The 57,671-nt window shown below is 51.5% G+C and carries 50 protein-coding genes and 1 pseudogene (2 of these 51 cut by a window edge); 29 read left to right on the forward strand and 22 right to left on the reverse strand.

What is annotated here, in order from left to right; genetic code table 11:
- The 11 genes from P2W74_RS11295 to P2W74_RS11345 form a co-directional block, all read left to right on the forward strand.
- Positions 1–1,097 carry the 3' portion of a sugar phosphorylase gene (locus tag P2W74_RS11295; protein WP_276294998.1) on the forward strand. 613 nt of this gene lie to the left of the window's left edge, so the window shows 1,097 of its 1,710 coding nt (coding positions 614–1,710); its start codon lies beyond the left edge, outside the window; the stop codon is at positions 1,095–1,097.
- Between the two features lie 13 nt (positions 1,098–1,110).
- Entirely contained in the window at positions 1,111–2,403 is a 1,293-nt protein-coding gene (locus P2W74_RS11300; RefSeq protein WP_276294999.1) for an ABC transporter substrate-binding protein, read from the forward strand.
- 20 nt (positions 2,404–2,423) lie between these two features.
- Positions 2,424–3,305: a carbohydrate ABC transporter permease gene (locus tag P2W74_RS11305; protein ID WP_203361058.1), complete on the forward strand. Its 882-nt coding sequence runs from the start codon at positions 2,424–2,426 to the stop codon at positions 3,303–3,305.
- Complete coding sequence (locus tag P2W74_RS11310; protein ID WP_203361059.1) at positions 3,292–4,134, forward strand: carbohydrate ABC transporter permease; 843 nt, start codon at positions 3,292–3,294, stop codon at positions 4,132–4,134. The genes P2W74_RS11305 and P2W74_RS11310 overlap by 14 nt, the downstream gene beginning before the upstream one ends.
- A gap of 28 nt (positions 4,135–4,162) precedes the next feature.
- Positions 4,163–5,215, forward strand: coding sequence for a zinc-dependent alcohol dehydrogenase (locus P2W74_RS11315; protein ID WP_203361060.1), 1,053 nt, complete (start codon positions 4,163–4,165; stop codon positions 5,213–5,215).
- A 20-nt stretch (positions 5,216–5,235) separates the two neighbouring features.
- Complete coding sequence (locus tag P2W74_RS11320; protein ID WP_276295000.1) at positions 5,236–6,024, forward strand: sugar phosphate isomerase/epimerase family protein; 789 nt, start codon at positions 5,236–5,238, stop codon at positions 6,022–6,024.
- 10 nt (positions 6,025–6,034) lie between these two features.
- Positions 6,035–7,090 carry a Gfo/Idh/MocA family protein gene (locus tag P2W74_RS11325; protein ID WP_276295001.1) on the forward strand — a complete coding sequence of 352 codons (1,056 nt, stop codon included), beginning with the start codon at positions 6,035–6,037 and terminating at the stop codon, positions 7,088–7,090.
- Positions 7,087–9,357, forward strand: coding sequence for a glycoside hydrolase family 65 protein (locus P2W74_RS11330; protein WP_276295002.1), 2,271 nt, complete (start codon positions 7,087–7,089; stop codon positions 9,355–9,357). Before P2W74_RS11325 ends, P2W74_RS11330 begins: the two co-directional genes overlap by 4 nt.
- Positions 9,354–10,016 (forward strand): beta-phosphoglucomutase, encoded by a 663-nt coding sequence (pgmB, locus tag P2W74_RS11335; RefSeq protein WP_203361064.1) that lies wholly within the window; start codon positions 9,354–9,356, stop codon positions 10,014–10,016. The genes P2W74_RS11330 and pgmB overlap by 4 nt, the downstream gene beginning before the upstream one ends.
- 10 nt (positions 10,017–10,026) lie before the next feature.
- Positions 10,027–11,109: an ABC transporter ATP-binding protein gene (locus tag P2W74_RS11340; RefSeq protein WP_192612347.1), complete on the forward strand. Its 1,083-nt coding sequence runs from the start codon at positions 10,027–10,029 to the stop codon at positions 11,107–11,109.
- A gap of 190 nt (positions 11,110–11,299) precedes the next feature.
- Positions 11,300–12,211: an OmpG family monomeric porin gene (locus P2W74_RS11345; RefSeq protein WP_203361065.1), complete on the forward strand. Its 912-nt coding sequence runs from the start codon at positions 11,300–11,302 to the stop codon at positions 12,209–12,211.
- A 30-nt stretch (positions 12,212–12,241) separates the two neighbouring features.
- Here P2W74_RS11345 and P2W74_RS11350 read toward each other — a convergent pair whose 3' ends face one another.
- Positions 12,242–13,252 carry a LacI family DNA-binding transcriptional regulator gene (locus P2W74_RS11350; protein WP_276295003.1) on the reverse strand — a complete coding sequence of 337 codons (1,011 nt, stop codon included), beginning with the start codon at positions 13,250–13,252 and terminating at the stop codon, positions 12,242–12,244.
- 152 nt (positions 13,253–13,404) lie between these two features.
- On the opposite strand from P2W74_RS11350, the gene P2W74_RS11355 reads away from it, so the two are divergent.
- The 3 genes from P2W74_RS11355 to tyrR all read left to right on the forward strand — a co-directional run bounded on the left by P2W74_RS11355 (position 13,405) and on the right by tyrR (position 17,549).
- Positions 13,405–14,802 carry a YcjX family GTP-binding protein gene (locus tag P2W74_RS11355; protein WP_276295004.1) on the forward strand — a complete coding sequence of 466 codons (1,398 nt, stop codon included), beginning with the start codon at positions 13,405–13,407 and terminating at the stop codon, positions 14,800–14,802.
- Positions 14,799–15,860, forward strand: a complete 1,062-nt coding sequence (locus P2W74_RS11360) for a YcjF family protein (RefSeq protein WP_276295005.1) — start codon at positions 14,799–14,801, stop codon at positions 15,858–15,860. The genes P2W74_RS11355 and P2W74_RS11360 overlap by 4 nt, the downstream gene beginning before the upstream one ends.
- A 147-nt stretch (positions 15,861–16,007) precedes the next feature.
- Positions 16,008–17,549: a transcriptional regulator TyrR gene (gene tyrR / locus P2W74_RS11365; RefSeq protein WP_276295006.1), complete on the forward strand. Its 1,542-nt coding sequence runs from the start codon at positions 16,008–16,010 to the stop codon at positions 17,547–17,549.
- Positions 17,550–17,601: 52 nt separating this feature from the next.
- Here tyrR and tpx read toward each other — a convergent pair whose 3' ends face one another.
- Positions 17,602–18,108 (reverse strand): thiol peroxidase, encoded by a 507-nt coding sequence (gene tpx, locus P2W74_RS11370; protein WP_203361070.1) that lies wholly within the window; start codon positions 18,106–18,108, stop codon positions 17,602–17,604.
- A gap of 115 nt (positions 18,109–18,223) precedes the next feature.
- Between tpx and ycjG the strand changes: the two genes are divergently transcribed.
- The gene (gene ycjG / locus P2W74_RS11375; RefSeq protein WP_276295007.1) at positions 18,224–19,189 is read left to right on the forward strand and encodes an L-Ala-D/L-Glu epimerase; all 966 of its coding nucleotides are present in this window, start codon (positions 18,224–18,226) and stop codon (positions 19,187–19,189) included.
- Here ycjG and mpaA read toward each other — a convergent pair.
- Positions 19,164–19,892: a murein tripeptide amidase MpaA gene (gene mpaA / locus P2W74_RS11380; protein WP_276295008.1), complete on the reverse strand. Its 729-nt coding sequence runs from the start codon at positions 19,890–19,892 to the stop codon at positions 19,164–19,166. The two genes, ycjG and mpaA, sit on opposite strands and share 26 nt — an antisense overlap.
- Before the next feature lie 193 nt (positions 19,893–20,085).
- On the opposite strand from mpaA, the gene P2W74_RS11385 reads away from it, so the two are divergent.
- Positions 20,086–21,699 (forward strand): peptide ABC transporter substrate-binding protein, encoded by a 1,614-nt coding sequence (locus P2W74_RS11385; RefSeq protein ID WP_276295009.1) that lies wholly within the window; start codon positions 20,086–20,088, stop codon positions 21,697–21,699.
- Positions 21,700–21,769: 70 nt separating this feature from the next.
- Here the strand turns inward: P2W74_RS11385 and P2W74_RS11390 are convergent, their stop codons facing one another.
- On the reverse strand, positions 21,770–22,336 hold the full coding sequence (locus P2W74_RS11390; RefSeq protein ID WP_276295010.1) for a DJ-1/PfpI family protein: 567 nt from the start codon (positions 22,334–22,336) through the stop codon (positions 21,770–21,772).
- Between the two features lie 142 nt (positions 22,337–22,478).
- Here P2W74_RS11390 and P2W74_RS11395 point away from each other — a divergent pair, with 142 nt between their 5' ends.
- Positions 22,479–23,516 (forward strand): ParB/Srx family N-terminal domain-containing protein, encoded by a 1,038-nt coding sequence (locus P2W74_RS11395; RefSeq protein ID WP_276295011.1) that lies wholly within the window; start codon positions 22,479–22,481, stop codon positions 23,514–23,516.
- Here the strand turns inward: P2W74_RS11395 and P2W74_RS11400 are convergent.
- Complete coding sequence (locus P2W74_RS11400; protein WP_276295012.1) at positions 23,506–24,531, reverse strand: mechanosensitive ion channel family protein; 1,026 nt, start codon at positions 24,529–24,531, stop codon at positions 23,506–23,508. The genes P2W74_RS11395 and P2W74_RS11400 overlap by 11 nt on opposite strands.
- Positions 24,532–24,778: 247 nt before the next feature.
- On the opposite strand from P2W74_RS11400, the gene P2W74_RS11405 reads away from it, so the two are divergent.
- The gene (locus P2W74_RS11405) at positions 24,779–25,039 is read left to right on the forward strand and encodes a DUF2534 family protein (protein WP_192612335.1); all 261 of its coding nucleotides are present in this window, start codon (positions 24,779–24,781) and stop codon (positions 25,037–25,039) included.
- Between the two features lie 87 nt (positions 25,040–25,126).
- Here the strand turns inward: P2W74_RS11405 and uspE are convergent, their stop codons facing one another.
- The gene (uspE, locus tag P2W74_RS11410) at positions 25,127–26,077 is read right to left on the reverse strand and encodes a universal stress protein UspE (RefSeq protein ID WP_276295013.1); all 951 of its coding nucleotides are present in this window, start codon (positions 26,075–26,077) and stop codon (positions 25,127–25,129) included.
- Between the two features lie 20 nt (positions 26,078–26,097).
- On the reverse strand, positions 26,098–26,436 hold the full coding sequence (locus tag P2W74_RS23595) for a hypothetical protein (protein WP_412767229.1): 339 nt from the start codon (positions 26,434–26,436) through the stop codon (positions 26,098–26,100).
- Positions 26,437–26,557: 121 nt separating this feature from the next.
- Here P2W74_RS23595 and P2W74_RS11420 point away from each other — a divergent pair, with 121 nt between their 5' ends.
- On the forward strand, positions 26,558–26,851 hold the full coding sequence (locus P2W74_RS11420) for a YciI family protein (protein ID WP_276295177.1): 294 nt from the start codon (positions 26,558–26,560) through the stop codon (positions 26,849–26,851).
- A gap of 295 nt (positions 26,852–27,146) precedes the next feature.
- Here P2W74_RS11420 and fnr read toward each other — a convergent pair whose 3' ends face one another.
- Positions 27,147–27,899, reverse strand: coding sequence for a fumarate/nitrate reduction transcriptional regulator Fnr (gene fnr, locus P2W74_RS11430; protein ID WP_003020397.1), 753 nt, complete (start codon positions 27,897–27,899; stop codon positions 27,147–27,149).
- Positions 27,900–28,093: 194 nt separating this feature from the next.
- Positions 28,094–28,609: a methylated-DNA--[protein]-cysteine S-methyltransferase gene (gene ogt, locus P2W74_RS11435; RefSeq protein WP_276295014.1), complete on the reverse strand. Its 516-nt coding sequence runs from the start codon at positions 28,607–28,609 to the stop codon at positions 28,094–28,096.
- Between the two features lie 225 nt (positions 28,610–28,834).
- Here ogt and smrA point away from each other — a divergent pair, with 225 nt between their 5' ends.
- Positions 28,835–29,398: a DNA endonuclease SmrA gene (gene smrA / locus P2W74_RS11440; RefSeq protein ID WP_276295015.1), complete on the forward strand. Its 564-nt coding sequence runs from the start codon at positions 28,835–28,837 to the stop codon at positions 29,396–29,398.
- A 101-nt stretch (positions 29,399–29,499) separates the two neighbouring features.
- Here smrA and P2W74_RS11445 read toward each other — a convergent pair whose 3' ends face one another.
- Complete coding sequence (locus tag P2W74_RS11445; RefSeq protein ID WP_276295016.1) at positions 29,500–30,732, reverse strand: GGDEF domain-containing protein; 1,233 nt, start codon at positions 30,730–30,732, stop codon at positions 29,500–29,502.
- A 67-nt stretch (positions 30,733–30,799) separates the two neighbouring features.
- On the reverse strand, positions 30,800–32,914 hold the full coding sequence (locus tag P2W74_RS11450; protein ID WP_276295017.1) for a putative bifunctional diguanylate cyclase/phosphodiesterase: 2,115 nt from the start codon (positions 32,912–32,914) through the stop codon (positions 30,800–30,802).
- A 285-nt stretch (positions 32,915–33,199) separates the two neighbouring features.
- Between P2W74_RS11450 and zntB the strand changes: the two genes are divergently transcribed.
- From zntB to dbpA, 3 genes are all read left to right on the forward strand, one after another.
- Positions 33,200–34,183, forward strand: a complete 984-nt coding sequence (gene zntB, locus P2W74_RS11455; RefSeq protein ID WP_276295018.1) for a zinc transporter ZntB — start codon at positions 33,200–33,202, stop codon at positions 34,181–34,183.
- A 266-nt stretch (positions 34,184–34,449) separates the two neighbouring features.
- The gene (gene ynaL / locus P2W74_RS11460; protein WP_276295019.1) at positions 34,450–34,644 is read left to right on the forward strand and encodes a proline-rich small protein YnaL; all 195 of its coding nucleotides are present in this window, start codon (positions 34,450–34,452) and stop codon (positions 34,642–34,644) included.
- 29 nt (positions 34,645–34,673) lie between these two features.
- Positions 34,674–36,047 carry an ATP-dependent RNA helicase DbpA gene (gene dbpA, locus P2W74_RS11465; protein ID WP_276295020.1) on the forward strand — a complete coding sequence of 458 codons (1,374 nt, stop codon included), beginning with the start codon at positions 34,674–34,676 and terminating at the stop codon, positions 36,045–36,047.
- A gap of 45 nt (positions 36,048–36,092) precedes the next feature.
- Here the strand turns inward: dbpA and ttcA are convergent, their stop codons facing one another.
- On the reverse strand, positions 36,093–37,028 hold the full coding sequence (gene ttcA / locus P2W74_RS11470) for a tRNA 2-thiocytidine(32) synthetase TtcA (protein WP_276295021.1): 936 nt from the start codon (positions 37,026–37,028) through the stop codon (positions 36,093–36,095).
- Positions 37,029–37,068: 40 nt separating this feature from the next.
- Positions 37,069–37,230 (reverse strand): annotated as a pseudogene (locus tag P2W74_RS11475) (site-specific integrase); the annotation flags it as partial.
- A 154-nt stretch (positions 37,231–37,384) separates the two neighbouring features.
- Here P2W74_RS11475 and P2W74_RS11480 point away from each other — a divergent pair.
- Positions 37,385–38,902: an EAL domain-containing protein gene (locus P2W74_RS11480; protein ID WP_276295022.1), complete on the forward strand. Its 1,518-nt coding sequence runs from the start codon at positions 37,385–37,387 to the stop codon at positions 38,900–38,902.
- A 44-nt stretch (positions 38,903–38,946) separates the two neighbouring features.
- Here the strand turns inward: P2W74_RS11480 and uspF are convergent, their stop codons facing one another.
- From uspF to nifJ, 4 genes are all read right to left on the reverse strand, one after another.
- Positions 38,947–39,381, reverse strand: a complete 435-nt coding sequence (gene uspF / locus P2W74_RS11485) for a universal stress protein UspF (protein ID WP_276295023.1) — start codon at positions 39,379–39,381, stop codon at positions 38,947–38,949.
- An 80-nt stretch (positions 39,382–39,461) separates the two neighbouring features.
- Entirely contained in the window at positions 39,462–39,677 is a 216-nt protein-coding gene (locus P2W74_RS11490; RefSeq protein ID WP_203361088.1) for a KTSC domain-containing protein, read from the reverse strand.
- 153 nt (positions 39,678–39,830) lie between these two features.
- Positions 39,831–40,964 carry a porin OmpC gene (gene ompC, locus P2W74_RS11495; protein ID WP_276295024.1) on the reverse strand — a complete coding sequence of 378 codons (1,134 nt, stop codon included), beginning with the start codon at positions 40,962–40,964 and terminating at the stop codon, positions 39,831–39,833.
- A gap of 366 nt (positions 40,965–41,330) precedes the next feature.
- A complete protein-coding gene (gene nifJ, locus P2W74_RS11500) occupies positions 41,331–44,855 on the reverse strand; it encodes a pyruvate:ferredoxin (flavodoxin) oxidoreductase (protein WP_276295025.1) in 3,525 nt (1,174 codons plus the stop codon).
- A 276-nt stretch (positions 44,856–45,131) separates the two neighbouring features.
- Here nifJ and P2W74_RS11505 point away from each other — a divergent pair, with 276 nt between their 5' ends.
- Positions 45,132–45,398, forward strand: a complete 267-nt coding sequence (locus P2W74_RS11505; protein WP_276295026.1) for a putative hemolysin — start codon at positions 45,132–45,134, stop codon at positions 45,396–45,398.
- An 11-nt stretch (positions 45,399–45,409) separates the two neighbouring features.
- On the opposite strand, the gene hslJ is transcribed toward P2W74_RS11505, so the two are convergent.
- From hslJ to P2W74_RS11520, 3 genes are all read right to left on the reverse strand, one after another.
- Positions 45,410–45,832, reverse strand: a complete 423-nt coding sequence (hslJ, locus tag P2W74_RS11510; protein ID WP_276295027.1) for a heat shock protein HslJ — start codon at positions 45,830–45,832, stop codon at positions 45,410–45,412.
- Between the two features lie 112 nt (positions 45,833–45,944).
- Complete coding sequence (locus P2W74_RS11515) at positions 45,945–46,934, reverse strand: 2-hydroxyacid dehydrogenase (protein ID WP_276295028.1); 990 nt, start codon at positions 46,932–46,934, stop codon at positions 45,945–45,947.
- Between the two features lie 294 nt (positions 46,935–47,228).
- Positions 47,229–48,593: a sensor domain-containing diguanylate cyclase gene (locus P2W74_RS11520; RefSeq protein ID WP_276295029.1), complete on the reverse strand. Its 1,365-nt coding sequence runs from the start codon at positions 48,591–48,593 to the stop codon at positions 47,229–47,231.
- A 719-nt stretch (positions 48,594–49,312) separates the two neighbouring features.
- On the opposite strand from P2W74_RS11520, the gene P2W74_RS11525 reads away from it, so the two are divergent.
- The 3 genes from P2W74_RS11525 to P2W74_RS11535 are packed head-to-tail and all read left to right on the forward strand — an operon-like array spanning position 49,313 to position 52,471.
- A complete protein-coding gene (locus tag P2W74_RS11525; RefSeq protein WP_276295030.1) occupies positions 49,313–51,952 on the forward strand; it encodes a YdbH family protein in 2,640 nt (879 codons plus the stop codon).
- The gene (locus P2W74_RS11530) at positions 51,949–52,140 is read left to right on the forward strand and encodes a YnbE family lipoprotein (protein WP_203361095.1); all 192 of its coding nucleotides are present in this window, start codon (positions 51,949–51,951) and stop codon (positions 52,138–52,140) included. Before P2W74_RS11525 ends, P2W74_RS11530 begins: the two co-directional genes overlap by 4 nt.
- Before the next feature lie 7 nt (positions 52,141–52,147).
- The gene (locus P2W74_RS11535; protein WP_276295178.1) at positions 52,148–52,471 is read left to right on the forward strand and encodes a YdbL family probable chaperone protein; all 324 of its coding nucleotides are present in this window, start codon (positions 52,148–52,150) and stop codon (positions 52,469–52,471) included.
- Here the strand turns inward: P2W74_RS11535 and feaR are convergent, their stop codons facing one another.
- The gene (gene feaR / locus P2W74_RS11540; protein WP_276295031.1) at positions 52,472–53,380 is read right to left on the reverse strand and encodes a transcriptional regulator FeaR; all 909 of its coding nucleotides are present in this window, start codon (positions 53,378–53,380) and stop codon (positions 52,472–52,474) included.
- Positions 53,381–53,615: 235 nt separating this feature from the next.
- Between feaR and P2W74_RS11545 the strand changes: the two genes are divergently transcribed.
- Positions 53,616–55,115, forward strand: coding sequence for an aldehyde dehydrogenase family protein (locus P2W74_RS11545; RefSeq protein WP_276295032.1), 1,500 nt, complete (start codon positions 53,616–53,618; stop codon positions 55,113–55,115).
- A 314-nt stretch (positions 55,116–55,429) separates the two neighbouring features.
- Here P2W74_RS11545 and tynA read toward each other — a convergent pair whose 3' ends face one another.
- A protein-coding gene (tynA, locus tag P2W74_RS11550; protein WP_276295033.1) for a primary-amine oxidase crosses the window boundary here: on the reverse strand, positions 55,430–57,671 show its 3' portion. Its footprint extends 20 nt past the window's final position; the window shows 2,242 of its 2,262 coding nt (coding positions 21–2,262); its start codon lies beyond the right edge, outside the window; the stop codon is at positions 55,430–55,432.

Consider the following 57,671-nt stretch of genomic DNA (forward strand, 5'->3'; position numbering starts at 1 on the left):
ACCAGGTCGATCTTAATTACAGCAACCCGGATGTTCTGCTGGCGATGGTCGATGTTTTGCTGAACTACCTTGAGCAAGGCGCGGATTATGTGCGTTTAGACGCCGTGGGTTTTATGTGGAAGGAGCCTGGCACGTCATGTATTCATCTGGAGAAAACACATACTCTGATCAAACTGTTTCGTGCGATTACGGATGAAGCGGCGCCGGGCACCGCGATGATTACTGAGACCAATGTTCCGCATAAAGACAATATTTCCTATTTCGGTGATGGGCATGATGAAGCCCACATGGTCTATCAGTTCTCGCTGCCACCGCTGGTGCTGCATGCCATAAAGCGCCAGGATGCCTCCGCCCTGTGCCAGTGGGCGCAGTCGTTGGCATTGCCTTCGGAAAAAACGACCTGGTTCAACTTCCTGGCGTCGCACGACGGCATTGGTCTGAACCCGTTACGTGGACTCTTGCCAGAAGAGGAGATCTTAGCGCTGGTCTCTGAGCTGCAGCAAGAGGGCGCACTGGTCAACTGGAAGAACAATCCTGATGGCAGCCGCAGTCCTTATGAAATCAACGTCACGTACATGGATGCGTTGAGTACGCGTGATAGTAGCAACCAGGAACGGCTTGCCCGATTTACGCTGGCGCATGCCATTTTATTAAGTTTTCCAGGTGTACCCGCTATTTATATTCAGAGCATTCTGGGTTCACGTAATGACTATGACGGCGTTGAAAAATTAGGTTACAACCGGGCTATTAACCGTAAAAAATATGATATTGATGAGATTGAAGCGGAATTAAGTTCGACGGAGACGTTACGGTATGACGTTTATCGCGCGCTGTCACGCCTGATTAAATTGAGACGCGAACATTGCGCTTTCCATCCCGACAGCGGTTTTGACATCGGTAATATCACGCCATCTGTAATGCAAATTACCCGTACGGCTGAGAATGGCGAGGTCATTATTGCGCTATTTAATATTAGCGAAAAATGTCAGACGATTTCCGATGATGCAGTGACCGGTTTTGATTTGATTTCTGAAAAAGAAATCAATACGAAAGAATTAACCCTGGATCCATGGCAGGTTATGTGGATTAAAAAATAAAAAGGAGCATCTAATGCTTAAATCAAAAATTGTGCTGTTATCAGCACTGGTTTCCTGCGCCCTGATTTCCGGATGCAAAGAAGATAAAAAAGAAAACGTCTCCATTGAATTTATGCATTCTTCTGTGGAACAGGAACGCCAGGCCGTTATTTCAGCGCTCATTGCTCGCTTTGAAAAAGAAAACCCTGGCATTACGGTTAAACAAGTGCCGGTTGAAGAAGACGCCTATAACACGAAGGTGATTACCCTGGCGAGAAGTGGTTCTTTACCTGAAGTTATTGAGACCAGCCATGACTACGCCAAAGTGATGGATAAAGAACAGCTTATTGACCGCAAGGCGGTGGCGAATGTTATCCAGGCGGTAGGTGAGAACGCGTTTTATGACGGCGTGTTGCGTATTGTTCGTACGGAAGATGGTTCAGGATGGACCGGCGTGCCCGTTAGCGCGTGGATCGGCGGTATCTGGTATCGCAAGGATGTGCTGGCAAAGGCCGGGCTGGCAGAGCCGACAAACTGGCAGCAATTGCTGGTGGTCGCCAAAACGCTCAACGATCCGGCGCACAAAAAATATGGCATTGCGTTGCCAACGGCTGAGAGCGTGCTGACGGAACAGTCCTACTCGCAGTTTGCGCTGTCAAACAAAGCGAACGTCTTTGATTCACACGGGAAAATCACGCTGGATACGCCAGAAATGGCGCAAGCACTGGACTATTACCGTGAGCTGGCGGCGTACACCATGCCCGGCTCCAACGACATTATGGAAGTCAAAGACGCCTTTATGAATGGCACGGCGCCAATGGCGATCTACTCGACGTACATTCTTCCGGCGGTCATTAAAGAGGGCGATCCGCAAAATGTCGGGTTTATGGTGCCAACAGAACAAACGTCGGCGGTGTACGGCATGTTGACCTCTCTGACCCTAACCTCGGGTCAGAAAGAGGAAGAAACCCAGGCGGCAGAGAAGTTTGTCACCTTTATGGAGCAGGCGGACAACATCGCGGATTGGGTCATGATGTCGCCCGGTGCGGCACTCCCGGTGAATAAAGCGGTTGTGAACACCGCAACATGGAAAGACAACAGCGTTATCAAGGCGCTGGGTGAATTGCCGAATCAGCTCATTGCTGAACTGCCGAATATTCAGGTGTTTGGTGCGGTAGGGGATAAAAACTTTACCCGCATGGGTGATGTCACCGGTTCAGGCGTGGTGAGTACGATGGTACACAACGTCACGGTAGGCAAAGCCGATCTCTCGTCAACAATCAAGGAAAGCCAGAAACAACTGGATACCCTTGTTGAGCAGCGTTAATGCGGATGTGGAAAGCAGTTATGAATAGGTTTTTTTCCGGTCGTTCCGACATGCCCTTTGCCATGCTGCTGCTGGCGCCCAGCTTATTGCTGCTGGGCGGTCTGGTCGCCTGGCCGATGATATCGAATATCGAAATCAGCTTCCTTCGGTTACCGCTGAACCCGCGCATTGAGTCTACCTTTGTCGGACTTGAGAACTATATGCGTATCCTGACCGACCCGGGTTTTTGGCATTCGCTCTGGATGACGGTCTGGTATACCACGCTGGTGGTGGCGGGGAGTACGGCGCTGGGACTTGGCGTAGCGATGTTCTTTAACCGCGAATTTCGCCTGCGTAAGACCGCGCGCTCGCTGGTGATCCTCTCGTACGTGACGCCATCGATCTCGCTGGTCTTTGCATGGAAGTACATGTTCAACAATGGCTACGGCATTGTGAACTACCTGGGTGTCGATTTACTCCATCTCTACGACCAGGCGCCGCTGTGGTTTGACAACCCCGGAAGCAGCTTTGTTTTAGTGGTGCTGTTCGCCATCTGGCGTTACTTCCCATACGCATTTATTTCGTTTTTAGCCATTTTGCAGACCATTGATAAATCGCTGTATGAAGCGGCAGAAATGGACGGCGCTAATGCCTGGCAACGTTTTCGTATTGTCACATTGCCCGCCATTATGCCGGTGCTGGCGACAGTCATTACGTTACGCACCATCTGGATGTTCTACATGTTCGCCGACGTTTATCTGTTGACGACCAAGGTGGATATCCTCGGGGTGTATCTCTACAAAACAGCATTTGCATTTAATGACTTAGGTAAAGCAGCCGCAATCTCTGTGGTGCTCTTTATCATCATCTTTGCCGTCATTTTGCTGACCAGAAAACGGGTGAATCTCAATGGCAACAAATAAACGCATACTGGGTCGTATCGGCTTTTACTGCGGCCTGGCGCTGTTCCTTATCATCACGCTGTTTCCTTTCTTCGTGATGCTGATGACGTCGTTCAAGAGCGCGAAAGAAGCCATCTCCCTGCACCCGACGCTGCTGCCGCAGCAGTGGACGCTGGAGCACTACGTCGACATTTTTAACCCGCTCATCTTTCCGTTCGTGGATTACTTCCGCAACAGTCTGGTGGTGTCGGTGACGTCATCCGTCGTGGCGGTCTTTTTGGGGACGCTGGGGGCGTATGCCTTGTCGCGCCTGCGTTTTAAAGGGCGTATGACCATCAACGCCAGCTTTTACACGGTGTACATGTTCTCCGGGATTTTGCTGGTTGTTCCGCTGTTCAAGATCATCACGGCGCTCGGTGTTTATGACACAGAGATGGCGCTGATCATCACCATGGTGACGCAAACGCTGCCGACCGCCGTCTTCATGCTGAAAAGCTACTTCGACACCATTCCGGATGAAATTGAAGAAGCGGCGATGATGGACGGACTGAACCGTCTGCAAATCATCTTCCGCATCACGGTACCGCTGGCGATATCGGGGCTGGTGTCGGTATTTGTTTACTGCTTTATGGTGGCCTGGAACGACTATCTGTTCGCATCGATTTTCCTCTCCAGCGCCAGCAATTTCACACTTCCGGTGGGGCTGAACACCTTGTTTAGCACGCCTGACTATATCTGGGGACGCATGATGGCCGCCTCGCTGGTTACGGCATTGCCTGTCGTCATCATGTACGCGCTCTCCGAACGTTTTATTAAGAGTGGTTTGACCGCGGGTGGCGTGAAGGGCTAAAGCGGCCAGTTCAATAAAGGAGTTGTAAATGAAAAAGTTAATTGCCACTGAACCGCGCGTTGCGGCGCTTGTGGAGTATGAAGATCGTCCGGTTTTGGCGAATGAAGTGAAAATCCGGGTGTTGTTCGGCGCGCCGAAGCATGGCACTGAAGTGGTCGATTTCCGCGCCGCCAGTCCGTTCATTGATGAAGATTTCAATGCTGAGTGGCAAATGTTTATGCCTCGTCCGGAAGGCGCACCACGCGGTATCGAATTCGGCAAATTCCAGCTCGGCAATATGGTGGTGGGCGACATTATTGAATGTGGCAGCGACGTGAGCGATTACGCAGTGGGTGACCGCGTATGTGGATACGGTCCGCTCAGTGAGACCGTCATTATCAATGCCGTGAATAACTATAAGTTACGCAAGATGCCGGAAGGCAGTTCCTGGAAAAATGCGGTCTGCTATGACCCTGCGCAATTTGCCATGAGCGGCGTGCGTGATGCCAACGTGCGTGTGGGTGATTTTGTGGTGGTTGTCGGCTTGGGGGCGATTGGCCAGATTGCCGTTCAGTTAGCGAAGAAAGCCGGGGCCTCGGTGGTGATTGGTGTTGATCCTATCGCTCATCGCTGCGATATCGCGCTGCGTCATGGCGCCGATTTCTGTCTGAATCCTCTGGGCACCGACGTGGGCATGGAAATTAAAAAGCTCACCGGCAAGCAGGGTGCTGACGTGATCATCGAAACCAGCGGTTACGCCGATGCGCTGCAATCCGCGCTGCGTGGCCTGGCGTACGGCGGCACGATCTCCTATGTGGCATTTGCTAAACCGTTCGCAGAAGGGTTTAACCTTGGCCGCGAAGCGCATTTTAACAACGCCAAAATTGTCTTTTCTCGCGCCTGCAGCGAACCGAACCCGGATTATCCGCGCTGGAGCCGCAAACGTATTGAAGAGACCTGCTGGGAATTACTGATGAACGGTTATCTCGATTGTGAAGAGCTGATCGACCCGGTTGTCACCTTTGCCGACAGCCCGGAAAGCTACATGCAGTATGTAGACCGTCACCCGGAGCAGAGCATCAAAATGGGCGTCACGTTTTAATTCGAAAGGAATGTAAAAAGATGAAAATCGGAACACAGAATCAGGCGTTCTTCCCGGAAAATATTCTGGAAAAATTTCGTTATATCAAAGAAATGGGATTTGATGGCTTCGAAATTGACGGCAAATTACTGGTCAATAACCTTGAAGAAGTCAAAGCGGCGATTAAAGAAACCGGCCTGCCGGTGACGACCGCCTGCGGCGGATATGATGGCTGGATTGGCGATTTTATCGAAGAGCGCCGCCTGAACGGACTAAAGCAGATCGAGCGCATTCTGGAAGCACTGGCAGAGGTCGGCGGTAAAGGCATTATCGTCCCGGCGGCATGGGGCATGTTCACCTTCCGTCTGCCGCCGATGACCTCTCCGCGCAGCCTGGAAGGCGATCGCAACGCGGTGAGTGACTCGTTACGGGTACTTGACAAGGTTGCACAGCGCACCGGCACCGTGGTGTATCTGGAGCCGCTCAACCGCTATCAGGATCACATGATCAACACGCTCGCGGATGCCCGCCGTTATATCGTTGAAAACGATCTGAAACATGTACAGATCATCGGCGATTTCTATCACATGAATATCGAAGAAGACGATATGGCGAAGGCGTTGCATGACAACCGCGATCTTCTCGGTCATGTGCATATCGCGGACAACCATCGTTATCAGCCGGGTTCCGGCACCCTGAACTTTGGCGCGCTGTTCGATCAACTGCGTCAGGATAATTATCAGGGCTACATTGTGTATGAAGGTCGGGTCAGGGCAGACAACTTGCCGGAAGCCTACCGTCAGTCATTGGCCTGGCTGCGTACGTGCTAAGAGGATCTCTGTGAAGAGTGCAACGACAAACTCGCCCCTGCGTGTCGCCATTATCGGCGCCGGTCAGGTGGCGGATAAAGTTCATGCGTCGTACTACTGCACCCGTGCTGATCTTGAACTGGTGGCTGTCTGTGACAGCCGCCTGTCTCAGGCGCAGATGCTGGCAGAAAAGTACGGTAATGCGCAGGTATGGGACGACCCGCAGGCCATGCTCGATCAGGTCAAGCCCGATGTTGTCAGTATCTGCTCACCAAACCGTTTTCATTATGAGCACACCATGATGGCGCTCAACGCCGGTTGCCACGTGATGTGCGAAAAGCCGCCGGCCATGACACCGGAAGAAGCGGAGGAGATGTGCAGAACTGCCCGTCGAATGGGTAAGGTGCTGGCTTATGATTTCCACCACCGATTTGCACTCGATACCCAAATGCTCCGTGAACAGGTGACGGCCGGGGTATTAGGTGAAATCTATGTGACCAACGTTAAAGCGCTGCGTCGCTGCGGTGTGCCGGGGTGGGGCGTCTTTACAAACAAAGAATTACAGGGCGGCGGCCCGCTGATTGATATCGGTATTCATATGCTGGATGCCGCGATGTATGTACTGGGGTTTCCGGCGGTCAAACGCGTCAATGCCCACAGTTTTCAAAAGATTGGCACTCGCAAAAATAGCGGCCAGTTCGGTGAATGGGACCCGAGTACGTACACCGTTGAAGATGCGCTGTTTGGCACCGTTGAATTCCACAATGGGGGCATTTTGCGGCTCGAAACGTCCTTTGCGCTCAATATTGTCGAACAGTCGGTGATGAACGTGAATTTCTGCGGCGATAAAGCTGGCGCGACGCTGTTTCCTGCGCAGGTTTATAACGATCAGAGCGGGGAATTAAACATCCTGTTTAAGCGCGAGCTTGCGGATGACAATCGACATTTTCGCAGTATGGACGCGTTTGTGAATCACGTTCAGGGGGCGCCAGTCATGATTGCTGATGCTGAGCAAGGATTTGTGATTCAACAACTGGTCGCTGCGTTATACCAATCCGCCGAAACAGGAAAAAGCGTGGAATTATGACTAAGCCTGTAATGCTAACTGACGGCGCATTTTGCCTGCACAGCCTGAATAAATACGCATCGTTGATGACGACAGGCAATGGTTACATGGGGATCCGTGCCACCCATGAAGAAGATTACACGGTTCAAACCCGCGGCATGTACCTTGCCGGGATTTATCATCGTGCGGGGAAAGGCGAGATCAACGAACTGGTCAATCTTCCCGATGTTGTCGGGGTACACATAACCCTGAATGGCGAGATTTTTTCTCTGCAAAGCGGTGTGGTTGAAGACTGGCAGCGTGAACTTGATCTTGCCAGCGGGGAGTTGCGTCGCTCTCTCCTCTGGCATGCGCCAAAGGGCGGGCGTTTTCGTATTGAAAGTCGTCGTTTTGTCTCGACGGAGTCATTACCTCTGTTCGCGATGGAGCTCTCGATTACCCCGCTGGACGGTGACGCCGCGATCACGCTGTCAACAGGCATTGATGCCACGGTCACCAATCATGGTCGCCAGCATCTGGATGAAACACAAGTCCGGGTATTCGGTCAAAACCTGCTGCAAGGGGTTTACACCACCCAGGATGGCCGTACCGATATTGTGATTTCTTCGGCCTGTCGTGTGGATGGCGAGGTGCAGCGCTGCTTCACGGCGAAAGACCGCCGCCTGATGCAACACAACAGCGTGCAGGCGAGCGCAGGACAGCGTATCACGCTGGAAAAACTGGTCTGGATTGAATGGACCAGCGAGCGCAGCACCTCAATTGAAAATTGGGCAAGCCAGTCGCTCAATCAACTGGAAAGCTGTGCCGGACAGGGCTACGCGGCGTTGAAAGCGCATTCAGATGCAAACTGGTGCCACTGGTGGCAACGTCACCGCGTCGTCCTTGAAAGTACAAATGAGGAAGATCAGCGCGCGCTGGACTTTGCCCTCTATCATTTGCGCATTATGACGCCGTCGCACGATGAGCGTAGCAGCATTGGCGCGAAAGGTATGACCGGTGAAGGTTACAAAGGCCACGTATTCTGGGATACCGAAGTCTTTTTGCTGCCATTCCATCTGTTTACCGATCCGGCAATCGCCCGTGGGTTGCTGCGATATCGTTGGCACAATTTACCGGGCGCGAAAGAAAAAGCCCGTCGAAATGGTTGGCAGGGCGCGCTGTTTCCCTGGGAAAGCGCACGCAGCGGTGAAGAAGAGACACCGGAATTCGCGGCGATCAATATTCGTACCGGTCTGCGTCAGAAAGTGGCCTCCGCGCAGGCAGAGCATCACCTGGTGGCGGATATCGCGTGGGCCGTTGTGGGCTACTGGCAGGTGACAGGCGACATCGATTTCATGAAGCGTGAAGGGATGACGCTGTTGCTGGAAACCGCAAAATTCTGGTTAAGCCGCGCCACCGAGATTAATGGTCGGCTGGAAATCCATGATGTGATCGGCCCTGATGAGTATACCGAGCATGTGAATAACAATGCCTTCACCAGTTATATGGCCTATTACAACGTCGAACAGGCGCTCCATTTTGCCCGTATGTTCGGAAGTGCTGATGAAGCCTTTCTTCACCGTGCTGAGAACTTCTTGCAACGGTTGTGGCGTCCGGAAGTTCAGGAAGATGGTGTGCTCGCACAAGATGATACCTTCCTCAGCAAGCCGTGTATTGAACTCAGCAAGTATAAGGTAAAGGCAGGAAAACAAACGATTTTACTCGACTATTCGCGTGCCGAAGTCAATGAGATGCAAATTCTCAAGCAGGCGGATGTGGTGATGCTGACCTATATGTTGCCTGAACTTTTCAGCCCACAGTCATGTCTGGCGAACCTGCGTTTTTACGAACCGCGAACCATCCATGACTCCTCTCTGAGCAAAGCGATACATGGCATTGTGGCTGCACGCTGCGGCGACCCGGCGCTGGGTTACCGCTTCTGGCAAGAGGGAACGCAGATCGATTTGGGCGAGGATCCGCACAGCTGTGATGACGGTATTCATGCTGCGGCGACGGGGGCTATCTGGTTAGGGGCGATACAGGGCTTTGCCGGTTTGAGCCTGTATCAGGGGGCATTGCATCTCGCGCCGCGTTTACCTTCCGGCTGGAAACGTCTCTCTTTCCCGCTCATTTGGCAGGGCAGCGAAATGCACTTTTCCATCACGGCGGATGAAGTTAGCGTCACCAGTGCGACTGCCGTTCAGTTCTGGCTTAACGGACATTTGATGACGGTACAGGGCCAGCACATTTTGAAATTGAATGATTTTATTGCGCCCAAAATTGGGACCGCTACCATGGAGGCGGAATGAAACCTCAGGCTATCATCTTTGACCTGGACGGCGTGATTACCGATACCGCGCATCTCCACTTTCTGGCCTGGAAGCAGATTGCCGATGAAATCGGGATTCAGATCGATGAGGTTTTTAACGACAGCTTAAAAGGCATTAGCCGGATGGATTCGTTGCGACGCATTCTCCAGCATGGCGGCAAAGAAGGGGCGTTCAGCCCTGAGGAATGTGTTGCACTGGCGACCCGTAAAAATGCGCTTTACGTTGACTCCCTGCGCGAGTTGACCTCCCGCTCAGTGTTGCCGGGGATCCGGGAACTGTTGGGTGAGTTGCGCACGCAGGGGATCCCGATTGGTCTGGCATCGGTATCGCTAAATGCGCCGGTCATTTTGCAGGCTCTGGACATTGAGCACTATTTTGATTTCTGCGCGGATGCCGCAAAAATTACCTTATCAAAGCCGGACCCTGAGATTTTTATCGCAGCGTGCCGTGGATTAGGTGTCACTCCCGCAGAGTGTATTGGCATTGAGGACGCTCAGGCTGGCATTGATGCGATCAACGCCAGCGGTATGCGCTCCATCGGCATTGGTTCTGGCTTAACCGGCGCTGGAATGCTACTTCCTTCAACGCAATATTTGACGTGGCCGTGCTTATCGGCTTTCTGGCAAAACGAAAAGTAAGGGAATCAACATGGCACAGCTTTCGTTGAAACATATTCAAAAGATTTACGATAACCAGGTCCATGTGGTTAAAGACTTCAACCTGGAAATCGAAGATAAAGAGTTCATTGTCTTTGTCGGGCCATCAGGCTGCGGCAAATCGACCACGCTGCGCATGATCGCCGGACTGGAAGAGATCAGCGGTGGAGAACTGCTGATCGACGGCAAACGCATGAACGACGTTCCGGCCAAAGCGCGCAACATTGCCATGGTTTTCCAGAACTATGCGTTGTATCCGCATATGAGCGTGTACGACAACATGGCGTTCGGGCTGAAAATGCAGAAAATTGACCCAGGTGTTATTGATGAACGTGTGAACTGGGCGGCGCAAATACTGGGTTTACGTGACTATCTGAAACGCAAACCGGGGGCGTTGTCCGGCGGTCAGCGCCAGCGTGTGGCGCTGGGGCGTGCGATTGTCCGTGAGGCCGGGGTGTTCCTGATGGATGAACCGCTCTCTAACCTTGATGCCAAACTGCGTGTTCAGATGCGAGCCGAAATCAGCAAGCTTCATCAAAAACTGAACACCACGATGATCTACGTAACCCATGATCAGACTGAAGCGATGACCATGGCGACCCGCATTGTCATTATGAAAGACGGGATTGTTCAGCAGGTTGGCGCGCCCAAAACGGTATATAACCATCCTGCCAATATGTTTGTGGCCGGATTTATTGGTTCACCGTCAATGAATTTTATTCGTGGCGCGATTGATGGGGATAAATTTGTTACTGAAACGCTAAAGTTAACCATCCCAGAAGACAAACTCAGCATTTTGAAAAAACAGGGGTATGACCATAAAGCCGTTGTCATGGGGATTCGTCCTGAAGATATCCAGCCTGACGCATTATCTGATAATAATGTTGCGGCGCGGGTAAGCGTGGCGGAATTAACCGGGGCTGAATTTATGCTTTATACCACGGTAGGGGGGCACGAAATGGTGGTACGTGCTGGCGCAATGAATGACTATTCGGCAGGAGATAATATCACCATACATTTTGATATGGCTAAATGCCATTTCTTTGATGATGAAACGGAAATTGCGATCCAATAAAGCTCACAAAATAATTTGAATGGCGATAGTGCTGAATGTGCATTAATCCAGAGGGGATACCGATGGTATTCCCTTTGGAGACATTAACTGCCAGAAGTCGTCTCAATTTAAAAATGACGAGTTTACATATATCGGGGGATTCCTCCCGGTTGTAATTGCTTTTTTGTTAGACTTTTAACAAGGAACATAAATGAAAACCTTACTGTCCTCTACAGCGCTGCTGATGTGCGCCGGGATGGCCTGCGCGCAGGCTGCTGAAAACGATGACTGGCATTTCAATGTGGGTGCCATGTATGAAATAGAAAACGTAGAAGGCCATGCCGAAGATATGGACGGTTTATCAGAACCGTCAGTCTGGTTTAATGCCTCGAATGGTCCGTGGAAAATCTCACTGGCTTATTATCAGGAAGGTCCTGTTGATTACAGTAGCGGTTCTCGTGGCACCTGGTTTGACCGTCCTGAATTAGATATTCGTTATCAGATTACTGAAAGTGATGATTTCTCTTTTGGTCTGACGGGCGGATTACGTAATTATGGTTATCATTTTGAAGATGATCATGGCGGCGATGCGGGTACAGCAAATATGCAACGCTGGAAAATACAGCCCGACTGGGATGTTAAACTGAATGATGACTGGCGCTTCAGCGGCTGGTTCTCTATGTACAAGTTTGTCAACGATCTGGATGAAACGGGTTATTCGGATAGCCGCGTGGAAACAGAAACCGGTTTAACGTACAGAATCAATGATACCTTTTCTGTTGTGGCCAACTACTATTTAGAACGTGGCTTTAATATGGACAGTTCGCGCAATAATGGTGAATTCTCCACGCAGGAAATCCGTGCATATTTACCTATTTCATTAGGCAATACCACGCTGACGCCGTATACCCGTATCGGTCTCGACCGCTGGTCTAACTGGGACTGGCAGGACGACATCGCACGCGAAGGGCATGACTTCAATCGTCTTGGTATGCTCTACGGCTATGATTTCCAGAATGGACTATCAGTGTCGCTGGAGTATGCGTTCGAGTGGGAAGATCATGATGAAGGTGAAAGCGATAAATTCCATTATGCTGGCGTAGGATTCAATTACGCCTTCTAATGGGGAAGGGGCATGAAAATGCCCCTTTTTTTATTTAAGTGTCTTTGGCAACGATATTTGTGTGGCAACCGTGATATTTTGTAATTGTTTTTGACCAGCGATCAATTTAAACAGGAGATCGCAGCTTTTTTCACCCAACGCTTGTGTAGGTACATCAATACCGACCGGCGGTGGGGTCAAAATAAACGAAAGCATTTCATTGCTGTAACCCACAACGGCCAGTTCATCCGGAATGATAATGTTTTTTTCCGCAGCTACGCGATAGATGCTCATCAGTTTAAGACTGTCGGTGGCGAATACCGCATCCGGGAGCGTTTCTTGACTTAATAATTCCCGTGCGGCAGTTAACGCACTCTCGTGGGTATATCCACCATCGACGATCCATTCTGGTCGGGTAGGGAGTGCATGTGCTTGCAGACTGTATTTATATCCGTTAACCCGATCAATGGAAACATGATAATCAAGGGGGGCATGCAGACAGGCAATATGCTGATGGCCGCTTTCAATGAGGCTATTTGTCAGCGCCACACTGTCCTGAAAGTTATCCGTATCAACGGAATAAACATGCGAATACTGCCCTTCAACTTTCCCAATGACCACTACCGGAATTTCGTATTTATTCAGGCGAGCAAAGAAGGTTTCATCTGCCGGAGAACTCAGCATGATAATCCCTTTGATCATTTTTTGTTTTATCTTGCTTTCACATTTTTGTAAATCATCTTCGGTATTTCTTGATGTTTGTAAGATGACATCAAAACCTTCCTCTTCGGCACTGGCCGTGATCACGTGCAGTACTTCAGAGAAAAAGGGGTTTCCGGCAGTGGTTTTAGCAGAACGGGTTGAAATAACCATTATTGCATCAAACCCGGAAGAGGTCAGAGCACGCGCAAGTTTATTCGGCTGATACTGCAGTTCATCAATGGCGCGTAATACTTTCTCTCGCGCCTCTGGTGAGATATTGGTTTGCTTATTGAGAACGCGTGACACTGTTGATTTTGAAACGCCAGCGACACGCGCAATATCATATATGGTAGGAGACATGTACCCCGAGCCCGTCCGAGAGTTAATGACGCACATCTTATGGAGTTAACTGGCGAATGACAACACAAGGCAGTTGATTATCAACAGCCTGACCCCACATTAATACGCATACGTTATAATTTTTTCGGGTCTTCAGGCACAACGGGATGGCGATGAAGCGATTTAAAAACGAATTCAATGCGCTGGTCAATCGTGGGGTCGACAGACATCTGCGCCTGGCGGTGACCGGACTGAGCCGCAGCGGTAAAACGGCGTTTATCACGGCGATGGTGAACCAACTGCTGAATGTGCATACCGGCGCTCGCCTGCCACTGCTCAGCGCCGTGCGAGAAGAACGCCTGCTCGGCGTAAAGCGAGTGCCGCAACGTGATTTTGGTATTCCGCGTTTTACCTATGATGAGGGGCTGGCCCAGCTTTATGCTCAGCCGCCTGGCTGGCCGACGCCGACGCGTGGCGTGAGTGAAATTCGTCTCGCGTTGCGTTACAAATCTAACGATTCCCTTCTGCGCCATTTCAAAGATACGTCCACCCTGTATCTGGAGATTGTGGACTATCCCGGCGAATGGCTGCTCGATTTACCGATGCTGGCACAGGATTACCTGAGCTGGTCACGACAAATGACAGGGCTGCTGCAGGGCAAACGGGGCGAGTGGTCAGCCAAATGGCGTCAGTTATGCCAGGGCCTGGATCCGTTGGCGCCCGCAGATGAAAATCGTCTGGCTGACATTGCGGCCGCGTGGACTGACTATCTGCATCAATGCAAACAAGAAGGTTTGCATTTCATTCAACCGGGCCGCTTTGTGTTACCGGGGGATATGGCGGGAGCGCCGGCCCTGCAATTTTTCCCGTGGCCGGATGTGGATGCGTATGGTGAATCGAAACTGGCGCAGGCCGACAAACACACCAATGCCGGAATGTTGCGCGAACGCTTTAATTACTACTGCGAAAAAGTGGTGAAGGGGTTCTACAAAAACCACTTCCTGCGCTTTGATCGTCAGATTGTATTGGTGGACTGTTTGCAGCCGCTCAACAGCGGGCCGCAGGCGTTTAATGATATGCGTCTGGCCTTGACGCAACTGATGCAGAGTTTCCATTACGGTCAACGTACGTTGTTCCGGCGGCTTTTTTCGCCCGTTATCGACAAACTGCTGTTTGCCGCCACCAAAGCGGATCACGTGACCGTCGATCAACACGCCAATATGGTCTCTTTGCTCCAGCAACTGATCCAGGATGCCTGGCAAAATGCCGCCTTTGAGGGGATCAGTATGGATTGTCTGGGGCTGGCGTCCGTACAGGCGACCACCAGCGGGCTGATTGATGTGAATGGCGAAAAAATTCCTGCGTTGCGTGGAAATCGCCTTAGCGATGGTAAACCACTGACCGTCTATCCCGGAGAGGTGCCCGCGCGTCTGCCTGGACAGGCGTTTTGGGACAGCCAGGGGTTTCAGTTTGAAGCGTTTCGCCCACAGGTAATGGATGTCGACAAACCGCTGCCACACATTCGTCTGGATGCCGCGCTGGAGTTTTTGATAGGAGATAAATTGCGATGACCGAACCGTTGAAACCGCGTATCGATTTCGCCGGGCCGCTAGAAGCAGAAGCACGTCCGACCTTTAAGTCGCAACAGTCCTTCAGCGAAACAGAGGCGCAGACCTTCGCACCAGCGAAGACAGAAGAGCCGCTGGAGGATGAAGGACAAGCAGAAGCGGTCATTGATGCCGCATTACGTCCGAAACGCAGTCTGTGGCGCAAAATGGTGATGGGCGGCCTGGCGCTGTTTGGCGTCAGCGTCGTCGGTCAGGGCGTTCAGTGGACAATGAATGCCTGGCAAACCCAGGACTGGGCCGCGCTTGGCGGCTGTGCGGCAGGCATGCTGATTATCGGCGCGGGCGTTGGGTCGGTGGCGACCGAGTGGCGTCGGCTGTGGCGGTTACGCCAGCGTGCGCATGAGCGTGATGAAGCGCGCGAGCTGTTACACAGTGTCGGTACCGGTAAAGGGCGCGCGTTTTGCGAAAAACTGGCGCAGCAGGCGGGTATTGATCAGTCACATCCGGCGTTACAACGCTGGTACGCCTCGATTCATGAGACGCAAAATGATCGGGAAGTCGTCAGCCTGTATGCCCATCTGGTGCAACCCGTACTGGACGCGCAGGCCAGGCGAGAAATCAGCCGATCGGCGGCGGAATCGACCCTGATGATTGCCGTCAGCCCTTTAGCGCTGGTGGATATGGCCTTCATTGCCTGGCGTAATTTACGCCTGATCAACCGTATCGCCACGTTGTACGGTATTGAACTGGGGTATTACAGCCGCTTGCGGTTATTCCGCCTGGTGCTGCTGAACATTGCGTTTGCGGGTGCCAGTGAACTGGTGCGTGAAGTTGGGATGGACTGGATGTCACAGGATCTGGCGGCACGTCTGTCCACCCGCGCCGCGCAGGGGATAGGCGCCGGGTTGTTGACGGCCCGGTTGGGGATCAAAGCCATGGAGCTTTGCCGTCCTTTGCCGTGGATTGATGATGATAAACCGCGGCTGGGGGATTTTCGGCGCCAGTTGGTGGGTCAGCTCAAAGAGACGCTGCAGAAAAACAAATCTTCCCGCGAAAATTAAACCTGATCTGGGTGCTGACCGTACAACTTTACGCGTCAGCGCCCAAATTTCCACCATGCTGTCAATATTTGTTGACAGACTCCTTCCTGCTAACCGAATAGTGGCTTATCATCTGTTTAATAGTTCATTGTTTAGGTGAAGGTTCCCATGCGTCTGGAAGTCTTTTGTGAAGATCGTCTTGGTCTGACCCGTGAATTGCTGGATTTACTGGTACTTCGCAGCATTGATTTACGCGGTATTGAGATTGACCCCATTGGGCGGATTTACCTTAATTTTGCTGAACTGGAGTTCACCAACTTCAGCAGCCTGATGGCGGAGATTCGTCGCATCGCGGGCGTCACTGATGTGCGCACCGTGCCGTGGATGCCGTCCGAGCGCGAGCATCTGGCACTTAGCGCGTTGCTTGAGGCACTCCCGGAGCCGGTTCTGTCGCTGGACATGAAAAGCAAAGTGGAGATGGCGAACCCCGCGAGCTGTCAGCTTTTCGCGCAAAACCCGGAGCGCATGCGCAATCACACGGCGGCGCAATTGATCAATGGTTTCAACTTCCAGCGCTGGCTGGAGGGGAATCCACAAGGCTCCCACAACGAACATGTCGTGATCAACGGTCAGAATTTCCTGATGGAAATTACGCCGGTCCATCTTCAGGGCGAGAACGACGAACATATGCTGACAGGCGCGGTGGTGATGCTGCGTTCTACCCTACGAATGGGGCGTCAGTTGCAGAACCTCAACACCCAGGATCTGAGCGCCTTTAGCCAGGTGATTGCCGTTAGCGCAAAAATGAAACATGTGGTTGAGCAGGCGCGTAAGCTGGCAATGTTGAGCGCGCCGCTGCTGATCACCGGGGATACCGGGACAGGGAAAGATCTCTTTGCACACGCTTGTCATCTGGCGAGCCCACGCGCAGCAAAACCGTATCTGGCGCTGAACTGCGCGTCCATTCCGGAAGATGCGGTTGAAAGTGAGCTATTTGGCCACGCGCCGGAAGGCAAAAAAGGATTCTTCGAACAGGCGAACGGCGGCTCGGTGCTGTTGGATGAGATTGGCGAGATGTCGCCGCGTATGCAGACGAAACTGTTGCGCTTTCTCAATGACGGTACGTTCCGTCGGGTGGGCGAAGATCAAGAGGTTCACGTGGATGTCCGGGTGATTTGCGCCACCCAGAAAAACCTGGTGGAATTGGTGCAAAAAGGACTGTTCCGTGAAGATTTGTATTACCGCCTGAATGTTCTGACGCTCAACCTGCCGCCGCTGCGCGACTGCCCACAGGATATTATGCCGCTCACCGAGCTGTTCGTGGCGCGTTTTGCCGATGAGCAGGGGGTGCCGAGACCTAAACTGGCTGCCGATCTCGGTACGATTCTCACCCGTTACGGTTGGCCCGGTAACGTGCGTCAGCTTAAAAATGCCATTTACCGTGCGCTGACTCAGCTGGAAGGCTACGAGCTGCGCCCGCAGGATATTTTATTGCCGGATTACGATGCCGCGACCGTTGCCGTCGGAGAAGATGCGATGGAAGGGTCACTGGATGATATTACCAGTCGCTTTGAGCGTTCTGTGTTGACGCAGCTTTATCGCAATTATCCCAGCACGCGTAAGCTGGCGAAACGGCTGGGGGTGTCACACACCGCGATTGCCAATAAATTGCGTGAGTATGGGTTGAGCCAGAAGAAGAACGACGAGTAACGCAGAAATGAAAATGCCTCCAAATATGGAGGCATTTTTGTATCCGCAAGGATTAGGCTTTCAGGACGTCCAGCGCGGCGGTGTAGTCAGGTTCGTTGGTGATTTCATTCACCAGCTGGCTGAAAATGACGTTGTCGTTTTCATCGACCACCACCACGGCGCGTGCCGCCAGGCCCTTCAGAGGACCTTCGGTGATTTCCACACCGTAGTTTTTCAGAAAATCACTGTTACGCAGCGTGGAGAGGGTGATAACGTTGCTCAGGCCTTCCGCGCCGCAGAAACGCGACTGGGCAAACGGCAGGTCGGCAGAAATGCACAGCACCACGGTGTTGTCGATTTCTGTCGCGAGTTGGTTAAACTTACGTACCGATGCCGCACATACGCCGGTATCAATACTCGGGAAAATATTCAGCACTTTACGTTTGCCAGCAAACTGAGTCAGTGCGACGTCAGACAGGTCTTTTGCCACGAGGGTAAAAGCCTGCGCTTTGCTACCAGCCTGAGGAATGGAGTTGGCGACTGCAACGGGGTTGCCCTGGAAATGAACGGTTTGTGACATGGTTATCTTCCTGTTTACATATAGTTAACGTCGCGGTTAGTTTATGCCATCAGTAGTTAACACAGCAAACGCTATTTGTGGTGAATCGCACACCGCCGCAGCATAAGGAGCACGAATGAGATCGGTGAAGGTGTATGAGGAAGCCTGGCCACTGCACACCCCCTTTGTTATTGCGCGGGGAAGTCGGACTGAAGCGCATGTGGTGGTCGTGGAGCTGGAAGAAAACGGTGTGAAGGGCATTGGCGAGTGTACGCCTTACCCCCGATATGGCGAAAGCGATGCCTCGGTGCTTGCGCAGGTAATGAGCATTGCCCCGCAACTGGAAAAAGGGTTGACCCGCGCAGCTTTACAGCAACTGCTACCGGCTGGCGCTGCGCGTAACGCGGTAGATTGCGCGTTGTGGGATTTAAGCGCCCGTCAGCAGCAGCAAACGCTGACTGAATTCGTTGGTATCGAGTTGGATTCACCGGTGATTACGGCGCAAACCGTGGTGATTGGAACGCCAGAGCACATGGCGGCCAGCGCGGCGGCCCTGTGGGAAAACGGGGCGAAACTGCTGAAAGTGAAGCTCGATGATCATCTGATCAGCGAACGTATGGTGGCGATTCGTGCGGCGGTTCCTGAGGCGACGCTGATTGTCGATGCCAATGAGTCCTGGCATGCGAGTGGTCTGGCTGCCCGCTGTCAGCTACTGGCCGATTTGGGGGTGGCAATGCTGGAGCAGCCGTTACCGGCGCACGATGATGCCGCGCTGGAGAATTTCGTTCACCCGCTGCCTATTTGCGCGGATGAAAGTTGCCATACCCGTAGCAGCCTGAAATCGCTGCAAGGGCGCTATGAGATGGTCAACATTAAACTGGATAAAACCGGAGGGCTGACAGAAGCATTAGCATTAGCAACCGAAGCCAAAGCGCAAGGTTTCGGTTTAATGCTGGGCTGCATGTTATGCACGTCGCGGGCAATCAGCGCTGCGCTACCGCTGACACCGCAGGTGAGTTTCGCCGATCTCGATGGCCCGACCTGGCTGGCGGTAGATGTCGAGCCCGCGCTGAATTTTACGACCGGCAAACTCCATCTTTAGGATGCCAGCGAAGCAGATTCGACATTGCCAGCAGATACTTCTCGCTGGCTTCGTCGGACGAAATAGGCGGAAACTCGGCGGTGATGCAGTGCAGGTTTAGATCGGCGCACCAGCTGCCAAAGGATCCTGGCGTTTCGTAACCCACGCTGGTCACCAGCGGCAGTTCGAACATCTGCGCCAGCCACGCGCCTAATTCACTGTGTTTAGGATCTTCAATGCAGGCCAGAGGGTCGTGGAATGACACGATCCACGCAGGGTGAATACGGTGTATGAGCTGGCACAACGCCTGGGTTTCCGGTTCCGAACCCGAATGTTCTCCGGTAAGCAACACCACATCGCGCTCTTCCGCGGCGCTGTTCCAGCGATAAACCGTTTCGCCCGCCTTCCAGTTTGCCGCCGGAAAGTTGCGGTTTAAATCGACGCCGTTGGCATTGGCGCGCAGCCCGAGCTGGCAACCATCCGGATTGACGGCCAGCACCACATGATGACGGCGTAAAGAAGGGTTGAGGGTACGAAGCGCGCAGGAGAGCGTGACCATCGATGAATTTTCATCACCGTGGGTGCCCGCTAAAATCAGACCGCTTTCACGATCGGCGGCGGGAGCCGGGAACCAGATCAACGGCGCCCCTAATAGTGAACGTCCATAATGCTCTGTGCCTGGCGGAAATGCGCCGCGTTCGGCGCGGGGGCGAGTAACAGTCATAAGCGTCTCTGAATGCTGGAGTTATTATTCGCAGTGTTGTGCAAATTTCGCGGATAATCAAATCGTTTTCATAGACTTCTTGTTCTCGTTGTAATATCAATTTTGTGTGGGAAGTTATTTGCTTTTCCCATTGATAAAACAAATAATTACGCCGTCATTATATTCAGGATTAACTTATCGATTGGGGTACCTTATGAAGCTCTCTGTTTCAGTAACCTGTTGTGCGCTGTTGGTTAGCAGCATCTTTCAGACACATGCTGCGGATGTTCCCAACGGAACGGTACTGGCAGAAAAACAAGAGCTGGTGCGCCACATCAAAGATGAGCCTGCCTCGCTTGATCCAGCTAAAGCCGTTGGATTGCCGGAGATTCAGGTGATTCGTGACCTGTTTGAAGGTCTGGTCAATCAAAACGACAAAGGTGAAATTATTCCGGGTGTCGCCACCCAGTGGAAGACCAATGACAACCGTGTCTGGACGTTTACCCTGCGCGACAATGCCAAATGGGCTGACGGTAGCCCTGTCACGGCGCAAGATTTTGTGTATAGCTGGCAGCGTCTGGTGGATCCGAAGACACTTTCACCGTTCGCCTGGTTTGCGGCGCTGGCAGGAATTAATAATGCGCAGGCCATTATCGATGGGAAAGCCACGCCAGATAAACTGGGCGTGACTGCCGTTGATGCGCGAACCTTAAAAGTCCAGTTGGATAAACCGTTACCCTGGTTTGCGAATCTGACCGCTAACTTTGCCTTTTATCCGGTGCAGAAAGCCAACGTAGAGAGTGGAAAGGACTGGACTAAACCAGGCCATTTGATCGGCAACGGCGCTTACGTTTTAAAAGATCGCGTGGTCAATGAAAAGCTGGTCGTCGAGCCGAACACGTATTACTGGGATAATGCGAAAACCGTCATCCAAAAAGTGACGTTCCTGCCAATTAACCAGGAATCATCGGCGACCAAACGCTATCTGGCGGGTGATATTGATATCACGGAGTCCTTCCCGAAAAATCTGTATCAGAAATTGCTGAAGGATATTCCAGGTCAGGTTTATACCCCGCCGCAGCTGGGCACCTATTATTATGCCTTTAACACACAAAAAGGTCCTACCGCGGATTCTCGTGTGCGCCTGGCATTAAGCATGACCATCGACCGGCGTATTATGGCTGAAAAAGTGTTGGGCACCGGGGAAAAACCGGCCTGGCATTTTACCCCGGACGTCACGGCCGGATTTACACCTGAACCTTCACCGTTTGAGCAAATGAGTCAGGAAGAACTGAATGCTCAGGCAAAAACGCTACTGCGTGCGGCGGGCTATGGTCCAAATCGTCCGTTAAATCTGACGTTGCTGTATAACACGTCTGAAAATCATCAAAAAATTGCGATTGCCGTGGCATCAATGTGGAAGAAAAACCTCGGCGTGGATGTGAAGCTGCAAAACCAGGAATGGAAAACCTATATCGATAGCCGTAATACCGGTAATTTTGATGTGATCCGTGCGTCCTGGGTTGGGGATTACAACGAACCGTCTACTTTCCTCTCGCTGCTGACCTCAACGCATTCCGGTAATATTTCTCGTTTCAACAACCCGGCATACGATAAGGTTCTGACTCAGGCAACCCTGGAAAATACCGCGCAGGCGCGTAATGCGGATTACAATGCCGCAGAAAAAATCCTGATGGAGCAGGCGCCGATTGCGCCGATTTATCAGTACACCAATGGCCGTTTAATTAAACCGTGGCTTAAAGGTTATCCCATTACGAACCCGGAAGACGTAGCCTACAGCCGGACCCTGTATATTGTGAAACACTGATACACAGTCAGCAGTACACCCAACGCTGGCGCAATTATTAGCGCCAGCGTCGCTTCAACAGTTCAACGTTTTACTGCTGCAATAGTTCAGCAAATTTCGCCAACCATTGCGGATGTGCGGGCCAGGCGGGTGCCGTGACCAGATTGCCGTCAACATGTGCCTGGTCGATACCGATGTCAGCATACTGCCCGCCGCTGAGCCGGACTTCCGGCGCACAGGCCGGGTAGGCACTGCAGGTGCGTCCTTTCAGTATTCCGGCGGCAGCCAGCAATTGGGCGCCGTGGCAAACGGCGGCAATAGGTTTACCCGCCGCGTCAAACGCCTGCACTAGTTTGAGGGCTTTATCATTTAAGCGCAGATATTCCGGCGCACGCCCACCGGGGATCAACAGCGCGTCATAATTTTTTTCTTCAGCCGCCGCAAAATCGGCGTTGAGAATAAAACGGTGACCGGGTTTCTCGCTGTAGGTTTGGGCACCATCAAAATCATGAATCGCCGTCATGATATAGTCGCCTTTGGTTTTGTCAGGGCAGACCGCATCAACCTGATGACCAATCATCTGCAATGCCTGAAACGGCACCATGGTTTCGTAATCTTCAGCGTAATCACCCACCAGCATTAGAATCTTCTTGCCCATCCTCACCACCCCTGTATGAATAAAGATGTCTAAGATATAGCCTGGAGGAAGCGGGAATGCGAACCTTCACCGCTCCCCAGAGCTGGTGTCAGCGCCTCTTTTTAACTTACTATTCCATTATCGGCTTTCAGGGAGGAAGGACATGACAGGATATTGGTGGAAAGACCTTTTTGATCGAAATAACCACTGGCAGGGTTTAGCGCTGACGGTGCGGGAAGATTCGGGGGTAGGGCAGGCCGTCGATATGCTTAGTGGTCATCATGGTCGGATGGCGTTAACGCTTTATGGCGAGACACTGTTCTGGGCCTCTATGCTGAAAGATCACTCTGGCGTCTGGGTGGTATTGAATACCGATTACGCCGGACGGCGGGATTTATTACCTCCCGTGAGATCGGATGATATAGAGTTCATCAAATGCAAGCAGCAGGGGGACTGGACTGGAGAGTGGTGTCGTTATTTTGCCCGTCAATTGATGAATGCGCCTGTTCCGCTCCTGTCTGCGCGCCGTTGGTTGCTAAGGCCGATGTCAGCTACCGGACGCTCAGCGCCTTATTCCTGTCAGCAGCCCGTCGCTGTGAAAAACTGGCGCTTTGAATCGCCGGAGAGTAGCGGGAATTTCGGCTGTCACTGGACTCTTTATGGTGAAGATTTTCCCGATCTGGTCAATCCCGACAGCGTCACATTCGTCGACTGGTGGTGGGGCGGGAATTTGCTGCTCGGACGTTATTCCCTACAACCCGGTACCGGGCGTCTGAAATGGTGGCGCAAAAAATGCCGTGAGGGGACATTGCCGCCGATACTGGTCTGGTACATTGCCGGGCTGGGATCGTTTGTGATCCTGGATGGCCATTATCGCCTGCAGGCGGCTATAGAAGAGGGGATTCCTCCCGAGTTTCTGGTAATCAGTGAACTCAATGAGCGGGAATTGTCAGCGCCTCCTGAAGAGCTGACTCGTATTGTCCGGGCGCTGGAGAAACAGCAGCAAAACCCGGGCTGTAATACAGAAGGGATAAATCAGACGCTGATTAATCTGTACGATACCCGGTATCTGTACGCGGCAACCCACAGCCGTGCGATTCTCGGGGAAGGTGCCGCGTGGGCAAAAGAGCTGGAAGACTATTTACGTAGGCATAAGCTTGATGCGTATCTGGCGAAAATAACAGACCGGGTTAATGACTGATTTTTTCTGGCTCATCAATATAAAGCGTCTGGCTGGGAAACGCGAAATCTGCGCCGTGGCTCTGCACGATATCAATAATGTTCAGATAAACATCTTGCTGAACCGCGAGCCATTCTTTCCATACTGTGGTTTTGCTAAAACAATAGACCAGAATATTCAGTGATGAGTCTCCGAACTCGTTGAGATACACCAACAGCGTCTGCTTTTGGTCAATATCAGGATGGTGCTGAAGCATGCTTCTGACCGCCCCAACAATATCGCGGACTTTCCCGGCATCCTCATAACGTAACCCGATCACCGTTTTGATGCGCCTGTTAGTCATTCTGCCCGGATTTTCTACGCTAATAGAAGAGAATATCGAGTTCGGGACGTACAATGGACGGTGGTCGAATGTATTAATTTTGGTGATCCGCCAGCCAATTTCAGCCACTGTACCTTCGATATTTCTGTCGGGAGAACGGATCCAGTCGCCGATGCTAAAAGGTCTGTCGAAATAAAGCATGATGCCTGAAAAGAAGTTACTCAGAATATCTTTACCCGCCATCCCGACGGCGATACCGCCGATCCCGCCAAAGGTCAGCAGACCGGATAAACTCATGCCAAAGTGCTCGCCGTACAATAAAACGATCGAAATAATAATCGCGATCTTGATAATACGCGACACGATCCTGGCGCTGGTCACATCCCGGCCTTTATCGATCTGCGCTTTCTCAAATTGGTTGATCACTAAAAACAGTTTTATCGTCAGGATAAGCGCAATCAGTGAGGTGCAGATAAAGTCGATCACGCTGGCAGAAATGAACGTCAGCCTGTAGCTCTCAATGGCATTATTGATGATGCAACCCATCGTGCCGATGATAATCGCGTAAATAAAGAACTGGGCAGCGTGAAAAATAAACCCTTTCTGCCATTTTAATTGTCGGTAAAGCCAAAATCGCATCACTATCAGCGCGGCACCACAACTGAAAATCACCGCCAGATTGAAAGAATTTTTTAAAATGAGATCTGCAGTCATAGGTATCGTTGTTGTTCCTGGAGGGTTATTTACGCATTACGGTCAACCTGAGGGGCTCTCATTTTATCCAGCACCGACGCATAGCGGATAATGGAATGGGCGAAAAAAATAGCGTATTTAGCGACAATTTCAGAAGAGCGCCGTTAATGTGAACGTAATGTCACAGCTTCTCGGGCAGACAATCGCGTATTGTCATGCTATTGTTACGCGCAAGTAACAGAGCTTTCATCTGCAAAAGGACGATACTATGATCATGACAACGCTGAAGACAGCAAAGGGGAAGAAGTTTCTGTTGTGCCTGCTGGGGGTATTTATTATCGCGGCGTCAGTGGTGACGCGTGCGACCATCGGAGGGGTGATAGAGCAATACGATATTCCGCTGTCTGACTGGACGACGTCAATGTATGCCATTCAATCTTCGATGATTTTCGTCTACAGCCTGGTCTTTACGATCTTACTGGCGATTCCGTTGGGGATCTATTTCCTGGGTGGCGAGGATAAACACTGAGCAGAAAAAGGCCCGACGCACTGGCCGGGCCTTGATGGCAGGCCGGATAAGGTGTTAACACCGCCATCCGGCATTTTCATGAGCTGATTAATCGTCTTCTTCGTCGTCCAGTTCAACCGGCGTCTGATACTGGTCGGGTTTGATGACCAGCAGGTCACAGCGCAGATGGTCGATGACCTGTTCCGCCGTATTACCGAGGAACGCTGCGGAGAGCCCCGTGCGTCCGACCGTACCCAATACCACAATCCCCGCTTGCAGATGCTCTGCTAAATCAGGAATCACTTCTTCCGGCAGGCCTTTTTCAACGTGCGTGACATCCTCATTAATACTGAATTTTTGCCGCAGCGCTTTCATCGCCAGCAGATGTTGTCCACGGATCGCATCGTTATAAACGCTCGGATCAAATTCAGGCAACTCAATGGCAATATTGATAGGCGTGACAGGATACGCGCCAACCAAATGCACTTCGGTATGGTTGACCTGCTCTGCGAGTTGTATCGTCTCTTTAACCAGTTTTTCGTTCAGAGCATTATGGTACTGTTCTTCACTTGCCAGATTTACCGCAACAAGGGCTTTACCCCCTTCAGGCCAGGGCTGATCTTTCACCATCCAGACCGGACTTGGACATTTCCGTAACAGATGCCAGTCAGTAGGGGTAAAGATGACGGCCTCCAGTCGGTCGTGCTGGTGCGCCATTTTCAGAACCAGGTCGTGCTTGCTACTGACGACTTCCTGGATGATCGCCTCAAAGGGACGGTTGTGCCAGACCACTTTAATATCAACAGGAATACCTGCATCAATATAGTATTTTGCTTGTTCACGTATCCATGCTGTTCGCTGGCTGATGACGCCCTGACGCATCGCCGTGCGCTCATCAGGCGACAGCAGGGTAGTCATCTCATAGGAAAAGTCATAGATCGGCAGAAAGGCTTTGATTGTGCCACCAATCCGTTGATGCAAATAAACAGCTCGCCGTAATGCTGGTTGATCGTCCTGGTTCGGATCGATGACCACCAGCATGTTTTGATACATAGCCATACAGGGTCTCCTTACAACTGTCACCGCACTTTGTATTTAAAAGAGTAACCCATATATGGTGATTGAAACAGGGAAGAACCTTCTGCCAGATCAATAAATTGGGGAAATTTATCGTTTTTGACACTATCCCGTTTAAATTGAAGAACTTTCTTCAGGATATATGTCGCTTTGGGGAGATCTGGAGGCAATGCCGTCGGTATACGGTTATTCAGCATATTGACCTGATCCTGGCGCATATCTCCCATCCATTTTGAGTAACTATGCGGCATCCTCATGCCCCATCTGACGGGTAATAAAAGAGGGGTTTGCATCCGCTGAAAGAGCCCAACAGGCAAAAGTGTGCCGTGGCGGGTAAACATGCCGTTTCCGTATTTTGGCGTTATATTTCGGTACAAAAACGAATCTGATTTGCTGTTGTTCAGCTTTACTTTCTCTGGTGGTGGGGGCATTTTAAAACCTTATTTCTACAAGGACTTTAAAATGAGCATCATTTATGTTGTTGTTTTAACTTATATAAAACCACTTGAAGACGTTGATTCTCAAATCCCTCAACATGTCGAGTGGCTTAAGCAAGGTTACTCAGATGGTGTATTTCTTGCCTCGGGAAGGAGAATTCCCCGAAATGGCGGTGTGATTCTGGCAAAATGCGACAGCATTGAATCACTGGAAGAGCGTCTCAGCCAGGATCCCTTTCAAAAATTGAATATTGCTAAAGCTGAAATTATTCCCTTTGAAGCCACCATGAAAGCTCAGTTTCTGGAAAGTATTTTCTGACTTTATATCGGCTCAGTAGCTCATATTGAGCCGCCCATCATGGAACATTCCCCAGTTTGATGCATTCCCTGTTTCGGTGTCTTCTGGCTTTTATTCTCAGCCGCCTTATTTTGCTATTTACTGCTTTGGCATTACTGTTTGAGGCTGCGAAAACGTCCGCACATGGAAACCTCCAGATGTCAGACCGAAAGTATTGAATAAAGCGAGTGGTTAACTTGAAGGGGGGAAGAACCTTCTGACAAATCGATAAATTTAACGATTTGACAGAAGGATAACTGACACGTTTGCGAAAAGATTAGGCAACGTTACGCGTATGACCCGCCAGAACTGCCAGCGCATCGCTATTTTCAATCGTAATATATTTACCTTTGACCGCCAGCATTCCGCTTTTCTGGAAACGCCCCAGCAGACGGCTAATGGTTTCGACCGTTAACCCGAGGTAATTACCGATATCGCCACGCGTCATGGTCAGACGGAATTCACGCGGTGAGAAACCACGTTGCGCAAATCGGCGAGACAGATTGTAGATAAAGGCGGCCAGACGTTCTTCCGCATTTTTCTTCGACAATAACAGGATCATATCCTGATCGCCTTTGATCTCGCCACTCATCAGACGCATCATCTGTTGACGCAGATTCGGCATTTTGCCCGACAGGTCATCCAGCGTCTCGAACGGGATTTCGCATACCATTGAGGTTTCCAGCGCCTGAGCGAAACTCGGGTGATGACCGCTACCAATGGCGTCAAAACCGACCAGATCCCCTGCGAGATGAAAACCGGTGATCTGCTCATCGCCTTGTTCAGTGATGGTGTAGCTCTTAATCGTGCCGGAGCGGATAGCATAGAGTGACTTCAGCTCATCACCTGCTTTGAACAGCGTCTGGCCTTTTTGAATAGGCTTTTTACGCTCGATGATATTATCAAGCTGGTCAAGCTCATGCTCGTTAAGTGTGAACGGGATGCAAAGCTGGCTGATGCTGCAATCCTGGCAATGGATAGCACAACCGCCAGACTGAATGCGCCGTATAATTCGCTTTTCCGGGATCATAGGTCTGCTCAAGCCGTAATTGATATTTGTCAATTTTAACATCTTTTTGGTGAGCACGTAAGTCTGCGCTACCCCCAATAGGGGATAATTCAGACATAAGTGGAGTGAATATTTATATCTCTTTGAAAATACTTAAGTTATCTGCGGTTACTTTACAGTAAAGTGTGAAGTAGATGGCACGAATTGCCTGGATTCTAAAGTAGCAGGTAACCTTCATGGCGGAGTAGCCACTCTTTTCGCTGCACGCCGCCAGCATACCCGGTCATCGTGCCATTACGTCCAATAACGCGATGGCAGGGCACAACAATACTGACAGGATTTGCGCCATTGGCGGCACCGACAGCGCGTGCGGCACCAGGGCGACCTAACTGTTCGGCTAACTGGCCGTAATGCATAACATGTCCGCACGGAATGGACCGTAGCGCCCGCCACACCTCACGTTGAAAATCGGTGCCGCCGGTGGCGGTTTCCAGCGTATCGATAATGCTGAGATTGCCCGCAAAATAGTCAGAGAGCTTATCGCTCAGGCCGCCGGGATTTTTGGCGACAACACGCTCGTACCCTTCGCTGCGATAATGAATATCCAGCAATTGCTCCATACGGTCGCTGTGTTGCTCCCACTCGATAGCGCGCAGGCGAAATTGTTCATCGCAAATCACCCACAGCGGCCCCAGCGGAGTCGCAATGTTGTCTTGAAGTAATTTCAGCATCCGTTTCCCTTTATTCAGAACAGGATATGTCCGACACGGTCGGCAAAATGACAAGATATCATGCGATGATGATCGGCATCTATACCCTATAAAGAGAAGGATGCACCGCTCAGTGGCCCACACCGAAGTGCATCCTGACCTGTTATTGGAAACAACTGTAAAGCGTTGTCGGCATAATATCGTGCGGTTATGATAGTGCAGAAGCTAAAAGCGGGAGGATGAATCATGAACCTTGACGACACATCGCTATTTCTAGACGCCATGGAGGATGTCCAGCCGCTAAAGCGTTGCACGGATATACACTGGCAGCCCACGCGTAATCAGCGTGCACCGCAGCGTCTGGATACGCTCCAGCTTGATAATTTTCTCACCACCGGTTATTTGGATATTATCCCGCTCAGTCAACCGTTGGAATTTCGCCGGGAAGGTCTGCAGCAAGGGGTGACCGACAAACTGCGTTTAGGTAAGTACAGCCAGCAGGCGAGCCTGAATTTGTTGCGCCAGCCTGTTGAAGAGTGCCGCAAGATGCTGTTCAGTTTCATTTTACAGGCACTGCAGGACGGCTTACGTAATGTGCTGATTATCCACGGTAAGGGACGGGAAGACCGTTCACATGCCAATGTCATCCGCAGTTATGTCGCGCGATGGCTGACAGAGTTCGACGATGTGCAGGCCTATTGTTCGGCGTTACCGCATCATGGCGGCAGCGGTGCATGCTATGTTGCGTTGCGCAAAACAGCGCAGGCGAAGCAGGAAAACTGGGAACGTCACGCCAAGCGCAGTCGCTAGCGATATCACGGTAAAAATGCGCCTGCGCCGCCTGGTGCGGGCGCAAAATCAGGACAGAAAACACAGCGTCTTCCGTGACGCATCAACAGTATCATGCGACGTCAGGCGGCGAGCACTCTGTTACGCCCGTCATTTTTGGCTTTGTATAACGCATCGTCCACGCGTTTAAACAACTCGTCGATACTTTCATTCTGTTCATGCCGCGCCACACCAATACTGACCGTAAAACGCGGTAAGCCAGCGATACTGATTTTGGCGACACTGGCGCGCAGGGTTTCAGCGATAGTCATCGCCGTATCCAGCGGCGTGCGCGGCAGCAGTAACACAAACTCTTCACCTCCCCAGCGAAAAACCAGGTCGCCTTTACGGGCGTGTGCTTCAAGCGTTCGTGAAAGGGCACGCAACACCTCATCGCCTTTCAGATGGCCATAAAGATCGTTGATGCTCTTAAAGCGATCGGTGTCGATCAGCAGCAAACTGTAATCCTGCGTCAGCGCTAAATGGGGTGTCTGGCTCTGCTCGGTAAGTTGATAAAACTGTCTTCGGTTCAATAAACCGGTGAGATCGTCATGCATGGCGGCGCGTTCCAGTTCCTGCTCCAGCCGCTTTTGTTCGGTGATGTCGTGGATGATACATAACATAAGTCGTTCGCCGTATATTTCGATAGGCCCGGCATACGTTTGTACGTGACGGGTGGAGCCGTCAGCCAGTTTGTGAACGAAATTGAGCGGCTTATGACCTCCAGGCAAACGTGCGACTTCATGCATAATAGGCAGCACATGACGGCCTAATTCATTAATTTCCCACGTATGCTTTTGGCATATTACCTCGTGGCTGTAGCCGTAGAAGTTCATGGCAGCCAGGTTTGCATCCACAATCAGCCCCTCTCTGGAGGGATCAATCAGCAGCATGGGCGCGGTGTTTGTCTGGAAAAAACGGGCATAGAAGCCCTGTTTCTTGCGCTGATAGTTTGCAGAACGGCTGGCCTTGAGCCCCTGTATCGCCTGCACTTCGAACCCCTCAAAGACAATCACATCGTCCTCAGTTGCGAGTGTTTTGACGGAAAGTCGGCAGGTCAGCGCATTTTCCTGGCCATTGCAACAGACCGTCAGAATTTCGACAATATCCCGCTGGTTTCGTAGGTCAGTGATATACATGGACAATTCATTTTGTGCATGGGCTGAAAATAACCCTTTGCGCAGTTGACTGAATGTATTTTCCTGCATCAGTTCCCGTGCGGCGGTATTAGCAAATACCAGTGCTTCTTTATGCGGTGAGACGATCCAAACAGGAACGGTTAATAAATCCAGGGCATTGAATTCGTGTGCAATCATCGATAATCCTGTTATCTTCACATGCTGTGCAGCCAATTATTGGCAGATCATTTTTATCATCAATCTCTTACAGCGAAATAGTTTGCTGCGGAGCTAATGGGGACACAGCTTTCAACTGCTTTACGATACTGTCTCTTTGGATCAATTCTGGGATTCTATTCGCTGGAATCGGTTTTGCATACAAAAAACCTTGCAGAACGCCGCAGCCCATACGGGTTAACAGCAGTTCTTGCTCCGGGGTTTCGATACCTTCAGCAACCACGCGCATATTCATGGAATGCGCAATGTCGATAATAGTAGACACTATTTTCATATTTTTGCTGTTTTCACCGATATCTTTAATAAATACCCTGTCAATTTTTAACTCACGCGCCGGAAGTGATTTCAACATCAACATATTTGAATAACCTGTCCCGAAATCATCAATAGAAACGATGATCCCTGCTTCAGAAAACGTATTCAATATTTCTACACTGCGCGATAAATTTTTAAAGGCAACACTTTCAGTGATTTCCAGCGTTAATTGCGTAGGCGAAAGGTTATAACGCTCCAGCGACTCGGAGACAATGTCGACGATATCATGCTGTTCAAATTGCGTTGGGGAAAGATTGATGGCCAGTGACCATTCAGGGTGCCCTTGTTGTTTCCACTGATGAAGCTGGAAACAGGCTTGCTGAATAACCCAGTTTCCTACCGGGATGATAAGCCCTGTATCTTCCAGCGCTTGCAGGAATACACCCGGTAACAGCAGACCTTGTTCAGGGTGTCGCCAGCGAAGTAACGCCTCAAAACCGGTCAGGGCATGGTCTCCGGCAGTGTATTTAGGCTGAAACCACAACTCGAATTGATGTTGCTCAAGCGCGAGAGGGAGGTCCTGCAGGATCCCTGCTGCGGAGGTCACAAGGGCCTCCATTTCAGGCGTATAAATCGCCCAGCCATTTCTGCCTTTCTGCTTAACATGATACATAGCCACGTCGGCTTTCACTTTGAGGTCGTGCAGCGTGGAACCATGTTCAGGATAAAAACTGCTTCCGGCGCTCAGCGAGACACGAATCATGTGCCCGGAGAGTGAGAAGGGGGCATTGATTTCCCCGGCAATCCTCGTCAGTAAGGAGGATAGCAATGCTTTCGTGCTACCCGGCACGAGAAGAATAAATTCATCCCCGCCCAGCCGGGCAAGCGTCATCGTGTCGTCAAGGCATTTGTGGATCCGCTGTGCGCTGGCAATTAGTAGCTGATCGCCAATGTGATGGCCCCACGTATCATTCACCATCTTGAACCGATCTAAATCGATAAACACCAGGGCAAAATGTTGTTGGTGTAGGGCAGAATGGTGCAGACAATCTTGCAGGCACATATCAATTTGGGTGCGATTGGCAAGACCAGTGAGGGCATCAAACTGGGTTTGATATTCAAGACGGGAATTTAACTGATGTAAATTGTCTGCCAGCCGCGAGGTTCGCAACTGAGAATCGATCATCGAAATAATCAGCATAATGCCCAGAATAATTAGCGTAATGGCGGAAACCCAGACCGACAACTCGACCGTATTGATGCCCGCGTGTTGTGTATGCGTGTAATGCGTGAATGTTGCTGCGCCCATGCCCGTGTAATGCATCGCGCAAATCGCCAGCGCCATCATCAGTGCGGCGATAAGGCGATTAATGAATACTCTGCGGGAATGTTGTCGTAGATGAAAAGCCAGCCTTAATCCGGCTCCGGATGCGACCACGGCAATGACCACGGAGAGCAAAATGAGGCTTGCATCCCAGATGATAGCGGAATGTTCAAGAATGGCGGCCATCCCGACGTAATGCATACTCACGACGCCAGAACTCAAAATGCCCGTCGCCACAATGAGCCTTTTCCTTGAAAGCGTGTCGCCGGAAATGGCGATAGTGATAGCCAGCGTGGCAGTTCCGAGTGCGATCAGAAAAGATAATGCAGTGAGGAGAAAATGATAATTCATTGGCATGCTCATTTTCATCGCCAGCATCCCGATGAAATGCATTGACCAGATGCCCATGCCGAGAGTTGCTCCGCCAGAGAAACGCCAGAACGCCGAGCCCTGATGGCTGGAGATCGCAACTTTACCGGCACTGTCGAGGGCAACAAAAGAAGCGATAAAAGCGACTAAAAAAGAAATACCGATCAGAACGGGGTCCCAGGAAACGTGCAACATCAGGCTCTCCATCGAGAGAATATCGTGCAGATAAATCTAGCAGTAATTTGTGCTACCGACCTGGTAAAACATGCTAATTAGTAACATATATTTTACATAAATGCGCGCATTGCAGAGCGGAAACCGGAACAGAAATGGCACCGGAGGGGATACTCAAGCGGAGTGAACCTGCGGGCGGTTTGCGCGATATTTCTGAATCATTTCAGCGCAATGGGACAATGAGATATTGCTTAACATGCGCCGAAGGCTAGACTATCGGTGAGAATGAATGACTGTGGAGGCGTTGTGGAAGCCATTAAGGGATCGGAAGTTAACGTACCGGATGCTGTCTTTGCCTGGCGGCTGGACGGCAATGGCGGCGTGAAGCCGTTAGAAGATAACGACATTATTGACAACGCGCACCCCTGCTGGCTGCATCTTAATTATACCCATCCTGACAGCGCGCAGTGGCTGGCGACCACGCCGTTACTGCCCAATAGTGTGCGCAACGCGCTGGCGGGCGAAAGCATGCGCCCAAGAGTGAGCCGGATGGGGGAAGGGACGTTAATCACATTACGCTGCATCAACGGCAATACCGACGAACGCCCCGATCAACTGGTTGCGATGCGTCTGTATATGGACGAGCGTCTGATTGTGTCCACCCGGCAGCGAAAAGTTCTGGCGCTGGATGACGTGGTGAGCGATCTGCAGGAAGGCACTGGCCCAGAAGATTGCGGCCGCTGGCTGGTGGATGTTTGCGACGCGTTAACCGACCACGCCAGCGAGTTTATTGAACAGCTTCACGATAAAATTATCGACCTGGAAGACAACCTGCTCGATCAGCAAATTCCACCACGCGGTTTTATGGCGTTGCTGCGTAAACAGCTGATTGTGATGCGACGATACATGGCGCCTCAGCGAGACGTTTACGCGCGGCTATCCAGCGAGCGTCTGCCGTGGATGAATGACGATCAGCGTCGTCGGATGCAGGACATTGCCGATCGCCTGGGAAGAGGGCTGGATGAGATTGACGCGTGCATCGCGCGCACAGGCATTATGGCCGATGAAATTGCGCAGGTGATGCAGGAATCACTGTCTCGCAGAACCTATACCATGTCATTGATGGCAATGGTTTTCCTGCCAAGTACATTTTTGACCGGTTTGTTCGGCGTTAACCTTGGTGGAATACCCGGCGGGGAGTGGCGATTTGGGTTTTCCCTGTTTTGCATTCTGTTAGTGGTGCTGATTAGCGGTGTTACTTTATGGTTGCATCGCAGTAAATGGTTGTAACATCAACGATTTTTTGCCCTGTGTGAGTATGAAAACGCCGTATAGTTTGAGCGAAGTCAATAAACCGTCTACCTATTCGGGGCAATATCTCTCTCGCAGGTGAATGCAACGTCAAGCGATGGGCGTTGCGCTCCATATTGTCTTACTTCCTTTTTTGAATTACTGCATAGCACAATTGATTCGTACGACGCCGACTTAGATTAGTCGGCTTTTTTTTGCCTGCGGGACTACCCTAAAAGTGTCAGCCTTAACGACCGGAGGGTAACATGAGCCGTTTATTAACCCTACTGCACCTGCACCTGCACCTGCATACGCGTCAGCCGGAACCCCTGCCAACCGATCCGATACCGATGCCCGATCCCATTCCTCGTCCGCAGCCCATGCCCGATCCGCCGCCCGACGAAGAACCGATTAAAATGTCGCATCGTAAGCTGAGATCTGCGAGGATACGCGCCTGCTGATTACCAGCCATTTACGACGAGATTTAATTGTGACCGCTTTTTCAACCCTGAATGTTTTGCCCACCGCCCAACTCGAGAATCTTAACGAGTTGGGTTACCTTGAGATGACGCCGGTACAGGCTGCCGCGCTGCCAGCCATTCTGTCCGGGCGTGATGTCCGCGTGCAGGCAAAAACCGGCAGTGGTAAGACGGCCGCATTTGGCCTTGGGCTTCTGCAGCATATTGATGCGGGTCTGTTCCAGACGCAATCCCTGGTGCTGTGCCCCACCCGCGAACTGGCCGATCAGGTCGCGGGAGAGTTGCGTCGTCTGGCGCGTTTTCTGCCCAACACCAAAATATTGACGCTCTGCGGCGGACAGCCTTTCGGCGCTCAGCGTGATTCTCTCCAGCATGCGCCGCATATTATTGTGGCCACCCCGGGTCGCTTGCTCGACCACCTGCAAAAAGGCACCGTTTCACTGGATGCCCTGAATACGCTGGTGATGGACGAAGCCGATCGTATGCTCGATATGGGATTCAGTGACGCCATTGACGAGGTGATCCGTTTTGCCCCAGCCTCACGCCAGACGCTGTTGTTTTCTGCCACCTGGCCTGACGCTATCGCCGCCATCAGCGGTCGGGTTCAGCGGGACCCACTCGCCATCGAAATCGACGCTGTCGACGCGCTTCCCGCGATTGAGCAACAATTTTTTGAAACTTCTTCGCAGGGCAAAATTTCGCTGCTGCAAAAATTGCTCAGCCAGCATCAGCCGGCATCCTGCGTGGTGTTCTGTAACACCAAAAAAGATTGCCAGTCAGTGTGTGACGCGCTTAATGCCGCAGGGCAAAGCGCACTGGCGCTGCACGGCGATCTTGAGCAGCGCGATCGTGACCAGACGTTGGTGCGCTTTGCAAACGGCAGCGTGCGCGTGTTAGTGGCAACAGATGTCGCCGCCCGTGGTCTTGATATCAAATCGCTGGAGCTGGTGGTCAACTTCGAACTGGCATGGGATCCGGAAGTTCACGTACACCGTATTGGTCGTACCGCCCGTGCGGGTAACAGCGGGCTGGCTATTAGCTTTTGCGCGCCGGAAGAAGCACAGCGCGCGAATATTTTGTCTGAAATGTTACAGCTTAAACTCAACTGGCTGGTGACGCCGGGGAGCAGCCCGATTGTGCCCCTAGAGGCCGAGATGGCGACGCTGTGCATCGATGGCGGTAAAAAAGCCAAAATGCGTCCTGGCGATGTGCTGGGGGCGTTGACCGGTGATATGGGTCTGGATGGCGCCGACATTGGCAAGATTTCCGTGCATCCGGCGCATGTTTACGTGGCGATTCGCCAGTCGGTCGCGCACAAAGCGTGGAAACAATTGCAAAACGGTAAGATTAAAGGCAAGACTTGCCGGGTTCGTTTGTTGAAATAAGCGTTAAGAGGGCGTCTCAGGTATCACACCTGAGACGCTGAAAGATTACTTCACTTCGACGACATTCAGTCGTAACTCATCCAGTTGGTTTTCGTCTTCTTCTGGCTGCCATCCTGCTGGTTGCAGTGGGATTTCTTCGCGGTCAAACGCCAGATCACCGCCGTCCACGATGTCGGAGCCGTGCTGGATCCCTTTGAAGTCAAACAGGTTGATATCACTCAGGTGAGAAGGGACCACGTTTTGCATCGCGCTGAACATGGTTTCAATGCGCCCCGGGTAACGTTTGTCCCAGTCGCGCAGCATGTCGGCAATTACCTGACGTTGCAGATTAGGCTGTGAACCGCAAAGGTTACACGGAATAATCGGGTAACCTTTGGCCTCGGCAAAACGTTCAATATCTTTTTCGCGGCAATAGGCCAGCGGGCGAATGACAATGTGTTTACCATCATCGCTCATCAGCTTCGGTGGCATACCTTTCATTTTGCCGCCGTAGAACATATTCAAAAACAGCGTCTGCAGAATGTCGTCACGATGGTGCCCAAGCGCAATCTTTGTCGCGCCGAGTTCAGTCGCCGTGCGATAAAGAATGCCGCGGCGCAGTCGCGAGCAGAGGGAACAGGTCGTTTTGCCTTCCGGAATTTTCTCTTTCACGATCCCGTAGGTGTTTTCTTCGACAATTTTATACTCTACGCCTAACTGCTCGAGGTACTCTGGCAGAATATGCTCCGGGAAACCCGGTTGCTTCTGATCAAGGTTAACGGCAACCAGGGAAAAACTGATCGGCGCGCTTTGCTGCAAATTACGCAGAATTTCCAGCATGGTGTAGCTGTCTTTCCCACCGGAAAGGCACACCATAATACGGTCGCCGTCTTCGATCATGTTGAAGTCAGCAATCGCTTCGCCCACGTTACGACGTAAACGTTTTTGTAATTTGTTCAGGTTGTATTGTTCTTTCTTTGTAATTTCTTGATTTTGTTGCATTATTTACTGTCTCAGACACCAAGGGCGGGCGCGTTATCATGCCCATCTGGTTAGTGATAAATGACGGGTTAGCTCCGGCTGGCAAAAGCCAACAGGCAAAAGTATGTCGCGTATGGTACGGATTACGGCGACGAATGTCAGCACGTTTTATAGCAACGTTCTATCTTGCATCAAGGCGACTCCACGCCTTGTACGGCTTTTGTGCTTTCCTGCGTTTACCTGTGCTTTTCGCGCGTCGAAAATGCGGATTACGGGTCTTTTCAATATTTCTTGATTAATCACACTTTTTTCCTGAAAGCAGGCTATTTTTACGATTCAGGAAAGCCATAAAAAATATCCCAAACCGGAAAGCCATTATGCGAGCAACGCTGGTCTCCTTACTCTGTGGTTTCGTGTTTTTTATTGTCGGTGTTACGGCGCTGAACTGGCAACTCTGGCGCGCGGCATACACAGACAGGATACAGGAAGCAAAACTGTCGGTATCCCTTGCCGACAGTATGGTGGACGAGGCCATAAAAGCGGTTAGCGTTGTTCGCCCGCTGACAGCCGGTTCCTGTACTCCTGATGCACAACGGATATTGAATCGCGAAGCGGCAATGGGGCCACATTTACGCTATGTCGTTCTGATCCGAAATCACGAAGTATGGTGTTCCTCACTGCTGGGGAGTCAGACCCAAAAAATTCACGAAGATAAATCGACGGCGGCCAGTCTTACGCTCTATCCTGGCGATGAAATCACCGGGGGAACGCCAGTGCTCTTTTATCTGGCGCCGGGTATTTCTGGTTATGTGGGGGCGAGTATTGGGTTCGTGCATCTCAATACCGCGCTCAAGACCGCATCCAACCGAATACAGCTTACCCTTGTGGTAGGTAATAAAATGTTAAATTACAATGATGTTGTCAGACCTTTCACGTCAGAACAACAGAGCAAGGTGCATCAGCAATCGTTGCGTTATCCTTTCAGAATTGAATACGACCCACCGCCTTTTTTCAGTCTGGGACGTTTGATCTCCCAGGGCGGTTTTCTTACCGCTATCCTTGCGATCATGTCGCTGGTAACTGGATGGATACTCCATCGCTATCTGAGTAAATATACGACCCCTGAAGAGAACTTACGCCGGGCCATCGACAAGGGAGAAATCATTCCTTTTTATCAACCGGTAGTAAATGGGGCGAGTGGAAAAATTGACGGTTTCGAAATACTGGCCCGCTGGAAGCACCCTGAAGCGGGTTTTATTCCGCCTGACGTTTTTATTCCGCTAGCGGAAAAAACCGGCCTAATTATCGAACTGACGCATAAGCTTATGATGCGGGTCATTGAGGATCTCACCCCGGTGATGCCGCACTTACCGGAAGGTTTGCATATTGGTATCAACATCAGTGCGGCGCACGGGCAAAGCGAAGTGCTGGAGTATGACTGCTTACATTTGCTGGATGCATTGTCCGCCAAAAAAATCACGCTGGTACTGGAAGTGACAGAGCGGGAACCGATGGCCTTGACGCCGAAAACCCTCTCGATGTTTGCTCGTCTGCGTAGCCATGGTGTACTGGTGGCGCTGGATGATTTTGGTACCGGCTATTCTGGCATTTCTTATCTCAACGAATTTCCGGTTGATTTCATTAAGATTGATAAAAGCTTTGTTCGACGGATCAGCAACTCCCCGGATTCAACCCTGTTGGTTGACTGCGTTATTGATATGGCGAAAAAGCTGTCGTTACAAATCATCGCAGAAGGCGTTGAGACGCAGCATCAGGCTGATTACCTGAATGCGAAAGGGATTCATTTTTTACAAGGGTATTATTTCTGGCGTCCGGTGCCTTTTTATCGACTGGCACCCGCGCTGTTATTTGGTTTTCACCGGATTACTTTGTAAAAAAATCGCTAAAAGGCCCGCAACGGCGTTGCGGGCTGCAATGTCTAGCGAACAACCAGCACGGAACATTCCGCGTGACGCACCACGGCGGCGGCGTTGGAACCAAGCAGATACGTGGTGATATCCGGGCGATGTGAGGAAATAATCACCATTTCGGCCGGTAACTTTTTCGCCATTTCCAGAATTTTATCTTTTGGCGAGCCTTCCGTAACATGCAGGTGCACTCTGTCTCTGGGGATAGTGAACTTCCTGGTAATGTCTTCCAGCTGAGATTTTGCTTCGGCTTTCAGATCGTCCATCGCGGGTAACTCAGCCGAATAAGCCAGACCTAATGAGGCGTAGTAAGGCAGTGACGGGATCACGGTCAAAAAATGGACCTGTGCATCGTCAATTTTTGCCTCCGCTTCGACATGGGCAATTACACGTTGAGTTAATTCTGAATCTGAAATATCGATAGGGACAAGAATCATTCTGCTCATAAAACCTCCTGTTTAAGTATCCGCCTGGATTCTACCCTCTAATGGCACTTTATGTATAATGACGGGAGTCACATTTTGTGTCATTTCAGTTTCCGTTCCGGGAATTTTCCCTTAATAACGCCGTCATAAAATCGTCCTTTCGAGACAACGCTAAGAAAATGATGAAATATACGGGCGGGAACATCCTGATATTGTAAAAGTGCATCAGTTTGGTGAAAGCGTATTTCCAGCGTGCGGGATGTTTCATCATAACCGACGGATGCAATGCGTGAAGATTTTACAGGATGATGGTGCATGGCAGGCGTCCTTTATGACAGGTTCTTATGCCAGCTATCATCTATCAGTCAGGGATTTTTACGCAACAGATATATTGTTTTAGCAGAAATAAAACAGTGTTGTGAAGGGTGGGGAAAGGAGAGTAGCCCGCTGTTTCCAGCGGGCCGGTAGACTTAGAACTGGTAAATCAGACCCAGGGCTACGATGTCGTCAGTGGCGATGCCGTTGTCAGCATAGAAGCTGTCGTCTTCGTCCAGCAGGTTGATTTTGTAATCAACAAAGGTGGACATGTTTTTGTTGAAGTAGTAAGTCAGGCCGATTTCAGCATAGTTCACCAGATCCTGGTCGCCGTCGGTGCCCAGATCCTTGCCTTTAGACATCAGGTAAGAAATGTTCGGACGCAGACCGAAGTCGAACTGGTACTGAGCAGTCACTTCAAAGTTCTGCGTTTTGTCGGCGATGGTGTTGTAGCTGTCACCATACGGGGTCATGTTACGGGTTTCGGAGTACATTGCAGCGAAATAGATGTTGTTCGCATCGTATTTACCACCGACAGTCCACGCGTCAGCTTTGTCGCCGCCTGCAGTAGAGAATTCAACCTGCTCGTTAGTACGGTCAGAAGAGGTATACGCCGCACCCAGGGTTACGCCCATACCGAAGTCGTAAGAGGAGGAGATACCGAAGCCGTCACCGTTGGAGTTTTTGATATTACGGTGATCGTTGCCGTTACCAGTACCTTCCTGGATTTCCTGGCCATTTTCGTCAGTAACCTGGCTCTCGTTAGCGCCCTGGAACTGCAGCGCGAAGCTCAGGCCGTCAACCATACCGAACATGTTGTTGTTACGGTAGGTGGCAACGCCGTTGGCACGGCCGGTCATGAAGTTATCCGCTTTGGTGTAAGAGTCGCCACCGAATTCTGGCAGCATATCCACCCAGCCTTCTACGTCGTACATTACGCCGTAGTTACGGCCGTAGTCGAATGAACCGTAGTCACCGAATTTCAGACCCGCGAAACCCAGACGGGTGAAGCTGTTGCCGTGGTCGCTTTCAGTGGTGTTGGTGTTAACCTGGTATTCCCACTGACCGAAGCCGATCAGTTCGTCATTGATCTGAGTTTCGCCTTTGAAACCCATACGCATATAAGACTGGTCGCCATCACTGCTGGCGTCGTCAGACATATAGTGCAGACCGACTACTTTACCGTAAAGATCTAATTTGTTGCCGTTGCTGTTATAAACTTCAGCGGCGTGGGTAGCACCTGCGGCTAACATTGCAGGAATAACGAGGGCCAGTACTTTTCTTTTCATCGAAATAATCCTTTAGTTTTTTTTAATTACCTGTGACTACCCATACGAGGGAGTGAAAGCATGCTAAATGAGAAGTTCCGTAAATCGATAAGTATGAATTGTTACGTGTTAAGTAAAATCTTAAATAAATAATTCCGTTGAAATGATGATAATTTTCATGAATGATTCAGCTTAATATATACAAAATAAAAATTATACAAGCGAAACTTGTTGCGATATTCTGCGCGGGTTATATGCCTTTATTGTCACTTTTGCTTTTTTCGTTGGCCATTGCGATGGGTATTTATTTCCCAGCGAATAAATTGACAAGCCCGAACCATTGTTCGGGCTTTTTTTTATCTGAAAGCTAATTTTTTACTTTCAGGATCACTCCGTATCACTCTTTTCTGCCTTCCCGGCTAACTGGGCAAGGAAGTCATAGCGTTTTTGCAGATCTGCCGCGGCATCTTTCCACAACTGCTCGGCCACTTCCGGCTGTTGGGTATTCAGGCGACGGAAGCGCTGCTCGTTGAGCAACGTCTCGGCCAGCGCGTCTGACGGCGGGCGAGAATCCAGTGCCAGCGGTCGTTTACCTTCATCGGCCCGACGTGGGTCAAAGCGATACAGTGGCCAGAAGCCGGTCGCCGTTAACTGACGCATCTGATCGTGACTTAACGCCAGGTCGTAGCCATGCTCTTCACACGGGCTGTAGGCAATGATCAGCGACGGTCCCGGATAAGATTCGGCTTCCTGAATCGCCTTCACCGTCTGGTTTAGTTGCGCCCCCAATGAGATCTGTGCGACATAAATATGACCGTACATCATCATACTGACGCCCAAATCTTTACGTGCCTTACGCTTCCCGTGCTCGCCGAATTTAGTCACTGCGCCCAGCGGTGTCGCTTTCGACGCTTGCCCACCGGTGTTGGAGTAACACTGGGTATCCAGCACCAGAATATTGACGTTTTCGGTCAGGCTTAATACATGGTCAAGACCGCCAAAGCCAATATCATAGGCCCATCCGTCGCCGCCGATCAGCCAGATTGATTTTTCTACCAGCGCATCGGCATCGGTTAACAGTTCACGCGCAGCCTCAACATCCTTAAGATGCAGACGTAAAGCGGCGACCTGTTCGCGGCGCACTTCCGGCGTTGCATCGGCATGCAGCGCATCATTTAATTCTGCGGGGATCTGCTCTGCAAACTGTTCCAACAGGCGCAAAACGCGTACCCGGTGTTGATCCACCGTCAGACGAAAGCCCAGGCCAAACTCGGCGTTGTCTTCAAACAATGAGTTTGCCCATGCAGGCCCGCGACCATGAATGTCGGTGGTGTAAGGCGTTGAGGGCAGGTTGCCGCCATAGATTGAAGAACAACCGGTGGCGTTGGCGATCAACATTCTGTCGCCGTACAACTGCGTCAGCAGTTTGATATACGGCGTCTCACCGCAGCCGGAACAGGCGCCGGAATACTCGAACAGCGGCGTAATCAGCTGCGAGGTACGGATATCGATACGTTCCAGTTTGCTGCGATCAATCTCCGGCAGGCTGAGGAAGAAGTCATAATTTATTCTCTCCTCTTCAACGTGCTCAAGGCGCGACATCATGTTGATGGCCTTGATCTCCGGATTTTGACGATCTTTCGCCGGGCAAACTTCGACACACAAATTACACCCGGTGCAGTCTTCGGGCGCAACCTGCAGGACGTATTTCTGACCGCGCATATCGCGTGATTTCACATCCAGTGAATGCAGACTGGCCGGCGCGTTTTCCAGGGCCTCAGGCGACACCACTTTGGCGCGGATGGCCGAGTGAGGGCAGGCGGCGACGCAGTGGTTACACTGGGTACACAGCTCTTCTTTCCAGATGGGGATCTTTTCAGCGATGTTGCGTTTTTCCCAACGGGTGGTGCCCATCGGCCAGGTGCCGTCCGGCGGCAGCGCGGAAACGGGCAGGGCATCGCCAAGACCGGCGAGCATCGCGGCGGTGACGGTTTTAACAAAATCAGGTGCGGCGTCGGAAACGACCGGAGGACGGTTCGCACTGTGCGGATCCACCGCCTGCAGGGGAACTTCGGCGACCGACTCACGGGCCAGCGCCAGAGCCTGCCAGTTACGCTCCACCAGATCCTGGCCTTTACTGCTGTAGCTTTTCGCAATTGCGCCCTGCAACTCCGCCAGCGCACTGTCGCCCGGTAAAATTTGCGTCAGATGGAAGAACGCCATCTGCATGACGGTATTGATGCGCGCAGCCAGACCGCATTCACGGGCAATTTTGACGGCATTGATAACGTAAAAACGGGCTTTCTTCTGGTTAAGCACCGCCTGCACTTCCTGCGGTAGTCGCGACCATACCTCATCGGCGTGGTAGGGGGTGTTAAGCAGGAAAATACCGCCCGGTTTCAGACGTTCTGCCATTTGATATTTGTCGATAAACTGTACCTGGTGGCAGCCGACGAAATCCGCCTGGGACACCAGATAAGCAGAACGAATCGGCTGCTCGCTCACCCGCAGATGCGAAACGGTCAGGCCACCCGCTTTTTTGGAGTCGTAGACAAAATACCCCTGCGCATACCATGGCGTGGAGTTACCGATAATCTTGATATTATTTTTGGTTGCTGAAACGCTACCGTCGCTGCCTAAACCATAAAACAGCGCTTCGAGTTTTGCGCTGCCGGGAAGGGTGTTTTCAGGCAAGTGAAGTGACAGATTGGTCACATCATCATAAATACCTACCGTAAAACGCGGTTTCGGTTTAGCGCTGTTCAGTTCGTTAAAGACTGCCAGTACACAGTCCGGGCCAAACTCTTTTGAAGAGAGACCATAACGGCCACCGATGACGCGCGGTAAGGTTTCGCGCTCACCAGCATTGAAGGCTTCGGCCAGGGCCGTCATGACATCCAGGTACAACGGTTCCGCCTGCGCGCCAGGTTCTTTGGTGCGATCCAGAACGGCAACTACACGTGCGGATTCCGGTAAAGCCTGCAGTAAATGGCGAGCGGAGAACGGGCGATACAGACGGACTTTCAGCACGCCGACTTTTTCGCCGCGTGTAAGCAACTCATCCACCACCTCTTCACAGGTGCCGATCGCGGAGCCCATCAGAATGATGACGCGTTCGGCCTGCGGGTGACCGTAGTACTCAAAAGGTTTGTACTGACGCCCGGTGGCGTCGGCGAAGTCATCCATCGCCTGTTCAACGTGGTCGTAAACGGCGTTATACCACGGGTTGGTCGCCTCGCGAGACTGGAAGTAGGTGTCCGGGTTGGCCGACGTACCGCGGATCACCGGGTGCTCCGGGTTCAGCGCGCGGGCGCGGTGCGCATCAATTTCAGCCTGCGGCATCAGGTTGAGGATCGTGTCATCGGCCAGCGGGACAATTTTATTGATCTCATGTGAGGTACGGAAACCATCAAAGAAATGAATAAACGGCACGCGGCTTTTCAGGGTTGCGATGTGCGAAATCAGCGCAAAATCCTGTGCTTCCTGAACGCTGCTGGCACACAGCAGGGCGCAGCCGGTCTGGCGAACGGCCATCACGTCGGAATGGTCACCAAAAATAGACAGCGCGTGTGTGGCGAGGGTACGGGCAGCAACATGGAGGACAAACGGGGTAAGCTGACCCGCCAGTTTGTACAGCGTCGGGATCATCAGTAGCAGACCCTGCGAGGACGTAAACGATGTCGACAACGCCCCGGTCTGTAATGCGCCGTGAACGGTGGCGATCGCGCCGCCTTCCGACTGCATTTCTACGACGCGCGGGGTGTCCCCCCACACGTTTTTAAGCCCGTCGCCAGCCCAGGCATCTGCCAGCTCAGCCATTGTCGAACTTGGCGTAATCGGGTAGATGGCGATAACTTCACTGGTACGGAATGCGACCGAAGCAACCGCGCCATTACCGTCAATAGTAATCATATGACACCCTTACATTGCGCAAAATAAAGGGACGCGCGAAACATCGGCGAGTCCTGTAGTTATCCTCTAATTTTAGCAAACTCCGCCGAGCCGCATTTTCGCTTTTGTGTCCATGCATTAAAAAGAATGAAGTGTTTGATCAAACAGACGCGAAAAAAATTGCCAGAAAATGTAACCAGGGCGCATAAATGCGCATATTGCCTCTCGACGCCGCAGATTCCGCTGCCTATTATTTATGGCGGTGTTGTCCTGGGTAAATTTTTAGAGGGGAGAGAAATGCGCGCAGCGTTTTTGGTGGGGGGGGCCGTCTTATTACTGTCGGCCTGCAGTAGTGAACCTGTTCAGCAGGCAACGGCAGCGCATGTGACGCCTGGTTTAAGAGCGGCAATGTCCAGTTCTGGTGAGGCTAATTGCGCCATGATTGGCGGTTCGCTCTCCGTGGCCCGCCAACTTGATGGTTCGGCCATCGGCATGTGCGCATTACCCAACGGCAAACGCTGTAGTGAACAGTCGCTCGCCGCCGGGAGTTGCGGTAGCTATTAATCGCAGCCGATTTACTGCACTAAATCTGACAGTTTATACGTTAACGTTTGTTCCGCCGTCGCCAGTGTCAACTGGTTGGCGGTCAAGTCTACCTGCGCCCCTTTCCTGAGCATGGTGCTGATGGTGTTGTCCAGTTCGTTTAACTGCGGATCGGCACACATCATGCGCGTCATCGCCATCTCTTTCACCTTCAGTTCGCCGTCAGACAGTTTGCCTTCGCCAGAGAAGCGATTACACATTTTTCCCGAAACCGTCATCTTTTCGCCGAAACTTAATTCCGGGGGATTTTTACTGGCGGGGAACGGCTTACCGTTAACGCTCTCAAGAACAAAACGGTGGTGTTGTAGCTGCTCGCTGTTAACGGACACTTTGCTGTTACTCACACAACCAGCCATAAGCATACTGAGTGCAACCAGCGTGACGATTTTTTGCATGACGGTTCTCTACATTCAATGACGGGGAATATTTACCATAATAATAATATGGTCAGATAAATCATTGGAGATTATCTGAAAATGCTCCCCTGACGGCAGGGGAGCGAAAAGGTTAGAACAGTGCGTTCGGGCAGGTTTCGCCGTTGGAAAGTTGATTCAGGTTCTGTAACGTCGTTTCAGAAATGCTGATCAGCGCTTCAGCTGTCAGGAAGGCCTGATGCCCCGTGAACAACACGTTATGGCAGGCTGACAGGCGACGGAAAACGTCATCCTGAATCACATCGTTCGATTTGTCTTCAAAGAACAGATCGCGTTCGTTCTCGTAAACGTCCATCCCCAGTGAACCAATTTTCTGGTTTTTCAGCGCCTCGATTGCCGCCTGGGAATCGATCAGCGCGCCACGACTGGTGTTGATGACCATCACCCCATTTTTCATTTGATCAAATGCAGCGTGGTTGAGCAAATGGTAGTTCTCCGGTGTTAACGGACAATGCAGGGAGATCACGTCCGATTCGGCAAACAGCGTGGGCAGATCGACGTATTCTACGCCCAGCTCAAGGGCTGCAGCGCTGGGGTAGGGATCAAACGCCAGCAGACGCATGCCAAAACCTTTCAGAATACGCAGTGTGGCAACGCCAATTTTCCCGGTACCGATCACCCCGGCCGTTTTACCGTGCATTGTAAAACCGGTCAGACCTTCCAGAGAAAAATTCGCATCACGGGTGCGCTGATAAGCGCGGTGGATACGACGGTTGAGCGTCATCATCATGCCAATCGCATGTTCAGCCACGGCTTCAGGAGAATAAGCAGGGACACGCACAACCTGCAGCCCCAGTTCTTTTGCCGCATCCAGATCCACATTATTGAACCCGGCACAACGTAAGGCGATGTACTTAACGCCATGCTTTTTTAGCTCTTCCAGCACTGGACGGCTGCCGTCATCATTCACAAAAATACACACTGCTTCGTAGCCATGCGCCGTCTTTGCTGTTTTTTCGGTCAGCAGAAAGTCAAAAAATTCAAGTTCAAAACCGAATTCCTCGTTAACCTGCTGCAAGTACTTCTTGTCGTACTGTTTCGTGCTATAGATAGCGAGTTTCATAAGACTTTCTCCAGTGATAATGGCTTCACATTAACATGATTAAAATTATCTTACAAAATCTAAAAACTAATTGATAGACATGGACATAATGAATAATTCTAGAGCATCCATTGTCCATGTACGTAGCCCATTAAAATCAGATTGCTTTCTTTAACTCAGACTTGTTTTTGGGGCATCCCGGGGGCAATGCCACGGGCATTGTGTCGTCTAGCACATTGACGTGATTCTGGTTGTTTACTGAGGGTCTGCGTGATGCCTCCATTCAGGAAAATGGAGGTTCCGGCCAATTGACTATCACACTGTACTTTGCGACATCAGCTCTTTGGGAAAGACGACGACCCGATTGCGCCCCTGGTTTTTTGCCATATAAAGTGCGCGATCTGCCCAATCAGCGAGCTGCTCAGCGGCCATCGTGCCATCAACCGAAGAAACGATACCCAGGCTGACAGTGATGGTTCGCGGAAAATCACCGTTCGTTGTTGCAGGGGTTGCCTGCTCTACCTGTTTTCGTATTCTCTCGGCAATATTTTGCGCACTTGCTGAATCACAGTCAGGGAGTAGAATTGCAAACTCCTCACCCCCAATTCTGGCAACAATATCGTGGTCCCGAACCAGGCTTACCATTAATTCTGCAAGTTTGATAATGACCCTGTCTCCCTGCAAATGCCCCCACGTATCATTCACTGATTTAAAGCGATCAATATCGCAAAAAATGATACTCAGTGGCTTCTGTGGATTAACATTTTTAATTTCATGGCTCAGCGAGTTATAAAAATATCCGCGATTAAACAGGCGGGTCATGGGATCGCGAACTGAATTCTCATACGAAAGCGCATAGGCCTGGCGTGACGCTTTAAAACGATGGAAGATATCGGACATTAATACGGTCATCACCGCCATTGAACTCAGGCATTCTACTCCCCGGGCCAGATACCAGCCCGCTGAGTTCATATAGGAATATTTAAACAACGTTGTAAAAATCAGCAGGTTGCTCAACGCCACGAGAGACATACTCAGCCAGAACTGGTTTTTTAGTTGAGTCAGGCTGAGGATAAAGAACACGATGCCTACCCAAAGCGAAATACAAAAGAAGATAACCAATCCGTGCCAGGGAAATAGCCACTCAAAGGTCACAGGATCGATCAGTTGTAAAGACAGTGGCAGTGTATTGGTTGAATAAAGAACAGCGACTGCCAGATGTAAAATGCACCAGAGGAAAACGGAGTAAACAATTGCCTTATGATACTTTTGTTGGCTTTTTTCTTTTTTATATAAATACAGGGCAACAATAAACAAACCGGTGGTGAGCGTTGTTCGCAGAGTATGCAATATAGCAATGTCATTAAAAATAATACTCTTTGGAACTGAATGCGCGAAATAAATGTAGAGTGCCATAAATAAAATTATCCCCGAACTATGAAATGCGCATGCCAGGGGTAATAGATGTTTATTTTTACGGTAGCTTAAGTAGTTCATAATCATAAAGCTACCTATCTGGATGTGCAGGGCACCCGTAAAAGTGGCAATGATGGGATAGAGTGAAAGTGCGTAATGGGTGTTGTTTAAAGGCGTCAGCCACAGAAATAAGAATGTACCAATAGAAATCAGTAAAAAAAACGTTATATTATTTTTGTGTTTTTTTTGCAATGAAGTGATCATGATGATGCTCATTAAAAAATGTCATAATATTATGCCCATTTTGCATATCACATTTTTGATTAATTTTGCTTTTTTTTTGGACTAAATTAAGTTTGCTATCAGCATAAAAAGAGGCTGAGGCATCTGTGGATCGGTTGTTTGTTTTTTTGCTCTTATATAGTAAAGCGTTAGTGACACTAAACGGGCTCAGGATAACGCTTCCAACGTGGAGGGGTCAGTTCACTAGTGTGTTTTTACCCCTTCACAGCGAACCGGGCAGCGGTGAGAGATGAGCGACGTGGTACTCACAGCTAACAGGTTTCGGGTTGAGTGATGACCAACCCAAAAAAATGATAGCAGAATGCCCCTACACTGTACCGGTCACTGCACGTCCAGTGGGGTTTCCGTTGATGTTAACCGTCAGTGAGCGGATTTGGGTTCTGAGAAACGCTTCGAAAATCACACTTATCAGGCGTCTGATACCCCGATTCTGGGGGCATTTGGCAGCCTGGAGCGTATTTGGCCGCGAAAAATTCCACACTGTCGCCGCGATGGTCCTAATCTCTATGTCCCTGATTAATTAGATATCTTTATGAAAAATCTGTATTCTATAAATATTACATATAATTCAAGAGCATCTATCCTTATTAGTGGCGCCTTGTTCAAGTGAACCATCAAACATGCCACAATACGGGCCTTAACCGGCTATATTTTTCGCTAAATCAGGACATTAACTACCCATGAAGGGTAAATATAAAGCCGTTCTCGCACTACTTCTATTATTGACCCTGATACCGCTGACGTTGATTATGACGCTGGGGTTATGGGTTCCCACACTGGCAGGGATCTGGCTGCCCGTGGGTACGCGTATCGCGTTGGATAAGAGTCCGCGTATTACGCGTGATGGATTACACATTCCTGAACTGCGCTATCTGGTCGGTGACTGCCAGTTAGCGAAGGTGACCGAAGCCGGGCTTTCTCACCCGAGCCGCTGGCGGTTAAATGTTGGCGCAATCGAGCTTGATTCAGCCTGTCTGGCAAAACTCCCCGAGGCCACACAATCACCGGCTGCCCCCAAAACGCTGGCTGAATGGCAGTCAATGCTGCCCAATACCTGGATTAATATCGACAAAATTATCCTTTCGCCCTGGCAGGAGTGGCAGGGGAAACTGTCGGTCTCTCTGACACCCTCTCTCCAGCAACTCCGTTATCAGGGCGATAAAGTCACATTCCAGGGCCACCTGCGCGGGCAGAATCTTACCGTCAGTGAACTGGAAGTGTCCGCTTTCGAGCAACAGCCGCCGGTGAAACTGGTCGGGGAGTTTACTCTGCCGTTGGTTCCCGATGGGCTGCCGGTGAGCGGTCACGCCGTGACCACACTCAGCCTGCCGCAAGAGCCATCGTTGGTGGATGCCGAAATTGACTGGCAGGACAACGCCGGGCAACTGGTGGTGATGGCGCGCGATAATCCGGATCCGCTACTGGATCTCCCCTGGGAAGTGACGCGTCAACAGTTCACCATCAGCGACGGGCGCTGGGCGTGGCCATATCAGGGCTTTCCGCTCAGCGGGCGGATGGGACTCAAAATAGAGAACTGGCAGGCTGGCCCTGAAAATGCGCTCGTGAGCGGGCGGTTGAACGTGCTTACCCAGGGCGATGCGGGGAAAGGGAACGCGGTGCTGACGTTCGGACCGGGGAAACTCAGCATGGATAACAGTGAGATGCCATTGCAGGTCACCGGGGAAGCGAAACAGGGCGACCTGATTTTCTACGCCATCCTGCCCGCACAACTCACCGGGAGTCTGGCCGCGCCGCAACTGGACTTCGCGCCAGGCGCATTGCTGCGTTCCCGTGGCCGGGTCATCGATTCTCTGGATATTGATGAGATCCGCTGGCCGCTGGCGGGCGTGAAGGTGACGCCGCGTGGAGTCGACGGCCGCTTGCAGGCCATTTTGCGCGCCCATGAGAATAAAATGGGCGACTTTGTCCTGCACCTGGATGGCATGGCGAATGACTTTCTTCCGGATGCGGGGCGCTGGCAGTGGCGCTACTGGGGAACGGGCAGTTTTACCCCGATGCATGCCCACTGGGACGTCGCTGGTCGGGGCGAATGGCATGACGAAACGATCACGCTCACCGATCTGTCTACCGGATTTGACCAACTGCAGTACGGCACCATGAAGGTGGACAGCCCGCGTCTGATACTCGAACAGCCGGTGGTGTGGGTTCGTGACGCGAAGAAACCCGCCTTTAGCGGCGCATTGTCCTTTGATGCGGGGAAAACAACCTTTACCGGCGGCAGCGTGTTACCGCCTTCAACGCTGAAATTCAGCGTTGAAGGTCGCGATCCCACTTTTTTCCAATATAAAGGCGATCTGCATGCGGGGGCGATTGGTCCGGTACGGGTGAACGGGCGCTGGGATGGCGTGCGTCTGCGCGGGCAAGCCTGGTGGCCAAAGCAGTCACTGACGGTCTTTCAGCCGTTAATACCGCCTGAATGGAAGATGAAATTACGCGAAGGCGAGCTGTATGCGCAGATTGCGTTCTCCGCCGCTGAGGATCAAGGTTTCGAAGCGGGCGGTCACGGGGTGCTGAAAGGCGGTAGCGCGTGGATGCCTGACAATGAAATCAATGGCGTGGATTTTGTGCTGCCGTTTCGATTTAGCGCAGGCGTCTGGCAACTGGGCACGCGGGGGCCGGTTTCGTTGCGGATCGCAGAAGTCATCAACCAGGTGACGGCAAAAAATATTACGGCCGACCTGCAGGGCAATTATCCCTGGAGCGAAGAGGATCCTCTGCTGTTGAGCGATGTCAGCGTTGATGTGTTGGGCGGGAAAGTCACCATGCAGCAATTGCGGATGCCACAGCACGATCCGGCACTCCTGCGGGTACAGAATATCTCGTCAAGCGAGCTTATCAGCGCGGTCAATCCGAAACAGTTCGCCATGTCCGGTCCGGTGAGCGGTGCGTTACCGCTGTGGTTAAACAATGAAAAATGGATCATCAAAGATGGCTGGCTGACGAATCCGGGCCCGATGACTTTGCGTATTGATAAAGACACTGCCGACGCGGTGGTCAAAGACAATATGGCTGCGGGTGCGGCGATCAACTGGCTACGTTATATGGAAATTGCCCATTCCTGGACGAAAATCAATTTAGATAATTTGGGTGTATTGACCATGCAGGCGACGATTGCGGGCAGCAGTCGCGTTGATGGAAAAGTGGGGCGGGTAAACCTGAACTACACCCACGAAGAAAATGTGTTTACGCTCTGGCGCAGTCTGCGTTTTGGCGACAATTTACAGGCATGGCTAGAACAAAATACAGCGTTGCCAGAAACCCATTGCCCGGAAGGCAAGGAATGTGAGGAACCACAATGAAAATGATGACTGCCATGCTGGCGCTGTGTGCCTCTGCGTTAGTGACCGGCTGTACGCCCCGTATTGAAGTCGCCGCGCCGAAAGAGCCCATCACCATTAATATGAATGTCAAAATTGAACATGAGATTCATATCAAAGTGGATAAAGACGTGGAAAGCTTACTGAAGTCGCGCAGCGATTTATTCTGAGGTCATGATGAAAAAACAGCTAACACTGACTGTGCTTATTCTGAGCTTGCTGAGCGGCAATGTAATGGCGTTGACCCTCAACGATGCCCGAACGCAGGGGCGCGTTGGGGAAACGTTGAATGGCTATCTGGTTGCGCTGAAAAACGACGCGGAAACACAAACGCTGGTGACAAAGATCAATGAGGCGCGCAGCGCCAGCTATCAGCAACTGGCTGAAACCAATCATATTTCGGTTGATCAGGTGGCGAAGATGGCCGGGCAGAAGCTGGTCGAACGTGCGAAGCCCGGCGAGTATGTTCAGGGCATCAACGGTAAATGGATGAAAAAATAATTAGCGATAGCGCTTACGGTATTCTCCTGGCGAAATGCCGAAGCGTTGCTTAAAGGCAGTCGAAAAATGGCTATGATCGGCAAATCCCCAGGCATAGCCAATGCCCGCCAGCTTCTCTTCTCCGTTGGCCGTACGCAGCATTTGGGCGCAAAGATCAAGACGGCGATTTTTAATGTATTGCGCCACCACCAGACCTTTATCCGCGAACATGCGGTATAAACTGCGTACCGACATACCACTCTCGGTGGCGACCCATTCCGGGCGTAGCGTTTCTGACTGAATATGCGCGTCGATCAGCGACAATACATTGCGAAACTGCCGCTCTTTACGCGGCTGCAAGGTCTCCTGCTGTTGCAGGACTGGTCGTAACAGACACACGATCGCTTCCAGCGCCGCTTCGCTTTCCGTCTCGCTCATGCCCGTGTTGCTCATGCTTTCCTGCAAAAGTCGGTGGCTCAGTTGCACGGTGGGCAGATCCCGCGAGAGTTTTTGCGCACAGCTGACTTCCTGAAAGCGAAAGTGTTGTTCGAGCATCTGCCGTGGCAGCAACAGTGAAACCTGACGGGCTTTTGCCGGCCAGTAAAAAGAGCAGGGGCGCGAGGCATCAATGAGCGTAATGTCGCCGGTTTCAAGTTCAATCTGGCGATCGTCTTGTTCCATGACGGCCTTACCGTCAAGCTGGAACACGGTATAAAACCAGGCGTCATTGCTGTGCTTAATTTCCTGGCGGGTTCGGAACAGATTTACCCCTCCCACCGTGACCGTGCTCAACTTCAGATTGTTAGCAAAACTTGATTCCAGTTCGCCAACAAATTCTCCCGCCAATGGGCGGGCGGCAAAGCTGCCGCAAACCTGATTGATCTGCGCCAGCCACTGTTCATATTGGTCTTTCTCGCTCACACCAGCCATTTTTATCTCGCTGCCTTATGCATTGTTTTATTTCTGTTGCGTTAATGTTGCAAATAGCAAGGGCGTTGTGGGTGACTATAGGAAATAACGCTCGCCGGGCATAGCGTTTGTAGGGGTTATTCTTGGTATTTGCGGAGCCTGTCACAGCAAACAAAGCGATTGTCACAGAGCAAAAAGCCGGTTTCGTGAAGGCGGCATACACTGTCTGGACAACCTGCAACACTAAGGAGAATGTATGTCTGATACACAGGTCACCGTCCTCGCAGCGGTACAACACTTTCTGGACAGGCAGCATGGGCTCTGGATTGATGGGCGCCAGACGCCCTCCGATGGCGATAAGCGGCTTAGTCTCTACAACCCGGCCACCGGTGAGGTGATTGGCTCAACGGCGGACGCCAGCGTCACCGATGTCGATCGCGCGGTGATGTCCGGCTGGCGTGCTTTTGTTTCTCGCACCTGGGCAGGAAAATTACCGGCTGAACGTGAGCGAATCCTGCTGCGTTTCGCCGATCTGGTCGAACAGCACAGCGAGGAACTGGCACAGCTCGAAACGCTGGAGCAGGGGAAATCGATCGCGATTGCCCGGGCCTTCGAAGTCGGTTGCACGCTGAACTGGATGCGCTATACCGCCGGATTGACGACCAAAATTGCCGGTAAAACGCTGGATCTTTCGATTCCGCTACCGCAAGGCGCGCGTTATCAGGCCTGGACGCGTAAAGAGCCGGTGGGGGTGGTCGCCGGGATTGTGCCGTGGAACTTCCCGCTGATGATCGGCATGTGGAAAGTGATGCCTGCGCTGGCGGCGGGATGCTCAATCGTTATCAAACCGTCTGAAACCACGCCGCTCACGCTGCTGCGCGTCGCGGAACTGGCGACAGAAGCGGGGATCCCGGATGGCGTCTTTAACGTGGTGACCGGCAGCGGTGCCGTGTGCGGCGCAGCGCTAACCACCCATCCGCATATCGCGAAAGTCAGCTTTACGGGCTCAACGGCGACGGGTAAAAACATCGCGCGTTCGGCGGCAGACCGGCTGACCGGCGTGACGCTGGAATTAGGCGGTAAAAACCCGGCGATTGTACTGAAAGATGCCGACCCGCAGTGGGTGATTGAAGGTCTGATGACCGGAAGCTTCCTGAATCAGGGGCAGGTGTGTGCGGCCAGTTCGCGCATTTACATTGAAGCCCCGCTTTTTGACACGCTGGTCAGTGGCTTTGAGCAGGCCGTCAAATCGTTGACCATCGGGCCGGGGATGTCGCTACAGGCGCAGATTAACCCGCTGGTTTCCAGGGCGCACTGCGACAAAGTACAGACCTTCCTTGACGATGCTCGTGCTAACCATGCGGAGCTTATCTCTGGCACGGCTGTACCGGACGCGAAAGGGTACTACGTGACGCCGACGCTGGTGGTGAACCCGGATGCGAAACTGCGCCTGACGCGAGAAGAAGTGTTCGGTCCGGTCGTTAACCTCGTACGCGTGGCGGATGGCGAAGAAGCGCTTCAACTGGCGAACGATACGGAATACGGTCTGACAGCGAGTGTCTGGACGCAAAATATCAGCAAAGCGCTGGAATATACCGACCGTTTACAGGCCGGAACAGTGTGGGTTAACAGCCATACGCTGATCGATGCCAACCTGCCGTTTGGCGGAATGAAACAGTCTGGCACCGGGCGTGATTTCGGTCCTGACTGGCTGGACGGCTGGTGTGAAACCAAGTCGGTGTGCGTGCGCTATTAATCTCTGAACGGATGCCCGGTAGCGCGTTGTTTACCGGGCATCTCATATTGCAGGCTGGATAATCCATCATCAAGAAATTGAGTCAATCGTACTAGTCTCCCGCACTTTTACCCCCGCAAAAATCACCTGCATAGCCTGTGTAATTGACTTCGCGGACTAAACGCCCGAAAAGAAACCTCCGCCAGTTCTGTTAGATTGAAATCCATAGACAATCAGGCAAAGCCAAAATCGGTTGCTGACCGCCACCACAGGAGGTGGTGTTTATGCAGGGATAAAAAAAACGGCGCATCGCGCCGTTTTTCACATTCCCAACATTATTTCTCTTCTTTAATCGCCCCTAGCGACGGCGTCTCGTCAAAGAAGTTCCACGGTTTCAACAGGGTATGAACCCACTCGGTTGGCATAATCGGCCACTCTTCCGCGCGGGCAACGTGGGTGGTGCCGGTAGTCATCCAGACCACGGTGTCGGTATTGTCCAGCGACTCGTTATCTTTGGTGTACTCCCCGAGCCCCGTATCATGTGTTGAACGGTTCGGGTATTTGCCTTCCGGGAAACGTTCATCGGCATGGTAACGCGTGACCCACAGCTGTTTGTCCATAAAGCTCAGACGGTGATAGATCCACTCATCCGGAGCGAATTTCGCGCCTGTTGCCACCGGGTGCGTACCGCCTGCGTAAGGAATGATCTGATAGGACACCGGGTTGCCCATGCGGTTTTCTTTGTTGGTGTTGCTCAGTAAACGAATGGTGCCAGGGTCGAACTTCTGCGCGGCCTCTTTCTCATTACTGATATTGTACTGATTAATCTGCATGGTGCTGGTACGCGGCCCGCCAGCGGTGTTCGGTTTCACTTCCGGGTCCATTGCCACCAGGCTGTTATTCTCGCCATCGACGTCTAAATCCAGACGGAAGTTATAAATATGCTGGTGGGTGGTGCCGACAATGTTGTGATCGATAAGCGTACCGTAACGGGTGTCGTCTTTTGCGCTCGGATCGTGCATCGTTTTCGCTTGTACGCCTTTCACCGCTTCAATCCCGGTGGCGCCAGCATCAATGCCGATAGTGCCGTTCTGATGGAAAACCCAGTCAAAAATGTAGTCATAGTTGCCCACGGTGCTGATCCAACGCACGACGAGCTCACGACGTTCGGTACTGACGTTGGGTTGCCCCATCTCCTGGTGCTTATATTCCGGGCCTGCGTAGCGCTCAAAAATAGCCACGGCGCGCGGAATCTCGGTCGGTTTGCCGGTGTAGTCCGCGATGGTTTCATCCAGCAGTACGGCGTTGCCCGGCGCATCTTTACCGCGCTCGATAGGTGAGGTCAGCGTCCCCATCCCGTAATCGCCGGAATCAAGATAGGCTTTAAAATACCAGCCAATGTCCGGGTCGCCGTAAGGAACGATCATGCCGCCCAGCGAACCTTCGTACATCACTTTGCGCTTCTTACCGTTATCGTTAAACGTGACGGTTGAAATGATCGGTCCGACGCGCGAGTTCAGACGCAGGTGGAAGTCCCAGTTTTGCCAGTGGATCATATCGCCGGTAATGGTGTAGTTCTTACCTTCAGGTTCGACGATCTGCAGCGGTTTTACCGTCGGGGCATGGCGATCGCGGCCGTCATACGCACGCGGTGTCAACGGAACCGGAATCACCGGGCCATCTTCAATTTTGATGATTTTCTTCTGCTCAAGATCGACCACGGCGACGAGGTTTTCAATCGGATGCGCCCAGTAGTTACCGTCGCCGACATCCAGGTAGCTGATCACTTTCAGTAAGCGCGCATCCTGTTTTAAGCCATCTTTGCCGTCAAAGTAGCCGACGGTCAGCGGGGTGGTGATCACTTTTTTCGGGTCGGTGATGCCGTGTTTTGCCAGCGCCTGGGCATATTCTTCGCTGCCATTAATGACATTTTGCACGGTGGCGAAATCGTCCAGCAAGACCATGCCGTGGGCATCTTTGACGGGCGTCCAGGATTCAATTTTTTTGTCATCCAGAGAGACCACGCCTTCAATGATGTTTTTACCATCCAGCATGATGACATCGGCCTTACGGGGTTGTTTAACCGGGGTTCCGTTCAGGGCGAAATCCCAGACTTCCTCTTTGTTCGGCTCACGCAGTGAAATCTCGGTAAAGCGAGTATTCGGTTTGAAATCAGGCGAGGCTTTGACGATCTCGACGGCCTGTTTGATCTCGTCGGCGGTCAGCGAGTTAAGCGGGTGGGGGCGCTTCTCCACCTGGAAGGTTTGGTCCAGATCGGACTGAAAAACCTCATTAATGAAGCCGTCGGAGATCCAGGCTTTTTTGTTCTTCATCACCACCGGAACCTGTAACGTCAGGGATTTACCATTGACGATGGCCGTTTTCGCTCCCGGCTTAACTTTAACGAAAGCGCCGTCTTTGCTGATGGTGAACATCTGCGCGTAGTCATCCCACTGCACATCTGCGCCAAAATCCTGCAGGGTTTTTGCCATTGGCAGCATATGTGCTTCACTGCCATGTGCGAATGCCTGCGACTGCCAGGAGCACAGAAGGGCGACAGCCAACGCCAGCGCTGTT

This window comes from Citrobacter enshiensis (assembly GCF_029338175.1).
Classification (GTDB): domain Bacteria; phylum Pseudomonadota; class Gammaproteobacteria; order Enterobacterales; family Enterobacteriaceae; genus Citrobacter_D; species Citrobacter_D enshiensis.

Bases quoted from the DNA above. Each gene is read 5' to 3' on its own strand.
- P2W74_RS11300 (WP_276294999.1), top strand. From the start codon at position 1,111: ATGCTTAAATCAAAAATTGTGCTGTTATCAGCACTGGTTTCCTGCGCC.
- P2W74_RS11305 (WP_203361058.1), top strand. From the start codon at position 2,424: ATGAATAGGTTTTTTTCCGGTCGTTCCGACATGCCCTTTGCCATGCTG.
- P2W74_RS11310 (WP_203361059.1), top strand. From the start codon at position 3,292: ATGGCAACAAATAAACGCATACTGGGTCGTATCGGCTTTTACTGCGGC.
- P2W74_RS11315 (WP_203361060.1), top strand. From the start codon at position 4,163: ATGAAAAAGTTAATTGCCACTGAACCGCGCGTTGCGGCGCTTGTGGAG.
- P2W74_RS11320 (WP_276295000.1), top strand. From the start codon at position 5,236: ATGAAAATCGGAACACAGAATCAGGCGTTCTTCCCGGAAAATATTCTG.
- P2W74_RS11330 (WP_276295002.1), top strand. From the start codon at position 7,087: ATGACTAAGCCTGTAATGCTAACTGACGGCGCATTTTGCCTGCACAGC.
- pgmB (WP_203361064.1), top strand. From the start codon at position 9,354: ATGAAACCTCAGGCTATCATCTTTGACCTGGACGGCGTGATTACCGAT.
- P2W74_RS11340 (WP_192612347.1), top strand. From the start codon at position 10,027: ATGGCACAGCTTTCGTTGAAACATATTCAAAAGATTTACGATAACCAG.
- P2W74_RS11345 (WP_203361065.1), top strand. From the start codon at position 11,300: ATGAAAACCTTACTGTCCTCTACAGCGCTGCTGATGTGCGCCGGGATG.
- P2W74_RS11350 (WP_276295003.1), bottom strand. From the start codon at position 13,252: ATGTCTCCTACCATATATGATATTGCGCGTGTCGCTGGCGTTTCAAAA.
- P2W74_RS11355 (WP_276295004.1), top strand. From the start codon at position 13,405: ATGAAGCGATTTAAAAACGAATTCAATGCGCTGGTCAATCGTGGGGTC.
- P2W74_RS11360 (WP_276295005.1), top strand. From the start codon at position 14,799: ATGACCGAACCGTTGAAACCGCGTATCGATTTCGCCGGGCCGCTAGAA.
- tyrR (WP_276295006.1), top strand. From the start codon at position 16,008: ATGCGTCTGGAAGTCTTTTGTGAAGATCGTCTTGGTCTGACCCGTGAA.
- tpx (WP_203361070.1), bottom strand. From the start codon at position 18,108: ATGTCACAAACCGTTCATTTCCAGGGCAACCCCGTTGCAGTCGCCAAC.
- ycjG (WP_276295007.1), top strand. From the start codon at position 18,224: ATGAGATCGGTGAAGGTGTATGAGGAAGCCTGGCCACTGCACACCCCC.
- mpaA (WP_276295008.1), bottom strand. From the start codon at position 19,892: ATGACTGTTACTCGCCCCCGCGCCGAACGCGGCGCATTTCCGCCAGGC.
- P2W74_RS11385 (WP_276295009.1), top strand. From the start codon at position 20,086: ATGAAGCTCTCTGTTTCAGTAACCTGTTGTGCGCTGTTGGTTAGCAGC.
- P2W74_RS11390 (WP_276295010.1), bottom strand. From the start codon at position 22,336: ATGGGCAAGAAGATTCTAATGCTGGTGGGTGATTACGCTGAAGATTAC.
- P2W74_RS11395 (WP_276295011.1), top strand. From the start codon at position 22,479: ATGACAGGATATTGGTGGAAAGACCTTTTTGATCGAAATAACCACTGG.
- P2W74_RS11400 (WP_276295012.1), bottom strand. From the start codon at position 24,531: ATGACTGCAGATCTCATTTTAAAAAATTCTTTCAATCTGGCGGTGATT.
- P2W74_RS11405 (WP_192612335.1), top strand. From the start codon at position 24,779: ATGATCATGACAACGCTGAAGACAGCAAAGGGGAAGAAGTTTCTGTTG.
- uspE (WP_276295013.1), bottom strand. From the start codon at position 26,077: ATGGCTATGTATCAAAACATGCTGGTGGTCATCGATCCGAACCAGGAC.
- P2W74_RS23595 (WP_412767229.1), bottom strand. From the start codon at position 26,436: ATGTTTACCCGCCACGGCACACTTTTGCCTGTTGGGCTCTTTCAGCGG.
- P2W74_RS11420 (WP_276295177.1), top strand. From the start codon at position 26,558: ATGAGCATCATTTATGTTGTTGTTTTAACTTATATAAAACCACTTGAA.
- fnr (WP_003020397.1), bottom strand. From the start codon at position 27,899: ATGATCCCGGAAAAGCGAATTATACGGCGCATTCAGTCTGGCGGTTGT.
- ogt (WP_276295014.1), bottom strand. From the start codon at position 28,609: ATGCTGAAATTACTTCAAGACAACATTGCGACTCCGCTGGGGCCGCTG.
- smrA (WP_276295015.1), top strand. From the start codon at position 28,835: ATGAACCTTGACGACACATCGCTATTTCTAGACGCCATGGAGGATGTC.
- P2W74_RS11445 (WP_276295016.1), bottom strand. From the start codon at position 30,732: ATGATTGCACACGAATTCAATGCCCTGGATTTATTAACCGTTCCTGTT.
- P2W74_RS11450 (WP_276295017.1), bottom strand. From the start codon at position 32,914: ATGTTGCACGTTTCCTGGGACCCCGTTCTGATCGGTATTTCTTTTTTA.
- ynaL (WP_276295019.1), top strand. From the start codon at position 34,450: ATGAGCCGTTTATTAACCCTACTGCACCTGCACCTGCACCTGCATACG.
- ttcA (WP_276295021.1), bottom strand. From the start codon at position 37,028: ATGCAACAAAATCAAGAAATTACAAAGAAAGAACAATACAACCTGAAC.
- P2W74_RS11480 (WP_276295022.1), top strand. From the start codon at position 37,385: ATGCGAGCAACGCTGGTCTCCTTACTCTGTGGTTTCGTGTTTTTTATT.
- uspF (WP_276295023.1), bottom strand. From the start codon at position 39,381: ATGAGCAGAATGATTCTTGTCCCTATCGATATTTCAGATTCAGAATTA.
- P2W74_RS11490 (WP_203361088.1), bottom strand. From the start codon at position 39,677: ATGCACCATCATCCTGTAAAATCTTCACGCATTGCATCCGTCGGTTAT.
- ompC (WP_276295024.1), bottom strand. From the start codon at position 40,964: ATGAAAAGAAAAGTACTGGCCCTCGTTATTCCTGCAATGTTAGCCGCA.
- nifJ (WP_276295025.1), bottom strand. From the start codon at position 44,855: ATGATTACTATTGACGGTAATGGCGCGGTTGCTTCGGTCGCATTCCGT.
- P2W74_RS11505 (WP_276295026.1), top strand. From the start codon at position 45,132: ATGCGCGCAGCGTTTTTGGTGGGGGGGGCCGTCTTATTACTGTCGGCC.
- hslJ (WP_276295027.1), bottom strand. From the start codon at position 45,832: ATGCAAAAAATCGTCACGCTGGTTGCACTCAGTATGCTTATGGCTGGT.
- P2W74_RS11515 (WP_276295028.1), bottom strand. From the start codon at position 46,934: ATGAAACTCGCTATCTATAGCACGAAACAGTACGACAAGAAGTACTTG.
- P2W74_RS11520 (WP_276295029.1), bottom strand. From the start codon at position 48,593: ATGATCACTTCATTGCAAAAAAAACACAAAAATAATATAACGTTTTTT.
- P2W74_RS11525 (WP_276295030.1), top strand. From the start codon at position 49,313: ATGAAGGGTAAATATAAAGCCGTTCTCGCACTACTTCTATTATTGACC.
- P2W74_RS11530 (WP_203361095.1), top strand. From the start codon at position 51,949: ATGAAAATGATGACTGCCATGCTGGCGCTGTGTGCCTCTGCGTTAGTG.
- P2W74_RS11535 (WP_276295178.1), top strand. From the start codon at position 52,148: ATGAAAAAACAGCTAACACTGACTGTGCTTATTCTGAGCTTGCTGAGC.
- feaR (WP_276295031.1), bottom strand. From the start codon at position 53,380: ATGGCTGGTGTGAGCGAGAAAGACCAATATGAACAGTGGCTGGCGCAG.
- P2W74_RS11545 (WP_276295032.1), top strand. From the start codon at position 53,616: ATGTCTGATACACAGGTCACCGTCCTCGCAGCGGTACAACACTTTCTG.